Here is a 57671-nt window from a genome sequence, read left to right as displayed (position 1 = left end):
CGAGCTGAGCGCGCCGTTCCTTGAAGAAGCAGAAATCGATTTTGTCACTGATCAGTTAGGCTCTCAGCTAACACTAAAAGCCCCTAACGCCAAAATGCGCAAAGTTTCTGATGATTCTCCACTGATCGAACGGGTGGAATATGTCTTACAGTCACAAATTAACCCACAATTAGCGGGTCACGGTGGCCGTGTCAGCCTGATGGAAATCACTGATGATGGTTTCGCTATCCTTCAGTTCGGCGGCGGTTGCAATGGTTGTTCAATGGTCGATGTCACCCTGAAAGAAGGGATTGAAAAAGAGTTGCTGAACATGTTCCCTGAATTAAAAGGTGTAAGAGACTTGACTGAACATCAACGCGGTGAACACTCTTATTACTGACAACTGACTTTCCCGTTCGGATAACCGTCGGGAAAATGTCACTACAATAATAACCTAATGGGATAATCTCTAAATTCTAAGAGCAAGTCAGAATATATATGGAACATTTTCAAACAATCAGCCCTGAGCAGGCTTATCAACATTGGCAAGATAAATCCGCCATTATGGTGGATATCCGCGATCCACAAAGTTTCCGGGGCGGCCATGCATCCGGGGCCTTTCATTTAACCAATGACACATTAAATGAATTTATGTTGCAGACCCATTTCGAGCAACCTGTCATGGTCATGTGTTACCACGGTCACAGCAGCCAGAGCGCCGCTCAGTACTTACTGAACATGGGTTTTGAAGCGGTTTACAGCATTAATGGTGGCTTTGAAGCCTGGCAAAGAGACTATCCTCAAGCTGTTGATTCCTTATTACATAATCTGGCATAACAACACCTCATGATCCACGTAATCGCTATTTCAAACCCGCGCCTGGCACAAGCTTTTATCGATTATATGGCAACCCATCAAGTACATCTGACCATGCGTCCGAGTCACGATGGGCAGCACGTAGAACTGTGGCTGGAAGATGACACTAAACTCGCCATCGTTCAACAAGAGCTGGAGCAATTTACCCGTGACCCACTGAACGAACGTTATCAGGCGGCCAGTTGGCAATCCGGCAATGTGAATCACTCATTGAAATATCATAACAATCTGAATTGGCAATATTTGAGTCGTCAGGCTGGCCCGTTAACAATGACCGTTCTGATCCTGAATATCGCCGTTTATCTCTGGATGCAATTCACCGGGGATTATCAGGTTATGTCCTGGCTAGCCTGGCCAGACAACAGTCAACATCTGGAGCTATGGCGTTGGGTTACTCACGGTTTACTGCATTTCTCACTACTGCATATCATCTTTAATCTCATGTGGTGGTGGTATCTTGGCGGACAAACAGAAAAGCGCCTTGGTACAGGAAAGCTGTTTGTTATCACTATCGTTTCCGCTGTTTTCAGTGGCTGGGGACAATCATTATTCAGTGGCTCTCATTTTGGCGGTCTTTCCGGTGTTGTTTACGCCTTAATTGGTTATGTCTGGTTAACCGGCGAACGTGCACCTGAGCGCGGCATTAGCGTTCCCCGCGGTTTGATGGCTTTTTCGATCCTCTGGCTGATTATTGGCTATTTCGACACATTTGGACTCGCCATTGCCAACGCGGCCCATTTTTCCGGTTTAATTATCGGCTTACTGATGGCGCTGTGGGATAACCGTCATACCTTCAAAAATAACACTCACAACCGGCATTCTTAAGAACAATAGGGGACTATCGTGAAGCAAACTCAACGGCATGATGCAATAGTTGAGCTGGTACGTCTTCAGGGCTATGTCAGTACTGAAGAGTTGGTTGAACACTTTAATGTCAGCCCCCAGACTATCCGCCGTGATTTGAACGACCTGGCAGACAAAAACAAAATACAGCGACATCACGGCGGTGCCGCATTGCCATCAAGTTCAGTCAATACCGCTTATAATGACCGCAAAAGCATGTGGTCAGAAGAAAAAGCCCGTATTGCCCAACATGTTGCCAGCCATATCCCGGACGGCGCAACACTGTTTATTGATATCGGCACGACACCAGAAGCCGTCGCTCACGCACTGCTAAATCATAAAAATCTGCGGATTGTCACTAACAACCTCAACGTAGCAACCCTATTGATGACAAAGGAAGACTTCCGTTTAATCCTGGCGGGTGGGGAGATTCGTACCCGTGATGGGGGGATTATCGGTGAAGCCACACTGGATTTTATCTCCCAGTTTCGGCTCGATTATGGCATTCTTGGCATCAGTGGTATCGATATGGATGGCTCACTGCTGGAGTTTGATTACCATGAAGTACGTATTAAACGCGCCATTATCGAAAACTCCCGTTGCGTTATGTTAGTCACTGACCATTCTAAATTTGGCCGCAATGCTATGGTCAATTTGGGTAATATGAACCTCATTGATTACCTATTTACTGACCAGCTTCCCCCTCCAAGCATCCATAAAGTGATTGAGCAACATAACGTGCAGCTCGAACTTTGCTAATAGTTTTTTCTATATTTGGGGATAGCACTATCCCCTATCTTCTCTTCTTGCCACTCCACAGTTATGCCATCTTTTAGCTTCCTTATTAATGCCATGTGAATTATATGGGTGTGACAATATTTGTTATCTATATCACGCGAATATGTTTTTTCTTAGTAATATAGTTGGCTATTTATGGATTTCCGATTACAATCATGAGCGAAAACGAACATTAAAGAACTGTTTCGAACATTTTTAAGGGGGATGCATGGAAACCAAAGACTTGATTGTGATCGGTGGTGGGATCAACGGCACCGGTATCGCGGCAGATGCCGCTGGCCGAGGACTTTCTGTTCTGCTGCTGGAAGCACAAGACTTAGCCAAAGCCACTTCATCCGCCAGTTCAAAACTGATCCACGGTGGCTTGCGCTATCTGGAACATTATGAATTCCGTTTGGTCAGCGAAGCGCTGGCAGAACGTGAAGTTTTATTAAATCTTGCACCACACATCGCTTTCCCGATGCGTTTTCGTCTACCGCACCAGCCACACCTGCGCCCGGCATGGATGATCCGCATTGGTTTGTTCCTTTATGACAATTTAGGCAAACGTGTCAGCCTGCCGAGCAGTAAAGGACTGAAATTCGGTGCTAATTCCGTACTGAAACCAGAATTAGTCCGCGGCTTTGAGTATTCCGACTGCTGGGTTGATGACGCCCGTTTAGTTGTCCTTAACGCTCAAGAAGTCAAAAAACACGGTGGAGAAGTGCATACCCGAACAAAAGTTACCCGTGCATGGCGTGAACAAGATGGCTGGATGGTTGAAGCCGAAGATCTGCGGACAGGTAAAACTCATACCTGGCGTGCAAAAGGTCTGGTTAACGCCACCGGTCCTTGGGTTAAAGAATTCTTTGACGATGGTCTGAAACTGAAATCACCTTATGGTATTCGTCTGATCAAAGGCAGCCATATTGTGGTACCAAGAGTGCATGATGAGCCGCAAGCTTATATTCTGCAAAACGAAGATAATCGTATCGTATTTGTTATTCCCTGGATGGATGAATTCTCCATTATTGGTACAACCGATGTGGAATATAAAGGCGATCCAAAAGAGGTGAAGATCGACGATCAAGAGATAAACTATCTGTTGGAAGTCTATAACAATCACTTTAAGAAGCAAATTAGCCGTGACGATATCGTCTGGACCTATTCCGGTGTACGTCCACTGTGTGATGACGAATCTGATTCGCCTCAGGCAATTACCCGTGACTACACACTCGATATTCATGATGAGCAGGGCAAAGCACCATTGCTGTCTATATTCGGCGGTAAATTGACCACTTACCGTAAGCTGGCGGAGCACGCAATGGAGAAGATGATTCAATACTATCCAAATGCCGGAGGAGCCTGGAGCAAAAATGGTCAATTACCGGGTGGTAATCTGGAAGGCTGCGACCGCGACGGTTACGCCCGCTTACTGCGTAAACGCTACAACTGGTTACCGGAAGGTGTTGCTGTGCGTTATGCTCGTACCTACGGCAGTAACAGCGAACTGATTCTGCAAGGTGCTAACAATCTGGCGGATCTCGGTGAATTCTTCGGCCAAGGTCTGTATGAAGCAGAACTTTGTTATCTGGTTAACAATGAATGGGTTGTTGAACTGGATGATGCGATATGGCGCCGTACCAAATTGGGCATGTGGCTGAATGAAGAGCAGAAACAGCGCATTGCAGTATGGCTAACAGAGAATGCGAAGCCATTGTGAACAAAAATTAAATTGACGTAAACTTCAGGCGCAAAATATATACTACGCCTGTTTTTATTCTCTATTTATGCTCAATCAAATGGCACTTATTAGTCGAATCTGCCAGTCATTAATAAAAATTTATTATTTAACAGAAACATTAAAATACCAATATTCAATCTACTTTATTAATCACTCAAAAAAATAACTGAGTGGTTAATAGAGTAATTACAGACAAACAATCATGGAGGTTTTAAGTCTCTTTCTTATGATGTATATATTTCTCATCCTATGAAAATAAAATAATAATAAAATATTGCATATATAAACCTATTTTTCCACATACAGGAAACTAAATATCCTCCCGTACCTTTCTGCCATAATTTCCATCCATATTATTTAGGTAGGACTGTACCTTAAAGAATCGCCACCTAATTTAGCAAAAGGTGTTACCCCTGTGATGACATTCTGGCAGTGTACCCCTGATTAGGATGATTCGGTGTTTGGGGAAATGCCATAATCAAGCATTGTTTATCAATCAATGGTTTTATATGACGCTGTCTAAGATTTTTCGCTGAACGATTTAATAACGTACTCAACACATCAATACAGATATAGTGAGAATAGCAAAGTTTCGTGATGAGCAGTTGCATTTGCTCCGGTTCTAATCGTCGATTCTCATAAGCGGGTTTAGCAATTTCTTGCAGTTTTTTTCTTAAATCTAACTTTATGTACTCTAAGTGATCAACAAATGGCAAGCTAAACGAAGAAGAAGTGAGCCGCCCTAACTCATCCCGAGTGATTTGAGCATCTGAAGCTGTATGAGGCAAGCTAGAGTCCTTATGAGGCAAGCTAGAGTCCATATGAGGCAAGCTAGAGTCCATATGAGGCAAGCTAGAGTCCATATGAGGCAAGCTAGAGTCCATATGAAGCAAGCCCAATCCATTATTAACACTATTTATTATTACAGATGAAAAAATTTCTTCTGGGTTCGGTAACGACATACCGGGTAATGTGTAGGACTTATTACGTTTTTCACCTGATGCAACCAAAAAGCCTTTATATTCAAGCCGGGGGAAAGCCAAAGTGACTTCCCGGGAGTGTAGAGTTGTTAGCTCACAAGCCCGTTGATGATTAATCCACCCTTCTACAGCAACTGTAGCTAAAATCACTCGATCAAGATTTTCTAATTGTTCAAATTCGCTTCCAAACCTGAGTCTCAACTGCATTAAGATATTTTCAGGGATCAAGCTAGCAGTAGGTAGCTCCAACAAGGTTTGCTCAGGTATCTGACGCTCATGTAAATTAGGCCGACGCCAGTCAGCAGAAGACCATCCGCTATATATTTTAGGTAACCCAGACCCCGCCCGTTCTCCTAAACCAATTAGCAAAAACATTTGATGCATGATTCTGTTCCGGCAGTCACTATCTCCACCTTTAATGGCAAATTCAATCGGTACTCTCATTAATCCAGGATTACGAAAGCCAAACATATCAGGTCGTTTTACAACCAATATGGAGACCCTTCCTGTAAAATCTGCATGCACTAATGTATTGACTAATGCTTCACGTAACGCAATATGAACCAACGTATCATCTTGACGCTGACCACACTGGATCCCGAAAGGAACTTTAAGATCAGTGATTAGTTTTCGATAAACTCTGCGATAGAAATCAAACAAATTCCCAGACCACGTCCCATCTGGATAAACACGATCAATCCAACGCAATTCAATTTTAGCTTCTGGCCGTTCCTGATAATCCACAAAGTAATGTGGGGCGGCCTCCATAATAGCATCCCAGTTACCAAACATCAGAACACCAGCAAGTGTTAAGCCTTCTTGTCCAGTTACTCGATCTTTACGCCATGCTCGTATTAAACGCAGAAATTCGGGGAGTTCATGCTCCAAATAGGGATGATTTGGTTTTGCACTAGCAAGTAGTTGACGGAAAGTCTTTAAGCTATCCATATTAAGATCGGTTATATCGAAACCAGTTAAAATACGAGCATCACGCTCATCTTCAACCTGTTCCACTAACCACCGTTTTACTGTCTCAGCATCGCAAAGTTGATCACTTTCATTTCTTCTCTGATAAGAACCTTTTAAAGGATCACCTTTTATAAATACAGGTTTTTGTTTACGTAGCGCAGCAGGGATACGAACAGCAACAACATTTTTTCCCTGTAATTTTACAGATTGAACACAGCTATCGGTTAGCAAATTAATACTGACCATAGATGGATTGTTAACAGTATTAAATAAATCGGATTTTATTTTTTCTACGTTTTCAACACCAACCGGAGTGAATTTACCTTTTTTTTCTTTCACACCAAGAATAACCCAACCTCCGCCGCTATTCGCCATAGCACTATAACTTGGCCAAAAATCACGGGGCAATTCGCCTTTGCCATCTCTGCCGTTGGCTAGTTTGAACTCAACTTCACTCGTTTCGACCAACGTTTGAAGATCAAGGATTTCCTGTAAAGTTACACTCATCAAATAATTTCCTGCCTACATATTTTCTCAAAACGCAGGGACGATTATGCCTTAAGCATTAACCCAATCCACCGCCTCGCGAGTCAAGCGACCAATTTCTTGCCAATTCTGGCTATCCACCAGCGCTTTACTAACCATCCATGAGCCACCACACGCCACAATACGCGGCACCGCAAGATAATCACGGACATTCTCCAGCCCAATACCTCCGGTAGGCATAATCTGGAGTTCAGTATAAGGTGCTAATATCGCTTTAATCATCGGCAAACCACCGGAAGGTTCTGCTGGGAAGAATTTCAGCAGTTTCAGCCCCAACTCCATTGCACCTTCTATAGCACTTGGGTTATTCACACCTGGAATAATCGGAATATTCAGTTCCTGACAGGCTTTAACCGTATTTGGATTAAAACCCGGAGAAACTATAAAAGTGGCACCCGCTTGTTTCGCAGCAACTACCTGCCCACGATTCAGAACAGTTCCTGCGCCAATCAGCATATCCGGCCGAGATTCTTTTAGCAGACGAATCGCTTCTGCCGCCGCTGCGGAACGGAAAGTAATTTCTGCTACCGGCAAACCATTGTCAGCCAGTGCGTTACCCAGCGGAATAATATCTTCCGCACGATCAACAGCAATCACAGGAACAATTTTTAATTGGCGTAACTGCTCAATCATTTGTTTCATCACTTTTTCTCCTGCCCTTAAAAGAAGCTGTCAATCATCGTTTTAGTAGCACTGATTGGAATAATCGCCCCTTTATGCTGAATAACGATACCCGCAAGACCATGCCCCATTTTTACCGCTTGTTGTACTGAGCAATCTGTCAAATAGCCGGCCAAAAACCCGGCGTTAAAAGCATCTCCCGCCGCTGTGGTATCGACCACTTTACCAACCGGCTCAGTTGGGATCTGCTCAATCGGCGTACTCTGCACCAAATTCTGATAATAACAACCGGCTGCACCCACTTTAACAATAGCTTCTTTAACCCCTGCCCATTTGAGACGGGTCATGATTTCTGTCACTGATTTATCACCCCACAAATTGCCTTCATCGTCATCTGTCACCAGTGCTAATGAGGTAAAAGAGAGTAATTTCTGATAACAGGCTTGGGTTTCTACCACACTTTCCCATAATGCCGGACGGTAATTACTGTCAAAAACCACCGTTTTTCCTTGCGCAGCCAGTTCAGCCAATTGATTCAGTAATATTTCACGATCATCGGCAGGCAAGATAGCCAGGCTAATGCCACTGAGATAAATAGCATCCATCTGCTGCAACGATTGAATAACAGAAAAGAAATCAGGATGGCGAACCATATAACGAGCGGCGGAATCATTACGCCAGTACAGAAAAGTGCGTTCTCCCTGCTCATCAAGTTGAATCAGATACAACCCTGGTTGATGAACCGGATCACGCAACACCAGATGCGTATGGATACCCTCATCTTGCCAACGTTTGATCATACCTTCGCTGAGTGAGTCCATTCCCAGCGCAGTAACAAAATTCACAGCAATCTTTTGCTGGCTTGCCCGTGCTAAGTAAACCGCACTATTCAGCGCATCACCACCAAAAGTCTGATGTAGAGTACCGAAAGGCGCGCCATTAAGCTCAATCATACATTCACCAAGAAATGCAATCCGCTTCATTGGTTTTCTCCCGGCAAGGCAAAATAACGGCGGGCATTATTAAAGCAAATATTCTCAACCATCTGCCCTAACATTGCTCTGTTATTAGGAATTTCTCCGTTTTCTGCCCATTGCCCCAACAAGTTACACAGAATTCGACGAAAATATTCATGTCGTGTGTATGAAAGAAAGCTACGGGAATCGGTCAACATACCAACAAACTGACTCAACAACCCAAGTTGGGAAAGTTGTTCAAGCTGGCGCAACATGCCATCTTTCTGATCATTGAACCACCAGCCCGAACCAAACTGCACTTTACCGGCAATACCGCCCCCCTGAAAGTTGCCTGCCATCGTGGCAATCACTTCGTTATCCCGAGGGTTTAGGCAGTAGAGAATTGTTTTCGGCAATTCATCTGTCACATCCATACTATCCAGCAAGCGGGATAACGGCCAGGCGATATTGCTATCACCAATGGAGTCAAAGCCACTATCCACACCAAGCAAACGAAACATACGAGTATTATTATTACGAATAGCGCCGATATGCATCTGCATTACCCAACCACGAGCTGCATATTGACGACCAAGCCATACCAGAACCGCCGTTGTGTACTGCGCAATTTCGAGTTCAGAGAGAATATCGCCTGTCAGCCGTTTTTGCAGGATCCTATCCAATACAGCTTCATCAGGAACCGCTGTATAGCACAGATTCTCTATGCCATGATCAGCAGCCCGACAACCATGCGCGGCAAAATGATCAAGACGACGCTCCAGCGCGTCCAGCACATCAGCAAAAGCAGAAATCGACACATCAGCCACCGCCTCAAGCTGTTTGATGTAATCCGTGAAACCTGCCAGCTCGATTTTAAATACACGGTCAGGACGCCAACTGGGTAATACTTCGATATCGAAATTGTCATCTGCGGCGATTTGACGGTGATATTCCAGAGAATCCACCGGATCATCCGTCGTTCCAACCATACGCACATTCATTTGCCGCATAATGCCACGAGTTGAAAATTCCGGTGTCGCCAGCTTTTCATTGCATTGATACCAGATTTCATCAGCAGTTTCCGGCCCGAATAATTTCCCGGCGATACCAAACGGACGGCGTAACTCCAGATGAGTCCAGTGATAAAGCGGATTTCCCAACGTCAGTGGCACTGTTTTCACCCACGCCTGATATTTTTCATAATCACTGGTTTGTTTGCCGGTAATCAGTGATTCATCAACCCCTGCGGAACGCATTGCCCGCCATTTATAGTGATCCCCTTCCAGCCAAATCTGACCGAGGTTATCAAACCGGCGATTTTCGGCAATTTCACGCGGGTTAAGATGGCAATGATAGTCATAAATCGGCATAGCTGCGGCGTGTTCATGATATAGCTGACGAGCTGTTTCATTGTTCAGCAGAAAATCTTCACACATAAAATTTTTCATGTCTTTTTCCGGTGCCCAGATCAGCGTATCGCCACAACGCAACGTGCGCCGTAGTCTAATAATTGTTGGTAAGCGTTACTCACTACCCGAACAAAATGCGGGTTGGCTAACAATGGGTTGCCAAAAACAGCCAACAATGCGGGAACTGCATCAACAGATAATCCATGTTGCCGATAAATAGATTTAAATTGGTCAACCAACGGATCACGTACATCAATCAATTCGCCTTGCTCATCTTTACCGCTGATATAACGCATCCAGCCAGCAATGCCCAAGGCCAGATGCCAATAATCGCTGCCATTCGCCAGATGATAAGTGACAGAATCAAGCATACGTTGGGGTAATTTCTGGCTGCCATCCATTGCTATCTGCCAGGTCTGGTGCTTAAGTCTGGAGTTACTGAAACGCTCAATAAGGAGGTGCGCATATTGGAAAAGATCCGTTCCTGCCGGCATCGTCAGAGTTGGAGCCTGCTCTTTCAGCATTAGATCCAAAGCGGCTTGCCTGTAATCGGGGTTCATCATTGCGTCAGCAATATGCGCATACCCTCCCAAATAGCCCAGATAAGCCAAAAATGAGTGGCTGCCGTTGAGCATTCGCAATTTCATGGTTTCAAAAGGCACCACATCTTCAACAAATTGTGCTCCCGCCACATCCCAGTTTGGGCGGCCACTCACAAAATTATCTTCAATCACCCATTGGCGGAAAGGCTCACAGGCAATTGCGCATGGGTCATAAACACCCAATTGTTCAGCTATTTCCTCCAGCGATTCTGGCGTAGCCGCTGGAACAATGCGGTCAACCATAGTGCATGGGAACGTCACATTCCCCTCAACCCACTGCGCCAGTTTTTCATCTCGTAAACGGGCAAAACCGATCACCGCTTCACGGGTCACTTTGCCATTTTCTCTGACGTTATCGCAGGACATCACCGTCAACGGCGATAAGCCACGTTTATAGCGTAAGCGAAGCGCTTCAACAATATATCCAATAGCCGATTTTGGCGCTGTTGGATTAACTAAATCCTGTTGAATCAGCGCATTATTCACATCCAATTTGCCACTGGCGGCATCGGTACAATAGCCTTTCTCGGTAATTGTCAGCGAGATAATCGCCACTTGCGGCTGTGCCATGGTTTCCAGAATACCTTGCTGACCAACAAATTCAGGGTGTAAAGCATCAATCATCGAGCCGATAATTTTCAGCTCAGTTTGTTCTGCCCCTTTTTCCGCAATGGTACACAAGCAATCTTGATCGTTAAGTTGCTGAATAAGTGTCTGACCGGAGAACAAACTGACTTCACAAATGCCCCAGTCACTGCCGGTTTTTTCCAGCATGTGATGAGTAAAAACCGCCTGATGCGCCCGGTGAAAAGCGCCACATCCCAGATGAACAATGCGAGTAACCAGTTTCTGGCGATCATAGGCAGGAAAAGAAGCAACAGGATTGATTTCGCCGTTGGTGATATTACGGATCATGGAATAATTCCTTTAACGACGCAGATTATCTGAATAATCAGTAACTCAGTAACATCTGAGGCAACCACAAGCTCAGTTGTGGCATAAAGGTCACCAGCATCAGAGCGATAATCAAAGCACAGTACATAGGCACCAAAGGCTTCAGTACCTTATTAATGCTGACCTCACCGATAGAGCAGCCAACAAACAGCGCACTCCCTACCGGCGGCGTGCAGATACCAATCGCCAGGTTGAAAGTCATAATGATACCGAAGTGTACCGGGTCAACCCCCATATTCTGTGCCACCGGCAGGAAAATTGGAGTAAAAATCAGAATCGCCGGAGTCATATCCATGAAGGTCCCGATCAACAACAGAATGAGATTAATGACCAGCAGAATAACCAGCGGGTTTTCAGAAACTTCCATCAGCGCATCAGCAATCAAATAGGGCAAATCAGCATTCGCCATTGCCCATGACATGCCCATTGATGCACCAATCAGCAACAGGACAATCGAGGTGGTCACAGCAGAATCGAGAATGATTTTTGGCAGTTTAGTGATACTGACTTCACGATAAATCAGTACGGCTAAAACAAAGCTGTACAACACCGCAATCGCCGAAGCCTCTGTCGCGGTAAAAATACCGGCAATAATACCGCCCATAATGACCACAACCAGCATCAGGGAAGGCAAGGCGCGAACCAGGGTAGTAAAAAACTCGCTCCATGTCGGCTTTGGCGATACCGGATAATTACGGCGCCGGGCAATAATCGCCGCCACAATCATCAGGGATACCCCCATCAGAATGCCGGGAATATAACCTGCCAGAAACAGGGCGGCAATGGACGTACCACCAGAAACCAGTGAATAAACAATCAAGGTATTACTGGGCGGGATCAACAAACCAGCAGGGCAGGAAGCAATGTTGACAGCGGCAGAATATTCCGGCTCATAGCCCTCTTTTTTCTGCATTGGCGCTATCGTTCCGCCGACTGCCGCAGCCGATGCCACCGCTGAACCTGAAATCGCCCCGAAAAACATGTTCGCCATAATATTGACGTGAACCAGAGAGCCAGGTAAACGGCCACCAATGACTTTTGCCAGATTAATCAGCCGGGCAGCGATCCCCCCCTGATTCATAATATTTCCCGCCAGAATAAAAAACGGGATCGCCAGTAAAGAGAAGTTATCGACACCTGCAGCCATACGCTGAGCGACAACGGTAATTGCTGCCTCCATTGGCAGAGTCATCATAATTGCCAGTAATGACGACAAACTAATCGCAAAAGATACCGGCACACCCAGTGCTAACAGCACAGCGAAACTACCAAACAAAGCTAAAACCACTTGCCAATCCATAAGCTTATCCTCTTCTGTTTGGTGATGTTAATGACTTTCAGAAACCGTGGTGTCTTTACCTGAAAAATTCTGAATTAGAGAAACAATGTCTGCCAGCACATAGAAAATCATCAACACTCCACTGATTGGCAAACATAAGTAGACATATCCCATCTGTAGCCCTAACGCCGGTGTAATTTGCCCGGTTTCAAGCGTTGAGATAGCCAGTACTGATCCGCCATACACCAGTACGACCGCAGCAAACAACGCTATCGCCGCCTGTATCACCAAACCCACAATATTTTTACCTGCCCCTTTAAGTTTCATCATTAACAGGTCGATAGCTAAGTGACGGTGTTGGCCTGTGGTATATGCCGCGCCAACCATGGCGACCCACATAAACAGATAACGGGCAAGTTCATCCGTTACCGTACTCGGCGTACCAAGCACATACCGGGAAACCACCTGCCATATGACACAAAACACCAAAAAAGTGGAAAGGCAGATGGTAAAAAATGCCAAACCTTTATTGATGCAATCCACAAGGTTTTTCATGGGGCTTTGTCCTTATAGGCCTTTACGGATGCCATTTCTGGTTGACCAGATGTCAGAAAACTGCCTGACCAAATAAGTAAAGGGCACTTTACGTCACCCGGATTATAAGATTAAGGTCAAAAAAACATCCAGTGAGCGGGATCACAAACTGATTGGTTGACCAAAAAACCGGATTATTTTGAGATCTTGGTCAACCAAATGATTTTTACTTTTTGACGAAAACCAAAGTGATGCTTATGGTTTGACCGTCAGTTCAGCTGTGCCCGTAACCTATTTACAGCAATTGGAGAACGAACAATGAACAATTCTAAGCGTATTTTATCTACTGTCATCGGCGCAATATTCACCTTGGGAGCATCACAAGTCATGGCAGTGACAACATTAAAACTCAGTCATAACCATAACCGCGATCACGCAGTACACAAGGCAATGACTCAGTTTGCTGATGAAGTTCGCCAAAAAACAAATGGTGATGTTCGTATTCGGATCTACCCAGATGCACAATTGGGCAACCAGCGGGAATCGATGGAGCTGATGCAAAATGGGGCGCTGGATTTAGTCAAATCTAATGCTGCGGAACTGGAAGCGTTTACACCTGCCTATTCCGCTTTTAATTTACCTTATCTGTTCCGTGATAAAGCACACTACGAAAAAATCAAAAACGGTGAGATTGGTAAAGAGATCCTCGCTTCCAGCAAAAACAGCGGGTTTGTCGGTATAACCTATTATGAAGCCGGTGCACGCAGCTTTTACGCCAAAAAGCCGATTCGTACTCCTGCGGATTTAAAAGGCATGAAAATCCGAGTACAACCTAGCCCAACCGCCATTTCAATGGTGAAAAACCTGGGTGGTAATCCGACACCATTGGCTTACGGCGAACTGTATACCGCCCTGCAACAGGGGGTCGTGGATGCCGCAGAGAACAATATTCCCTCTTTCAACCTGAGCCGTCACAGTGAAGTTGCAAGGTATTTCTCACTGGATAAGCACACTATGGTGCCGGATGTCTTGGTGATTTCTAATAAATCGCTAAATAAACTGTCATCAGCACAACAAAAAATCCTCATGGATGCGGCAGCCAACTCTTCGGAATACATGACGAAGCTATGGGAAAAATCAGAAGCGAAGGAGCGCCAGAACGCAGAAAAAATTGGGGTCAAGTTTGTTGATGTTGATAAAAAATCGTTTGAAGAAGCCGTCAAACCTATGTACGACAACATCAAGAAAACTGATCCAATGCTTTACCGTATGGTAGAACGCATTCGCGCAGTAAGATAATCATCCCTGGTGAAGGTCAAACGGCCTTCACCCTTAAGTGGCGTTTTTGGTTGACCAATTCCTGTTTTTGACTATGATCTATGCAATACAATAATAATTATCGTAATGGTAGCGATGTAATGAAGCATTTACTTGAGCCAAAACGCCCTTACCAAGAAGTTGGCGTTTCATTAAGGCAGATGATTGCCAACCAGCAATATCGTATCGGGGATCGTTTACCACCAGAGCGAGAGCTTGCTGATTTATTAGGGGTTTCCAGAACCATTGTCCGTGAAGCCTTGATCATGCTCGAACTGGAAAACCTGATTGAAGTTCGCAAAGGTTCCGGGGTTTATATTATTAACCTCCCTCACGTGTCGTCGTCTTCATGCTCAGTCAACGCGGCAGGACCTTTTGAACTATTACAGGCTCGTCAATTACTGGAAAGTAATATTGCTGAATTTGCCGCAATGCAAGTCACACCCAACGATATTGCTAATATGCGCCGGGCACTGAAAAGAGAGTCGGAAGATTTGGCTGCCGGTGAAGATGAATCCGGCGACAGAGAATTCCATTTGGCAATTGCGGAAGCGACACATAACAGCATGTTAGTTGAACTACTTAAACAATCCTGGGCATGGCGGGAAAATAATCCCATGTGGCTAAAACTCCATAGCCGAATCACCGACAAAGATTACCGTAAAGAATGGCTGCATGATCATCAGATCATTTTGGCCGCTATGATCAAGAAAGATCCGGCGGCAGCCAAACAGGCAATGTGGCAACACCTGGAGAATGTGAAATTACGTTTGCTGGAATTGTCTGATATTGATGATCCCTATTTCGATGGTTATCTGTTTAATTCATATCCCTTTGAAATAGCAAAGCAGCGTAATTAATTCAGCAGGATAATTTATAAATACGTTTTTATATCCAGTTATTCTGGTGGCTGTTTTTCATTCTGAATTTATGCAAAGGTAAATAATAATGGAACAAACCTGGCGTTGGTTCGGCCCAAATGACCCTGTTTCCTTAGATGATATCTGTCAGACTGGTGCAACGGGTATCGTCACCGCATTACACCATATTCCTAACGGGCAAGTTTGGAGCAAAGATGAAATCCTGGCCCGTAAAACCCTAATCGAAAATAAAGGGCTTATCTGGTCGGTTGTTGAAAGTGTGCCTGTTCATGAAGAAATTAAAACTCAGACAGGCCACTATCAGCAATGGATTGATAACTACAAAACTTCGCTGAAAAATCTGGCTGAATGCGGCATAGACACCATTTGTTATAACTTCATGCCAGTGTTGGACTGGACACGTACTGACCTTGAGTATCTACTCCCTAATGGCTCTAAAGCCCTGCGTTTTGATCAAATTGCCTTTGCCGCATTTGAGATCCACATCCTCAAACGCCCTGGCGCAGAAGCCGATTACACCATTGAAGAACAAGCTCAGGCAAAAGTCTATTACGACAATATGTCTGATGCTGATATTGATAAACTCACTGCTAATATCATTGCCGGTCTACCGGGCACCGAAGAGGGCTACACACTGGAAGAGTTTCAGGCGCAATTGGATCGCTACAAAGATATTAGCCGCGATAAACTGCGTGAGCATCTGGCTTATTTCCTGCACCAGATTGTTCCTGTATGTGAAGAACAGGGTTTACGTCTGGCAATTCACCCGGATGATCCACCTCGCCCTATTCTGGGCTTACCACGTATCATTTCCACTATTGAAGATATTGCATGGCTGACAACCCTTGAACCAAGCCCGGCTAACGGCATCACGATGTGCACCGGCTCCTACGGCGTTCGTGGTGATAATGATCTGATTGAGATGATTCAACGCTACGGCAACCGGATCTATTTTACTCACCTGCGTTCTACCCAACGGGAAGAAAACAGTAAAACTTTTCATGAAGCCGCTCATCTGGCAGGTGATGTAGATATGTATAGTGTGGTGATGGAAATTCTGCGTGAAGAATATCGCCGCAAAGCAGCCGGAAATGACCGCTTGATCCCAATGCGTCCTGATCACGGTCACCAAATAATTGATGATCTGAAAAAACAGACGAACCCCGGTTATTCCTGTATTGGCCGATTAAAAGGTCTGGCAGAATTTCGCGGGCTGGAATTAGGTTTAAAACGCGCATTTTTTGAGAAAAAATAATAAGTTTGAGTAATTAACTATATCTATTAGTAACCCTAAAAAGGGTTACTTTTTATATTTATTCATATCGAGGTTATTATCAGATGATTGGAATAAAATCTTACTCTACTATTTTAATTAATTTGCTAACGGTAACAAACGAGAAACTCTCAGCAAACTCTCTGTTTTCCGATAAGTAAGAATAAGTTATACCAATTTATTTTTTGCAAAAATCGCATAACCTCTAGGTTTTAATGCCGTATGATCTTTACGGGATATATGCTGGTTACGAGTAGTTCTTAACCCACCTTTCTTCCATTCTGGCCATTGTTCAACTATTTTACTCGCTTCGCTTAAATAAGCGAAGAACTCTTCTCTATTAGTCATTTTTTTAACTCCTTCATTAAATCATCCACATTAGCTGCTGATTCGGTCTCTTTTTCTATATAAGATAATGATAGCATCCTCATTCTAAGCCTTCCATCTTTTCTATACCATTTAACAACCTTACCATTCTTATCTTTTCTTTTTATTTTATATCCCTAGATTTATTGAGAACAAATTAAAGAAACAACGAGGCCCAACACCCACGAATGGCTCAAAAATCACTTTATTATCAGAAACTTCTTATTCAGATGTCGCAATAGAATCAGGATGAAAATCAAAAACTTTACTTTTAGGATAAGGTTCAATATATATAACTCTCCTTATACCACTGGCAACAATATGCTTTGCGCAGTTATGACAAGGAAATGTAGTACAATATAATATCCCATTATAAATACTAACATTACTTCTTGCACATGCTAAGATTGCCTCAATTTCAGCATGCACAACCCTGCCATATTCGGTAATATCGTTTATCTTGCTTCTGAATAGATATTCCTTAAACTCTTCTTTTTTTTCACTTCAATATCTTTAAGTACATCTTCAATAATTAATCTTTTCTCTTTTGCATTTGAATCTTCACCTATCTTATAATCTATACTATTTTTAGCATCTTCAATCACATCTCCTACATAATCAGGCCAGATAAATAACGTTAACTCAGCACCATCCGTTGCCGTTAATGGCACGTCACAACCCAGTTGTTGTAATTATCGATATCGCTCATCTGCCCAAAACATATCTTCAACCCAATCCAAAATATCGTAGCCATGTAAAAAAGGCAGAACATAAATACTACAGTTCTGCCAGAGAAACGCTTTACTTAACTCCTATTTTTTATTTACCAAAATATCCACTACTTAACCCGGACAAACCCTATCTTCCAACAACGTGAATTATTGACATAAAGATGAGGTTCATTCGTATCAAATTCAAAATCAATAATCAGCTCTGTAGCCTGAGAAAAATAACTATTCCCGTAAACCCACCGTAAGACTTCTTTTTTTCCAGGCAATACAACTGCATCAATATAAAGCTTATCACCAGAGGCTTCAATAGTAAGCATAGCTTCTGTTTCGTGACTATAATAGCGCCCTGACAATCGCTGAATATCAATATCACCTTTACCGATCATCTTTCTCAAATAAAAAACATTGCCATTTTCATCAATCTGTTCCAATGCGATAACATCATTATTTTCAATGATAGGTCTGAACCGAAATTCTCCCTTCTCCTCTTGGAATGTATCATCAGTGTTAAAGATAATCGGGTTGCCTTTTTCAAATAAATTACCTAATAAATAGCAATCCTCCTTGGTAATAATATAGGGATAGGGATCTACCCCTTTGAACATACCCGTGATATCGATATTGCTAGTTTGGCAATGCGGTTTTTCTGGCTTAGAAATATCAGTATTAAATAATGCATCAAGACATTGATTAACAAATTCAACAACATTAATACCTGTTGCAGTAGTCATTGCGATACCCAATTTGGCATCAGGTAAAATACAAACCTCGGCTTTGAAACCAGCGTAGGAACCATCATGTCGTATTATCTTTTGCCCCTCACGTTGGTTGATAAAAAAACCGTAAGCATAATTATTACGATTGCCATTCGTTAAATCTGGCGTACGGGATAAATAAGGCAACAAATCCTGTACAATAGATGGCGAATAAAATGCTTTTATCCAACGACACAAATCATTTACCGTAGAACGCAGCCCAGCACTACCTACCGTTGAATCGTTATGGTCATCTCTTTTCCATCGATTCGTACCTTCGTTATAAGAATAGCCTATCGCCCGGTCAGTGATAATCTCGGTGACATCATCATAGAAAGAAGTATGATTCATCTTTAATGGGACAAAAATATTTTCTTTCGCATATTCTCTCAATGACTTACCTGAAACCACATTAACTATTTCCGCTAGCAAATTATAGCCGGTATTACTATACAGATGATATTCTCCCGGAATAAAGTTAAGCGATTTTTGTCGTTGAATCAATTTTCTCAATAGATCAAAACTGCGGTGATCAAAGTCTGCGTTTTTACCCGCCAAACTATAAGGTACATATTTATCCCGTAACCCGCTGGTATGATGAATAAGATGCGCAATGGTAATATCAGAGAAATCTGTGGGAAAATAATCCACATATTTTCCGACTTTATCATTGACAGAAAGCTTTCCTTCTTTTTCCAGCAAAGCAATACAAAAAGCGGTGAATTGTTTTGAAACACTCGCCAAATAGAATTTAGTTCTGGGATGTACCGCAACCGCGTGTTCAATGCTGGCTTTCCCAATATAACGTTCATAAATGGTTTTATTACCGTGAGTAACAGCAACAGCGAGGGCACCACCATTCTTTTTATTTTCAATATCAATTAAATTATTTATTTTCCTGATAAGCAATTTAATATTACTTTCAGATATATCCAATTCCATGATTAATTCCCTTATTTCAGCTTATACAAACAGGTATATACATGCATTTTGGTAGAAAATATCTTTATGATCTCAATAGAATCCACACCATCCTGCCAGATAAACGCTATTTTCAGCCATATCAATTAAACTGCGACGAATTCTACCTTCCAACAACGACTATCGTTGAGAAAAAGACGAGGTTTATTCGTATTAGGATCCAACTCAAAATCAATAATAAGCTCAGTGCCAGGAGAAAAATAACTATTGCCGTAAACCCGCCGTAAGACCTCTTTACTTTTAGGAGAAATAATCGCATCAATATAAAGTTCATTACCAGAAGCCACGACCGTAAGAATCGCTTCTGTTTCGTGGTTATAATAACGTCCTAACAGTAGCTGAACATCGACACCACCATCATCAATCATCTTATCTAAATAAAAAACATTGCCATCTGCATTAATCTGTTCCAACGCAGTCACACTGTCATTTTCAATAATAGGTCTAAACCGGATTTCCCCTCCCTCCTCTTGGAATGTACCGTCAGCGTTAAAGATAATCGGATTACCTTTTTCGAATAAATTACCTAGTAAATAGCAATCTTCTTTAGTAATAATATAAGGGTAAGGTTCTATTCCTCTGAATATACCCGTAATATCAATATTACTGATTCGGCAAGGCTGCTTTTCTGGTTTAGTGCCGTCAGAATTAAATAATACATCAATACACTGTTGCATAAATTGAAAGGCATTAGTATTCGTTGCAGAGGTCACAACAATACCTAATTTAGTACCGGGCAAAATACCAATTTCTGATTTGAAACCACCATAACTACCACCGTGCCGTATTATATTTTGCCCTTCGCGCTGGTCAATAACAAAACCGTAAGCATAATTATTACCATTGCCATTGGTTAAATCTGGCATACGGGATAACAGAGGTAATAGATCCTGAACAATGGATGGCGAATAAAACGCTCTCATCCAACAACATAAATCATTCACTGTAGAATGAAGCCCTGAACCCCCAACCACTGCATCATTAAGATCATCTCTTTTCCACCGGTTTAAATTTTCATCATAGGCGTAGCCCATTGCCCGATCAACGATAATCCCGGTGACATCATCATAGAAAAAGGTATCTTTCATCTTTAATGGGATGAAAACATTTTCTTCGGCATATTCTCTCAGCGATTTACCTGAAACCACTCTGACTATTTCCGCCAGCAAATTATAGCCAGCATTACTATACAGAAAATATTCCCCAGGAGTAAAATTAAGCGCTTGTTGCCGTTGAGCTAATTTCCTCACCAACTCAATACGGCGGTGATCAAAATCTGCGTTTTTACCCGCCAAGCTATAAAGCAAAAACTCATCCCGTAACCCGCTGGTATGATGAATAAGATGCGCAATGGTAATATCAGAGAAACCAGCAGGGAAATAATCTAAATATTGCCCTACTTTATCATTGACAGAAAGCTTTCCTTCTTTTTCCAGCAAAGCAATACAAAAAGCGGTGAATTGTTTTGAAACACTCGCCAAATAGAATTTAGTTCTGGGATGTACCGCGACCGCGTGTTCAATGCTGGCTTTCCCGATATAACGTTCATAAATGGTTTTATTGCCGTGGGTAATAGCAACAGCAAGGGCTCCACCCTTTTTCTTATTTTCAATATCAACCAATTCATTTATTTTCTTGAGAAGAAACTTAATATGATTTGTAGATATATTAGATTCCATCATTAATTTCCTTATTCTAAGGTTATACAAACAGAGCATATAAATCTAGTCTGGTAGATAATATCTTTAGGATCCCAATAAAATCCACACCATCCTGCCATAAAAACACCACTCTCAATTCCTATTTAATTTGCAACAATGCCAATTAAACTGGGATAAATTCTATCCTCCAGCAACGTGAATTACTGATAAAAAGGTGAGGTTTATTCGTGTTAGAATCTAATGCAAAATCAATAACGAATTTAGTACTGGGAGAGAAATAACAATTCCCGTAAACCCGCCGTAAGGCTTCTTTTTTCCCTGGGTAGATAATTCCATCAATATAAATTCCATCTCCAGAAGCTGTGATAGTAAGAATCGCCTCTGTTTCGTGGCTATAATAGCTCCCTGATAACTGCTGAATATCGATACTACCTTCATCAATCTTCTTATCTAAATAAAAAGTATTTCTATCTTCATCAGTTTGTTCCAGTGCTACAACACGATCGTTTTTAATAATAGGTCTGAATTTGTCTTTACCACCCTCCTGTTGAAATGTACCATCATGGTTAAAGACAATCGGGTTACCTTCTTTCAATAAATCACCCAATAAATATGAATCTTCTTTGGTAATAATATAAGGATAGGGTTTCACCCCTCTAAAAATACCGGTAATATCGACATTACTGGTCCGACAAGGCTGTTTTTCTGGTTTAGCACCGTCAGGATTAAACAATACATCAAGACATTGATTAACCATTTTAACAACATCAATACTCATTGCGGTAGTAATAGCAATACCCAATTTGGCATCAGGCAACATGTAAATATTAACTCTAAAGCCAACGTAGTTACCACTATGTTGTATTACCTTTTGTCCTTCACGTTGGTCAATAACAAGGCCGTAAGCATAATTGCTAATATTGCCATTGGCTAAATGTGGTGTACGGGATAACTGAGGCAGTAGATCCTGAACAATAGATGGCGAATAAAACGCTCTCATCCAGCGACATAAATCATTCACCGTAGAATAAACTGCTCCTGCACCAGCCACCGAATCGTTGAGATCATCTCTTATCCACTGGTTCGACTCCTTTTTATAGGCATAACCCATCGCCCGATCAACGATAATATCGGAGGAATCATCACTGATACTGGTATCTTTCATCTTTAATGGGGCAAAAACATTTTCTTCGGCATATTCTCTCAGTGACTTACCTGAAACCACTTTGACTATTTCCCCCAGCAGATTATAGCCTGTGTTGCAATACAGATGGTATTCTCCCGGAGTAAAGTTAAGCACTTGTTGCCGCTGAATTAGCTTTTTCGCTAAATCAATATTCCGGTGGTCAAAGTTTGCATTTTTACCCGCCAAACTATAAAGCAAAAGCTCATCCCGTAACCCACTGATATGGTGAATAAGCTGTGCAATGGTAATATCAGAGAAATCTGTAGGTAAATAATCCAAATATTGTCTAACCTTATCATTGACGCAGAGCTTTTCCTCTTTTTCCAACAAAGCAATGCAAAAAGCCGTAAATTGCTTTGAAGCACTTGCTAAATAGAATTTAGTTCCGGAATGTGCAGCTACTGCATGTTCAAGACTAGCTTGCCCAATATAGCGCTGATAAATTGTTTCATTTCCGTGGGTGACAGCAACCGCGAGGGCCCCACCCTTTTTTTTATTTTCAATATCAACCAATTTATTTATTTCATCGATAAATAATTTAATATTATCTGTAGATATAGCCGGTTCCATCATTAATTTCCTTATTTTAAAGTTATAAAAACAGAGCATATATATGCAGTCTGTTAGATTACGTATTCGGTCAGTACTGTAAGACGGAAATAGGCAATATCCAAGTAATAACGATTATCATTTAATATATAAGGGGCAATATAAAGTGACTGCGGGCACTCATCCAGATTAGTGAACTCATGCCAGCAATTATTTTGGAACTGATAATCGAGTCAAAGAGATGGCTGTTGCCGGGCTAATTACGACCCGGCAACACAACTTTATTTAGTGGAAAAAACTATTTTCTTTGTACGAAAGACTAATACAAGTCCTGACAAGATAGCGACCATACCCAGCAGACTGAGAGCCGGTAATGCATTTCCCAAAAATAAATAATCCATTACGGCGGTAACACCAGGAACGAGATAAAATAGACTTGTTACATTCACCAAATTACCACTTTGAATAAGCCGGTAAAGTAATAGTTGAGCGACAACTGAAATCACTAACCCAAGCCATAATAATGAAATAATAAAGCCAGGCACCAGTTGAAATTCAAAAGGCTGGAAAGGAACAAACAGCAAGCAAAGCAGTAAACTGACACTATATTGCAGAGGTAAAACCGCAGAAGGAGCTTGATGAATTCGTTTCTGTAAAATCGCGCCAGAGCTCATACAAGCCAATGCTGCTAAGGCAAAAGTAATACCCGCAAAGGAAAACCGGGACAACACCAGGCTTTGATACACCACTAATATCAAGCCCAATAACGCTAATAATAAACCCGCTAAACGTACAATCGAAAAACGGCGTTCAATCACCAGCAGTGTGATAATCGGTTGAATTCCCATCACGGTAGCCAGAACGCCAGGCGTGATCCCGTTATCCAAAGCAAAAAAATAACAGATAGAATAGCCGCCAATTAATAAAACACCGGTACCGGCTATCTGTTTGCGTGTGCCGTGTACAGGCAAACAATGGCTATTACGCCTGAATAATAATCCCAGAAATATCAAAAAAATAAGCGCAATAGCAAAACGCATCGTGAGAATGGCAAATGCGGTACTGTGATCAAGTCCCCATCGAGAAAAAATCGCACCACTGCTCCACAATAAGACAAAAAGCAAGGTCGAGCTATAAGAGATCCATTGAGTTTTAGAAATCATAGGAATTCATACCTGTTTTACATTTAACGTACCCAAGCCAACGCAGCCAGCCAAATCTGGCAACACGTTGAATGTTAACCATCCCTCAGAGACGACATATTACACAGTTATGGATAATAAAGGAGGTGGAGCAGCAACAGGAGAAACAAAAGTAAAACGCATGCACACATTTGCTTCGGCTAATACCAGCCAGGTAAGCGTAATCAGTGTGCATGCGAGTAATGGCATAATCTGTATCTTTAACATTTACATTAGTCATTTTTAAATGTAGATGCATATTCCGCTATGGTCAAATATTTGTGAGAAATTTTCAACGTCATGAACACACCTATGTCCACCAAATAAGATCACCATTTTGCTGTAATCCCATAAAACAGGTCACGAGTAAACGCCGTTCCGGTGAAGAGGTAGCATTACCATTCAATACCGCATGGACTAAATTCCCATTCAACAATACCAAATCTCCCGCCTCGATATTAATCACCATACTTGCATGATCTTCCAATAATTCAGATGGATATGGAAAACCACTGTAAGTTAAACCAAGGGCACTACGTGATTGATCATCGGGTTGAATATTCCATACTTTTAATTGCCCCCCATTTTGGGGAACGTCAGCGTAAAAATTTACCGCCATGACACGATTAATTTGTTGGATCTCAAAATCACTCTGGCGTGGATCACTCAACTGCGCAAGATCATCATGAGGTAATAAAAGGAATTCACCGAAGTTATTCCAATACACAATTTTTGCATTTCCCGCAGCAACACCATGATACATAGCAGGACGCATTACCTGTGAGTCATTGCCACTAAAATGAGTTACTTGCTCAATGAAATGATCCATTGGATTGATTGTATCCTGAAACATCTCATCAATTGCCGGACGGAAATTTTCTGCTTCTTCTATATATTGACGGGTATCTTTTTCAATATGAGATGCCCCAATAAAATACCCTTCAACACCATCAATACCTTTGCCGTAACGGGGAGTGCGAGCTGGAGAACGCCAAAAATTTTCAACTATTTTCTTTCTTTGTTCTGGTGGAAGAAAATGACGAACCCGACAAGCCGCAAGGTGACCATCCAAAAGGTCAGAAACCGCATCCATTGATATATCGTTCGACGTTTCGTATACAATAAATTCTGATTCTGCCAGCTTTGTTCCTCTAATACTGGATTCTTCTTGTATCATAACAGACTCCCCAATAGTAAATTGATCGGGCTATCTAGCAAACCTGTAGTGATGAACTGGGATTATTTTCGCCTTATAGATCTGTGCAGCAGAGATCTACGCCTATGTAAAAAACCTAATATCGCAGGTACGGGACTAATAATCCTCTTCTGCGCAGCGAGCTGGGTTGAATATTTCTTGCGTAAATCAGGTAACAGCTTCCAGTGGGTGCCACCTGAGATATGATGCTCTTGATGATAGCCATCATTAAACATGAATAAATTATAGATACGTCCATAATAGCTCACTGAGTTTGCAAATCTGTTCTCCGGCTGTGCACCATAATGTTCGTAGTAGTTTTGAATATTAACCAGGACAAAGGCAAAATAGAGAGAGGGTAAATAACAAAATAAAGCCCATTCCCAAGACAGAGTGAATAAGATAATAATCCACACCGCCTGAAACAATCTATCTAACCTCAATTGCCATAACTCTTTAATTTTACTGGTTCTGGTATTAGAAAGAAGTTTTTCATACCCTTTATCAGCTTTACTAAGTGGTTTGTGCCAGATAAATAGAGACCAACACATGCGGACAAAACTATTATAAAAGGTAGATGCTGCGCCAAGGACAGAATAGTTCCAAAGAGTACTATGCTCGCCAATTTCTTTGCCATTTATAAAGGTAGAAGAGGTATCCAAAGGCCCGCCTTCACCTACTCCCCGATCGTTATTATATTTGTGGTGATTACGAACATGGGACAGATGATAAGACTGTACAGACTGCCCAATATTCATTGAATTCAGTATCGACACAAACCCATTCATTACACGAGAAACGAACCAGGGAGTATGGGTGAAAAAATGCGATATCACTATTATGTTGTAAGTTGTCATCAGTGTAAGAAGCACAATGTTGACTAACCACCCCATAATAGTGAAATGATCCCAATACATGACCAGTGTAACCGTGGCTACCGTATGCGAAATGCTTAATACAAACATGACTGCATCCCAAGCGGAATATTTCCAGATAGCCATCATTACTCTCCTAGTCAAGATAAGACTGTAAACTTCCGCGCCGCCTTACATCCACTGTTGCACAATGGAAGGAGCCACCGAAGGAGTTAAAGTTCCTGAAATTACATGGGATCGGCGTAAAGCCCCAACGTTTCATCGCCGCGATCATGGGTTCATCCTGCTTTTCAACAATTACCCGCTTCTCATCCAGCATCAGAATATTCATGTTGATCCATTTACTGGTCATATACAGAGGATGATTGTCAGGAATAACCGGTTCAGGCGCATGCAGCACATCCCATCCTTTAAACAGCTCAGGAACTTTTAACACCTTTTTCGGGTTAATTAATAGTTTCCCAGGCGCCATGGGAACAAATGTGGCATCAATGTGCATAGGACTATCATCATTAAATTCAAAAACATGAATACGATAATCATCACCTAAATGACGACGAAGCCACTCGATACCAAATTCATTCGTGACATGGCTTTTTTGCGCAATGATATCGCGCCCACACCGGATAAAATCCGCAGCATCAAATGTCGGTTCAAACTCGGTCACCGCAAGAGGAACACGATCCTTGCCATTAGGTTGATCCCATTCAAAATTATATTGCTCATCGATCAACTGTGGCTTTGGCCCAGAGCTCCATTTCGCGCCCTGTTTAAAATAATCTTTAAGTAGAGTCTTATAGGCCGCCGTTTCAAAATAGCGGGAGCGCCACGCCAGCGGGCATTCAATAATATCATCACCAATAACTAACAGCACATCACGGGGCATTGCACAATATAGCCCGGTGCTGCTCCAGCCCGGTGCACCAAATACCAGAGATTGATCCTGAGGTTCTGGCCGACGTACTGTTACCCCTTCGCTTTCAAGAATATGAACAAACTCTTCTAATTCCCTGGAAGCTGCTTCAATTTGCTCTTGTGGAAATGACCGGCCAGCATGCCGTTGAAAAGTCGTAACTTGATTTTCTGGTAATACAGGCTCCAAAGACATATGCCAGGAAGGGAATCTGGCACCATCAACAACACCGACGATCACCTCTTCAAGAGGATCCCATTCGTTAAAGGAATTAACTGGGGAAGAAATTTTACTATCACGATCTATTAAATTTGAATCAAGCATGTCGTCTCCTGATATTTTAATACTATGTCGCCTTAAAACTGTAACAACTGTAACAACTGTATTAATTGCGACCCTATCGCCATCAATGGTGACTTCTCAGAAAGAATTTAGTTTAAATATGAGTAATGATTAATATGATGGCTCTACGCATCCCTACAGTTTGAAAAATTAAATGGCTATGATTTTTTCAGGTTTAATAAACCCAGAAACAAATTATAATTTTTTTATTAAAAACGGTAATACACAGTTAAAAATTTTATTTTTTCATTATGAAATATTAAATCACTGCAATAATATACGACAACAACATTATAATTCCACCGTGCTTTTATAAACCTAAACTGACGCTATAAATTTACCTGCCCACAATAATATATAGACATTCAAATTTGTAAAGGTATTAGATTTAAGCACTGTGAAATAGAGCACATGTTATTGTTTGCTACATTATTATTTACTTATAAAACATTACCGTAGATAAATAAAGTGGAATTTATTTATGGGATATTGTTGTTTTATTTTCTAATGATCAATTCCAATAGAGGAAGGCAGAACGATAATATTACCGTTCTGCCTGTGGTTAAGTTAATATAATAGAAAACATATTTATGGTTTAAATAAAATCAGCTCTATTTTCTACCAGAAAAATAGTGAGTCTAATTTTTATTTATAATAATACTGTATTTGGAGAGACTATTTATTGACGAAGACCTGTATTGTCAGTTACTACTTTCTTGATGAAATTCTTATTCTCAGCAGACGTAATGCTAAGTGTTATATTCGCCTGATTATAATAAGCGTTTATAAGAAGAATTAAAGCCCGAGTATAATCATCACCGGTCACGTCACTAGCCAGAACACAATCAGCACCTAGAAATTTGAAAACAATGCTTTGGTTTTTTTTATCATGCTTACTAACAATTTGAGTAATTACATCGGTATACTCGCCATCAGATATAGCCTGTATAGTATGTGTATGTTTATCCATATCAAACCTCATAATATGATTAATTTATAAATAGACTTATATTACCCAAGATACAAAACAACAAACTGCTTATCTGAGAAATATAAGATAGTGGGCACTTCTACTACAAAATCAATATGCATTAATTGGTCATCTACGCGTCAGATATAATAGTTAGTATTTTTAATACCACATGAATATTTTATCTAACACATATAACTATAGATGCCATTCATACGTTGTCAAATAAAAGTGATAGCTTAATTTAAAAATACGTCTACATTGTCACAAAAAATAGAAATGCAGATCTTTCATATTAAAACTTTGATATATCATTAACTTTTTCCACATCTAACAGTTACATATATAAATGATAATAATATGGATATTTATTATCCTCCTTAAAAAGATAAAATTATTGATACAATCACAGAGTTAAAAAATAAATCATAGAAATTATAATCAGTGTATTGTTCGTGGAATTATGTTGCACTTACTATACGAATCCACCAAATATTATTATATTATTCCCTAATGATAAATCCCAATAGAAAAAGGCAGAACGATAATATGACCATTCTGCCTTTGACTAAGTGCATTTAGTAGAAAACATATTTATGATTTGATTAAAACCAGCTCTATCTGATTATATCCTTCAAACCAAATTAAATTATTCTACAGAATCTATAATTCCACGCACTCATTCAGAGATTTAATCAATACTTATTAAATCTCTACACCTACTATATATTTCAGCTTCATCAGCTTACTTTTTGCGATTTTTACTTTTACATCTAATTTTTCATGAAGAACACGTAAAAGAGACAGATAGAGCAGTACAACCTTCTCTTTATCTTTGTCACCATCAACCAGTAATAGATGAAAATCTTCAACCACACCTAAAATATTCAGACTAACGATCACTGAACTGGGTGACAGAATATCAATCCAGACCTTCTCTACTTTACCCACTTTCAGTTCATCATCTACAAGCAGCTCTTCATGTAACAGAATATCTTTCTTAATCATGATATAAACTCCAAAATTTAATGTAACTAATTGATAAATAACTTATATGGCTTTAGGATACAGACAATAAGCTATTCATTTTTGCAACATAAGATTGTGACCATTTTCACTAGAAAATAAGTGCCCATCAGGAATTTATCCAGCATTTAGATAATATACACAGCATTTTTGATGCCATATTAACGCTTTATCTAATACATATAACTATAGATGCCATTAATGTATTGTCAATAAAATACAAAAATAAATTTAATTATTTAAAATCAATATTTTACTACCAAGAAAAAATAAAAAAACATTTCACCGTGAAATGAATATAATGTTTCAGTAATTTTTTCTACCGAATATAATGGCAAATACCAATAATAATGAGAAATAACACGGATATTTCCCCCTACTATATAAAAGGTAAAGTCGAGAAATTCATCGCAAAAACAACAAATAGCTCATAACATTTCAACATTATATTTTATAGGAATTACAAGCGGCCAATTAATCATATGATGTTTTATTAGCAATATTATATATCACATCTTATTCTGTGATTATAACAAGAAGATAAAATAAAGATCATGCAATTGTTATATTATTAAATTGATTGCAGCCTATCAATGACTATTTTGTTATTTATATCTACTTTAATTTTCTCATTAAATATAATTATCTGCCATAAAATAGATTTATTTGACTCAAAATAAATATAGTATTAACAACGACTACCATCCCGAGATAATACGGCCAAAGCGTGGTATTAATGTTGATTATACCACGATTTATTACTGAACCCAATTTGGCTTCCCTAACATGGAAAAATGGCCTGATTAACACCATTTAAATCACAAGCGCTTATCCAGAAACCCTGGATAACCAATTTCTGATGTCTTCAACAATAGGAGTAACTTGCAAAACACCCTCGCTATTTTTAAATCTATGGCTTAGTCCCGGGTATTGATAAAAGGTAATATTTTCCTTATTTAATTGCTCTTCCATTTCCAACACTGCATTTACACTGACGGAATTATCATTCAATGTTTGAATAATCAAAATCGGTCTTTTTGTCTGACTTAATACGTCATATTGATTAATACCGAGCGAGACTTTCCACCAATTAGCACCATGATTACTCATTTCTAGCTCACCAGCATGATTATCGGTACGTATTTCTTTCTGGAACGCTCTGAATCCCTTAATAGCCTCATTGATATGCTCTGGTGGGACCTCACTCTTCATACTATGAATAACATCATCAGCGAAATACCGGCCACCACCATTCAGTGCAATCGTTCTATCAATGTAATTAACTTGTGATGTAATTAAATTGGCGACTATAGCCCCTTCACTTCCCCCTAAGATAATGATCTTATTATACTTACCTTGATTCTTCAGATAACCAATGACTTGAATATAATCCTTAACCCGCTGTTCTGGCGTATCTGATCTTATATAAGCCTTAGGACAATCCGAACGTTCCACCGCATCAGACCAGGGGAGAGAGGCATTAATGCCATATTTCTCTACCGTCAAAACATCAGTATCTGGATAAATATCACTGAATGTCTCATTCACAAATTTATTATTAGCGATACTGTTACAATCAGAACCTTGTATTAGCACCAATAAGTTTTTTCCACCTCTTTGCTTGAGGTAGTAAGTTATTTCACTACCATCATGACGGAAAAACTGTTTATGCGTATCTGAGTAAACAGAGCTTATACAACACAAAAAAACCAGCACAGACGCCAAAATTCTCTGTCGTAAATTAAAACCATATACTTTCATTAATATCTCCTTTAGCTGACATATTAAAGACCACAAACTGGCAATATTGTTCCCGTCAGAAAAATTTTTAAAATTTGAAAGCAAGGTTCAGAGTTTTCTGACCTTAATTCCTAACTATAATTACTACAACGCCAACTTCCTGGGGATAAGTAATGAAAAGCGATAAATGCACTCAGGCAAAGAAAACATTAGAACTCTCTGATAGTGAACAGAATATTTAACAATTAACACACAATCTGCTGGCGATAAAAGGCATTGGTATGTGGACCATTAATTACGCCCTGTTGCGGGGATTTAATTACCTGAACGGTTCATTACATGGTGATGTTACAGTAAGACGTAATATCCAGAGGCTCATCAACCAAAATGAGAAAATTTCTGCGGAACAAGCGGAAAAATGGCTGGCAAATTTCGCTCCCTGGAAAGCCCTGTTAGCCGCACATTTATGGCGGCAAGAGTCAAGTGCAGGGTATTGATAATGATAGATATAACCATTCAACTCAGAAGAGAGAGGCACTTTTATGAATATTGCAACTGCAAACAAGATACGATTTAACCCTGCTTCTCCAACATTTTCTCAGAATTTGTATCAAATCTATCAGCATATGCAACAACATCAGCCTATCTTGCGGCTTGGACATACTTGGGTGCTCACTCGTTATCAGGATGTCAGCTATGCGATGAAAGAACCTCGCTTAGGTAACGCTGATATTCTACAGCATGTGCTGACTGAGCTTCAGCGCCAACAAATCATGCTAAACCAACCACTACAAGACTTATTACAGAGGTCTTTACTGTTCAAGGAGGGAAATGCCCACCATGTGCATAGGAAGGCATTACAGTCACTGTTCAGCGGCACATGCTACCAATCACTAAAGCAACTGATTCAAGAGGAAATAATACGGGTTGTTCAAGCGCTAAAGAGGAACAACCAATTTGACGGTATCGCGCAGTTAGCCAATCTGATTTGGCCCCGCACTTTTGCTCGTTGGCTTAACCTGACAAGTGAACAGCAGGAGATCGTCGCTCAAGAAAAGCAAAATATCCGTCTATTGTTGGACCCCAGTGCGATTACATTTGCAAGCCTGCAATCGATGATGAAGGCAATGAAAACATTAGATGATCTCTTCAACCAGTTATTGAACATGCATTTTGCAGGCCGAGAATCGCCGTTTTTTACAGCCCTCTCATTAGGGTATCACCAAGACCACGATGCATTGAGGCACTTCTTCAGCATAGATTGCATCACGCTCGTAATAGGCGGAAGTGAAACGGGCGAGGCGCTTATCGGTAACCTGATTCAGGAGGTCGCAATGGATGCAGCCCTTCAACAACGTCTCCGTGAGGATCCAGCATTGATACGACTCGCCGTTCAGGAAACCATGCGCTATGAGTCACCTCTACAAATGGCGCGCCGTAGCGTTCTTAAGCCTCTATCGTTCCACGGTAGAACACTGAAAGAGGGGGATAGCGTCTTACTTTGTCTCGGGGCAGCAAATCGTGATGAGCAACAATTCAATGACCCAGGACGTTTTATTATGGGAAGAAAAGGCGGTCAGCGACATTTGGGATTTGGTGTTGGTATACACCAGTGTATTGGGCAATTACTGGCTCAATTTCAAGCGGAAAGTACATGTGAAGCTATGCTACGTATTTTGCCGCCATTTGTCATGGCCGCACCAGGGCAGTGGCAACAAAATAACCGGATGTTGCGAGCACTGGATGTGCTGCCGCTGACAACGTCTTTCGGCTATTTGAAAGGATAGATCTCATTATCTGAGATAGAGTTCTCCATAGGCAGGAGCTATCTACAGAGTGCAGTGATTATCTTGAGTTTTGCATCAGTCGTCGTTCATCACGGGATAGTAAATGCTATGATTGGCATAACTCAGTCCGATTGGGTTGATGTTTTCTTTTTAGCCGTTGATTAGATCGCTCAAACCGGATTGAGTTCCCTCAAATGATCTATTATTTGACGCAGCCATTTAGAACGACTTTACAAATAGTTCTCCTATCCCCAAGGCAGGTGACATAACGAAACATTCTCCTCTCTTCAACCCTATGCATAGACACTTCTTGATATCCAGCCTCTTTTTATCTAATTTAGCTAGATTATCTATCACGCCTGTATTATCAGGTGCAATATAAGCGAACAAGGAATCTACAACAGCATCAAACTCACCCTTGCAAGAAGCCCTCGTGATCAGTACACCGTAGAAAGACTTTTGCAAAGGAGTAGACCTACGTACGCCAAAGCTTTGGCAAATAATTCAGTAAGATATGCAATTTAACGGACACAACAATGGCAATCAAAAAGTCTGAACTCTATTCCTCCCTTTGGGCCTCCTGTGATGAACTGCGTGGCGGTATGGATGCCAGCCAGTACAAAGACTACGTACTCACCCTGCTGTTCATGAAATATGTCTCTGACAAATACAAAGGCAACCCCTACGGCATGATTGTAGTGCCGAAGGGAGCAAGCTTTGACGATATGGTGGCACTGAAGGGCGACAAAGAGGTTGGCGATAAGATTAACAAAATTATCAATGCACTCGCCGAAGAAAACGATCTGAAAGGTGTTATTGATGTTGCGGACTTCAACGATGAAGACCGGCTTGGCAAAGATAAGGAAAAAATCGATCGCCTGTCTAAGCTGATCGGGATTTTTGAAGGTCTCGACCTTTCAGCCAACCGTGCAGACGGCGACGATCTACTGGGCGATGCTTATGAATATTTGATGCGCCACTTCGCTACAGAATCAGGGAAAAGCAAAGGACAATTTTACACTCCGGCAGAAGTCTCGCGTATTCTGGCCAAAGTTCTTGGCATCAATGCCAACACACCTCAGGATGCAACGGTCTACGATCCCACCTGTGGTTCTGGTTCTCTGTTGTTAAAAGCCAGCGATGAAGCACCCCGCGGATTGTCGATCTTCGGTCAGGAGATGGATAACGCCACCAGTGCTTTGGCGCGCATGAACATGATTCTACATGACAATGCCACCGCAAAAATCTGGAAGGGCAACACCATCAGCGATCCACAGTGGAAAGACGCCAACGGTAAACTCAAGACCTTTGACTTTGCGGTAGCTAACCCGCCTTTCTCCAACAAAAATTGGACCAGTGGGATTAACCCGAAAGAAGATGAATTTGACCGTTTTACCTGGGGAATTCCACCGGAGAAGAACGGCGACTACACCTTTTTACTGCATATCATTAAAAGTTTGAAAAGCACTGGTAAGGGCGCGGTTATTTTGCCTCATGGCGTGCTGTTCCGTGGTAACGCAGAAGCCCGTATCCGCGAAAACCTGCTTAAGCAGGGCTATATCAAAGGCATCATTGGCTTGCCTGCCAACCTGTTCTACGGTACCGGCATCCCAGCCTGCATCATCGTGATTGATAAAGAGCATGCGCACAGTCGCAAAAGCATCTTTATGATTGATGCCAGTAAAGGCTTTATGAAGGATGGCAACAAAAACCGTCTGCGTAGTCAGGACATTCACAAAATTGTGGATGTCTTCAATCACCAGCGAAAATTGCCACGTTTTAGCCGCATGGTGCCTCTGAACGAGATTGCTGATAACGATTATAACCTGAATATTCCGCGTTATATCGATTCCAGCGAACCGGAAGATTTGCACGATCTCAGTGCCCATCTGCAAGGTGGAATACCAAACCGTGATATTGATGCGCTACAACATTACTGGCAGGTATTCCCAAGCATCCGCGCCACTTTGTTTAGCGATGCCCGCGAAGGCTATAGTCAGGCGCTGATCGCTGCCAATAAGATCAAATCGACCATTCTGGAACATCAGGAGTTTAAAGATTTCGCTGCCCGCAGCCTGCTGCCTTTCAAATCCTGGATCGCTCAAATTGCATTGCAGGAGATCCGCAGGGGCGATAATCCCAAGCAGTTGATTGATGAAACCTCTGAAGTGCTGCTGGAAAAGTACGCCAATACCGATCTGCTGGACAAATACAATGTCTATCAGATTCTGATGGACTACTGGGCAGATACCATGCAAGACGATATCTATGTGCTGATACAGGATGGCTGGTGTGCAGGTAAAGTGCTGCGTGAACTGATGACGAAGAAAGGTGAAAAGCTGAAGGAAACCCCAGATTTGGTTATCAATAAAACTAAATATAAAGCAGAACTTATTCCACCAGCGTTGATTGTCACTCATTACTTCCAGCAACAGCAGAACCACATCAACCAACTTCAAGCGGATATGGATACCGCCACACAAGAACTAGAAAGCTTTATCGAAGAGCACTCCGGTGATGACGGCTTACTGAATGATGCTCTGAACGATAAAGATAAAGTGACAAAAGCCAGCGTTACCGCTCGCTTGAAAATGACCAACGATCAAGAAGAAAAAGCTGTGCTTAAACAGGCTAAATCTCTGTTTGAGCAGGAAGCCGATGCAAAAAAAGTGCTCAAAGAAGCACAGGACAAGCTGGATATCACCGTGGCTAAACATTACCCCACTTTGACAAACGACGAAATCAAGATGTTAGTCGTACAAGATAAATGGCTGGCGACACTGCAAGCCAATATCAAAGCCGAAATTGAGCATATTATCCAACAGTTAGCTAACCGGGTTAAAGAGTTGGAAGAGCGCTATGCCGAACCACTTCCAGAATTAACACAATCTGTTGAGACACTAAGTAGCAAAGTCGCCAAGCATCTCAAAACAATGGGGCTGACGTGGTGATAGCGTTACAGGTTGTGGAAATGAATGTGCAAAACGCACCGAAGCAAGATGTTCCTGTTGGTTATAAACAAACAGAAGTAGGGATGATTCCTGAAGGTTGGGAAGTTAGAAGTATCGAACAGTTTACTGATTGTACTGCTGGTGGCACTCCCAGTACAAAAATCTCATCTTACTGGGGAGGCTCGCATCCATGGATGAGTTCAGGCGAGTTACACTTTAAACAAGTTTTTGACGTTGCAGAACGAATAACTGACGAAGGCCTTTCAAATTCAAGTACAAAATATGTACCCAAAGATTCCGTTCTAATAGGGCTAGCTGGGCAAGGGAAAACACGAGGAACTGTTGCAATTAACAGAATATCATTGTGTACAAACCAATCAATAGCCGCAATTTTCCCTAGTAGCGAGTATTGCACTGAATACTTGTTCTACAACTTAGATAATAGATATGAAGAACTAAGAAGCCTTTCAACAGGTGATGGCGGACGTGGTGGCTTAAATCTAACGATAATTAGAAAATTAATTGTACCCTTTCCTCCATTAGAAGAACAAACCGCTATCGCCAATGCTCTATCCGATGTCGATTCCCTGCTCAATGAACTAGAAAAACTGATCGCCAAAAAACAAGCCATCAAAACCGCCACTATGCAGCAACTGTTGACTGGTAAAACCCGTTTGCCACAATTTGCTTTGCGCGAGGATGGTACGGCTAAGGGCTATAAAACAAGTGAACTCGGAGAACTACCCGAAGATTGGGAGGTTGTAAATTTCTCATCTATTGCAATGCTGAAAAATAACAGAATTAATCCAAAAATAAATGGCGCTGAGGATTATTGCATTGAACTTGAACACATAGAACAAGGTACAGGAGAAATAGCAGGTTCAACAGAAACTACTATTTCATCATCTATAAAAAACATCTTTACCAAAGACGATATTCTTTTCGGGAAACTTAGAGCTTATTTAAAAAAATATTGGAAGGCTACACAAGATGGGGTTTGCTCAACCGAAATCTGGGTGCTAAAGGCTGCCCCTCAAAAATCGACGTCTGAGTTCATTTTTCAAACGGTACAAACTGAGCGATTTATAGAGGTTGCTTCAGAAGCATATGGCACACATATGCCAAGATCTGACTGGAAAACAGTCAAAGAATTTCAGTTAGCAATACCTTTATTACAAGAACAAACCTCCATAGCTACTATTCTTTCCGATATGGACGAGGAAATTCAATCCTTGCGGCAACGTCTGGATAAAACCCGCCAGATTAAACAGGGAATGATGCAGGAACTGCTGACGGGTAAAACACGTCTGGTTAAGCCAACGCAGCAAAGGAATTAGCCTACGTCAAAGATGAACTGGCAGAGGCCGATCAAAAGTAAAAGGCGTGATCATTACACTGGAGGATGATATACGCCTGCGCCGCACATTAAGCGTGGCGAATAATATTGATTTTTATCGTTACCAGGTTAGTTTCAAGTTAATGAAGGATTAAGCACACAACGTAAAGGAGAGCGGTATGTCATTGGTAGGCCAGCGTGAAAAGGCAACACAGGATCGGCTTATAGGTTTTTTCCAGCGCGATCTTGGTTACCGCTATTTGGGGAATTGGCAGGACAGAGATAACAATAAAAATATCGATATTGACCTGCTGACCAAATGGCTAAAAAAACGCGGTGTCAGTAATGCTTTAATCACCAAAACCATCCGTCAGTTGGATATCGCTGCTGCCCTGGGAGAAGGTAAGAAGCTTTATTACGCCAATAAGGATGTCTATCGCTTACTGCGTTACGGTGTAAAAGACAAAGAAGGTGCCGGAGAGCAAAATCAAACTGTCTGGCTTATCGACTGGCAGAATCCGCAAGCCAACGATTTTGCCATTGCAGAAGAAGTTTCGGTCAACGGCGAGAATAAAAAACGTCCGGATACCGTGATTTACGTCAACGGTATCGCGCTGGGTGTGCTGGAGCTAAAGCGTTCCTCGGTAAATCTGAGTGAGGGCATTCACCAAAACCTGGATAATCAGAAAAAAGATTTTATCCGCAATTTCTTTACCACTATACAGCTTGCTATGGCTGGTAATGACACTCAAGGATTACGTTACGGCACCATTGAAACACCAGAGAAATACTATCTTGAATGGAAAGAGGATATAGAAAATCCCTATCCATCCAAGCTGGATTTTCATTTAAGTTGTATCTGCAATAAATCACGTTTCCTGCAAATTATTCACGACTTTATTGTGTTTGATTCCGGGGTGAAGAAAATCTGCCGGCACAATCAATATCTTGGTATTCAGTCAGCAAAACAGCACATTGCCCGGCGCGAAGGAGGCATTATCTGGCATACTCAGGGGTCAGGCAAAAGCCTGACGATGGTCTGGCTGGCTAAATGGATCCGGGAAAACATGCAAAACTCCAGAGTATTGATCATCACCGATCGTACTGAGCTGGATGAACAAATCGAAAAAGTATTTACCGGTGTTGAAGAAGAGATCTATCGCACCAAAAGTGGCGCTGACTTGATTGCTACACTGAATCAGCCTAATCCCTGGCTGGTCTGCTCACTGGTGCATAAATTTGGCCGCCGCAGTGAGTCTGAAGACAGTGCAGCAACAGAAGCATTTATTGCCGAGTTAAAACAATCTCTCACTAAAGAATTTCGCCCGAAGGGTGACTTATTTGTTTTTGTAGATGAATGTCATCGTACCCAATCGGGCAAATTACACGAGGCGATGAAATCCATTCTTCCAGAGTCCATGTTTATCGGTTTTACCGGTACGCCACTGATGAAAAAAGATAAGAAAAAGTCAGTGGAAGTATTTGGACCTTATATTCATACCTATAAATTCGATGAGGCAGTTGCCGACGGAGTGGTTTTAGATCTGCGCTATGAAGCACGGGATATTGACCAGCACATCACCTCGCAGAAAAAAGTCGATGACTGGTTCGAAGCCAAAACCAGTGGTTTGTCGAATCTGGCTAAAACCCAACTGAAGCAAAAATGGGGTTCAATGCAGAAACTCCTATCCAGCAAATCACGCTTAGAGCAAATCGTTAACGATATTCTGCTGGACATGGATACTCGTCCCAGACTAATGGATGGCCGGGGCAATGCCCTGTTTGTGTGTTCCAGTGTTTATCAAGCCTGCAAAGCTTATGAAATGTTCAGCAGAAGCGATCTATCTGGCAAAGTGGCCATTGTCACCAGTTTTCAGCCGACACCATCCAGTATAAAAGGCGAAGAAACTGGCGCAGGCCTGACGGAAAAACTCTTTAAATACGATATCTATCGCAAAATGTTGGCTGACTATTTCGAGCAAAACGAGAACGAAGCCGCCAGCCGGGTTGAAGAGTTTGAAAAGGAAGTTAAAAAACGTTTTATTGATGAACCCGGCCAAATGCGCTTGCTGATCGTAGTGGAGAAACTGCTCACCGGTTTTGATGCACCTCCAGCCACTTATTTGTATATCGACAAAAAAATGGCCGATCACAACCTGTTCCAGGCTATATGTCGCGTTAACCGTCTGGATGGTGATGATAAAGAATACGGCTATATCATTGACTACAAAGACCTGTTCCGTTCACTGGATAAAGCTATCACCGATTATACCGCCGGGGCTTTTGACGGCTATGACAAAGAAGATGTAGCCGGATTACTCAAGGACCGACTGGAGCAAGCAAGGCTTGATCTGGAAAATGCACTGGAAATGGTCCGAAGCCTATGCGAACCGGTGAAAGAGCCACGCCATACGCAAGACTATATCCATTATTTCTGCGGTGAATCAGGCCTTAATCAGAGTGAATTAACCGAGAAGGAAGCGTTACGACTGACGCTGTACCAACATGTCGCCAGATTGCTACGGGCCTTTGCCAATATCGCCAATGAAATGCCCGATGCAGGCTACTCTGTCGCAAATATTGAGAAAGTACGGGCAGAGGTGTTGCATTATGAAAAAGTGCGCAGTGAGGTGAAACTGGCCAGTGGTGATCTGCTAGATATGAAGCGCTTTGAGCCTGCTATGCGCCATCTGCTTGATATGTATATTCGCGCAGATGATAGTAAGGTGCTGATGGACTTTGAAGAGTTGAGTCTGATTGAACTGATTGTTGAGAAAGGCGCTGATGCGCTGGATGAGCTACCTGAGGATATTCGTAACAATCAAGAGTCGATGGCCGAAACCATCGAGAACAACGTGCGCAGAACCATCGTTGATGAAAACGCGGTTAACCCCAAATACTACGACAGAATGTCAGTATTGCTAAACGAGCTGATCACGCTGCGTCGGCAACAGGCCATTGATTACAAAGTGTACCTCCAATACATCATGGAGCTTGCAAAACAGGTGGTTCGCCCGGGGCAAAGTAACAGGGCTTCTTATCCTCCCTCAATGGATACACAAGCAAAGCGAGCCTTTTACGATAACTTTGGTCAGGATGAAGTTCTGGCAACCAAAATAGACAGCACGATTCGTTACACCAAAAAAGCAGATTGGGTGGGAGATCGTTTTAAAGAACGTGAGATCGCCAATGCCGTTCGCGAAGAAACAGCTAGCTATAATGTTGATATACCTAGCATTATGGAGCTAGCTAAAGCACAAAAGGATTACCATTAATGCCAACCATGCAGATTGGACCGTTCAATTTACAGTTAAATCGCAAAGCAATTAAAAATCTGCATATCAGTGTATTACCCCCGGATGGGCGGGTACGCGTATCCGCGCCTGAGCATATGACAGAAACCGCCATACGTATGGCGGTGATTTCGCGTATCCCCTGGATTAAAAAACAACAACGTCATTTTCTTAACCAGCCCAGACAATCCGAGCGGGAAATGGTTGGCGGTGAATCTCACTATCTATGGGGTCGTCGATACAGATTACGTATACAGGAACGTATTGGCCGCCATGAAATTAACATGGCAGGAAATAACAAAATGTTAATGTATGTGAACCCAGGAACCACTTTAGAGAAAAAAGCATTAGTGTTGTCTGAATTCTACCGTCAAGAAATCAAAATTCGGATAGAAAAGCTGTTAACACAATGGGTGCCACGAGTGGGGGTTCCACTTCCCAATTGGGGAGTAAAAAAAATGAAAACAAAATGGGGAACCTGTAACACAGAAACCAAGCGCATTTGGCTTAACCTTGAGTTGGCCAAGAAACCGCCCGAATGCCTTGAATACATCTTAGTACATGAGCTGGTACACCTTCTGGAGCGACATCATAACGATCATTTCCGTGCTCATATGAATCGGCTAATACCTAATTGGCGTGAACATCGGAATTTGCTCAATAATATGCCACTGGCTTTTGATAGTTGGGAATATTAAGACATCACAGCTTAATATTACCGACGATCTGTTTCTATCCAATCTAAGGAGCAGCTATCGGACAAATTCTACATCAGTGCGCCATAACAGCAGAGGCAATACTATGAATATATTTGTAAACAATAAACTATTAAACCTGAAAGGTTCACTATGAACCCTATCCCCCAATGCTGGTGCGGGAACAAGAATCAAATTCAGGGTATTAATGTTGACTGTCAATTTTCATTTTTTTAGCTGATATAATGTATCGCTATTATTGAACGATTAATTCTGAAAACAATTTTTCTTGTGATATAGAAACAAGATACTATGATCGGTATAACTCAGTCTCTTTGGTGACTTTTCACAATTGAGCCGTCTACTATCTTGAAACGTTATTCAGTAAACCCGGCAAATATCACCGGGTGTTACGAGGCGTTTTTTTAACATTAAGGCATCATGATGGCTTTCGGAATGATAAAGGGCTCCTCTGAACCTGCTCCTCATTGGCAGAAGAAAATAAATAGTAAATTTTGTCCTCGACTAATGGGTTTGCCCTCATTTTTATTACAATTTTTGGATCCTCTTTCCCTCCTCATTAGCACATATTTAACAAACAAGTTTTAGCTTAGGGTAAACAATACTTCGAAACTCAACCGGAATTTTTTCTTTAATATCTGCTAATATTTTTTTATCTGCCCCGATAACCTCTATAAGCTCATTAATAATAGATTCTAGTTTCTCCATTCTATCCCATTGAACTTTATAAGCTCCCGAGTTTATCTTTTGCTCTACCCTCTGTAATTGTTTATTTTCTTTATATACATATTCCATTTTAATAATATTCATTTCGTTATCTATATTTTCTTTATAGGTGATAATCATATGAATATCATTAAATTTCTTAATGGTTTCAATACTATCGTATTCACTCTCAAAAATAGCAGTTATGAGCTCATCAGGTTGAACACCTCTCACTAAACAAAATGCTACCATTCTTTCTATAATCTCGTTTATTTTTAATGAGCCGCTCATCGTATCATCCTCTTAACTTCTTCAAGTATCCCCGATATTGCATCTATTGATTTTAGCAATTTTTTATTGTCTCGATCTCTAACAAGCCCAGGAGTTATAATAACTCTTTTATTTTATACTCCATATGGTGCAATAGAAATTAGACCTCTTTTCCCTGTACCTGTAGGTAGCACTACTAACGCTCCTTTATTATATGGTTGACTAAAGTAGTCTCTAATTTTGATATATTCTTCAATTTGAGGCATTCTCAACTTCCTATTTCCCTCAATATTAACCACTGTGTCTAAAAAAATAAGACATACATATTCCTTTTATTCTACCAATTACATCACAATATAGTTACCATTAAACACACATTCATTGAAAATAGTCTATGTAGTATGGGAAAAATCGTGATTAATAGCACGAACTTTATAACTTTGTAGCTCAATAAATTAATTTTATCTTTCTCACTAATTGTCTCATTTACGTTATCTATTTCAATGAAAACATAATTATATCTTACAGTATATAATCCTATGAATAATTTCATTATTTAATAAGATGAAAGTGTAATTATAAGGACATTACATATTCACACTCTTCCCCTTTAAAACAAAAAAGGACCACAGTACAGAGGTCCTTTAGCTATATTCTTTCAGTTATTAGAATCAGTAATATCCTAGGAGACTCTGCAAGGCAAGATTATCACTGTAACCGGATAGGACATTATCCATTAATATGATCAACACTCCCTGTTGTATGACATAGCTGTTACCCCTTTGCCAGAAGATTAAAACTGGTCATCAGGTTACTGTAATCTGGGATATGATTGGAGAAAAGATTCCCAAAAATGAATGTGGTTCCTTTTGATAAGAAGTATAACTCGGCAAGAATATTTGAAGATATGTGATCAATATTCAGTAAGTAGTTGATATCTGGGAGTTGTAGATATGTATCATTGCAACTAGTATGTGAAGCATAATTTTGACAGCAAGGATATCGGAATGGACTGGATTACTCACATCATTACGTTTTTAGTTGGCTTAGGATCAGGATGGTCACTTCGCATAGTGTTTACGTCACGTAAGAATGTTGATAGCTCAACTTCAAATGTTAACAACAATGAAGTGACCCAAATAGGCAATAAAGTGTCAAGGGGAAGCATCGTTGGTCGGGATCAGAATCGATCGCATTAAGAGGAAATTGATGTGTCTATCGAGCAATCAGGCAACCAAGTGCAAAATGGTAGCATTGTTGGTCGTGACCAAACTATTCACCAACATGCACCCAGAGGTACCAACAAGGAAATTCAGGCACTTTACGAACGGTTAAAAAGAGAAGGAGTCGGTGACGCAAGTTCAAACATTTGCGATGAACTCAATCATTACATGTCATTACAGCCCGATATAGATGTTAGGGGGTTGGATGAGAAATTAACCGAGAGTAACAGAGCTGATTTGCTGTTCATTGCTAAACAAATGAAAGAGAAGGCAGCTAAAGCGATTATGCGGAGGCAGACTTCTAAAACGGCTCAGCGAATTTTTGTAATAATTTTGGACCAGATTCACTTTGACTTTATAATGAAGGTCACTCCTTTGATACAAGACTCTAAAGATAGAGTTACCGTTGATGAGAAAATAAGTGAAATTATTGATGATCTCTATTCCTCGCTTGGAGAAAATTTATTAGAGATTACAGCGAAAGACTTACTTAGCTTGCTCTTTTTTCTTGGTGGTAATTGCCACATAAGGTGGGATAAATGTTAATTTATCATCCAGCATATGATGCGTATCACTGCTTGTTTCGCATGATAGCACTGATCGATCATATTGATGTTGTTGAAGTTGATAAGGCGAGGATATTGGATTTTTATCTAATATTTCCATCATTAATATCTAAAATTAGAATGCCGCATAATTATAGAGCTATGAAGACAGTGGCAAAAAAATATTCTAATTATTATCATGATCCCATTAGTTATATCTCAACCTTTCATGATATGCATCAAATTCAATTGGCAGCTATAAGATGTTTAGCTGCAACAGGGCTAATTGAGATTGGTGCGCTTGAAAAAGGAATTATAAAAAGAACTGACAAAGAAATTCCTGATGAGTTATTGTTATCCATGAGAGAGTTTTTAAACGAAAAAGAAGACATTCACAACTTTATACTTGATAAGTTGTCAAAATTCCATCTCACAGGGAAAGATGGTTTAAAACACAGAACAAGTTTAATGGAGTATCGGTATGACTTTTCTTAGTCCAACCTTTTCAGTGAGAAAATTGAAGGTTTTTCAGCATGGGCATGAAGCTTTTAGCTGTGATTTTCATAAGGGTGTGAATATTATCAGAGGGAGAAATAGTTCTGGTAAGACGACCATTATGGATTTATTGGCTTTTTCTATTGGTGCTGAGAATATTAGATGGAAACCTCAGGCATTAGTTTGTACTTCAACATTAACAGAAATTTCATTAAATAATAAACCAGCATGTCTCAAAAGGGAAATAACCAAAGAATCTCAACGACCTTTGAGTATTTTTTGGGGAACTATGGAACAAGTTCTACAGTCCTCCCCCTTGCAATGGGAAACATATCCATTTAAACGTTCAGAAAAATCTTTAAGTTTTTCCCAGGTTATTTTAAATGCTATGGATATGCCTTTGGCGCAGGGTGAAGGAGCATCAATATTAACAATGCATCAAATATTGCGCGTTCTTTACGCAGACCAACCCTCTGTGCATAGCCCAATATTCAGAATTGATAGTTTTGATAAAGCATTGACCAGAGAAACAGTTGGTGATTATTTATGCGGTATATTTGATGATACCCTATATAGCTCATTAATTAGATACAAACAAGTTGATGCTGAATTAGCTACAAAATCAGCTGAGTTAAGAAGTATATTTACGGTCTTAGGTAGATCTGGTCAGTCAGAAAATATTCATTTCATTGATGATAAAATAAAAGAACTTGAAGATAAAAGAAGTGAGTTGTATATAAAGTTAAATAACTTGAAAGGCCGGTCAGTTTCTGAGGGAAATAATAAAAAAGCTGATCGAGATAAAACTGCTGATATTCGTAGTAAATTAAACAAGGCTAAGGCTGAAGAACTAGAAAATAGCGACCAGATTCAAGCTTTAGAGATGGAAATTGCTGATTCTGAGATGTTCATCAATGAACTAGAGGAACGATACCGAGGACTTGGTAAGTCTAGAGTTGCTCGTGAATATTTCAGTAACGTACAATTTCGATTCTGCCCGAGTTGTTTAAGCGAATTAACAAGTTCAGAAGAACACGGATGTGGCTTATGTAAAAGCCATATCCCTGAAGGGCAAGATGCTCCACAACTATTAAGGATGAGAAATGAAATATCAGTACAATTAAAAGAGTCCAAGTTTTTGATGGAGCACAATATAGAGCAACTTCAAAAACTTAAACTGTTGTCTCCCTCACTCAAGAAAAATATACAAAGACTGGTTAGTGAGTATGAATCAATTTCTGAGGTATGGGAAAATGCCTTTGAGATTGAGTTTGAAGAGCTTACTCGAGAGCAGGGTGGTCTTGAGGAGGAGATCAATCAGGCTTATGAAACCAAAAAATTAAATGAAGTAATTTCAGAGTTACAGGCTAATAGAGATTCCTTGCAATCGGAAAAAGAGAGACTTAACTCATTAATAGAAACATTGCAAAACAAAGAGAGAAACAGAAAATCTAATGTAGCTGAAACAATAAGTAATATTATGATTAGATTGTTAAAGTTAGATCTTCCTTTGCAGACTGAGTTTATTTCTCCTGGTCAAGTAAATTTCAGCTTTGTAGATAATGAAGTTTATGTTAACGGTTCAAAAAATTTCTCTGAAAGCTCTGCTGTTGTTCTTAGACATATTTTTCATCTGTCACTGTTGACTGCAAGTCTTGATAAATCATATATGCGCATGCCTCGTTTTTTAATGCTTGATGGTATAGATGATGGCGGTATGGAGAAAGAGAGAAGCCATAATTTACAAAAAATTATTATTGAAGAAGCGGAAAACTACACACATGATTTTCAATTGATTTATGCAACATCGGAAATCAATCCAGAGTACGATAATACGAACTTGATAGTAGGTCGTTATTTCAATCCTGAGGATAGGTCTCTGAATGTTAACTACACAGGAATTGATAAAGATCTTTTAGGCTGAAACAACAAATGTCATGTATTTAGGTGCATGACATTGCATCTATTGTTGATACTTTGCTTTACTAACAGCTGACTTTATGTAAATTAACTTCAGTTGAATAGAAAATAGCTGAAAGCCTTGTGTGACACGGATTTTAGGCACAAAAAAGACGTCAGTTGATGTCCATTGATGTTCTGCTGGTGCTGAAGATCGAGCTCGAGTCACTCTTTATCACCTTACCCCTTCTTGCGCATTTCCATTACTGCATCATCTCCCGCCTCCCTTCCAGATACTGAACATGATTGTAAGTCCCACGAATAGCATTCCTATCCACATGAGCAAGTTGTGTCTCAATCTAGGTAGAGTTACATGCAGAATTGTACTCAGTACGGCCAGTGGCAATGGCGTAGCGAAAGACTTCATCACAGCGCACCTTACGCATCTTCTCTAATGCACCAAGCTTTTACCATTCGGCGCAAAGCCTCAAGCAATTCCATTGGTTTAATTTCGGCAATAGGGCGTTTGCCACAATGAAGGGAAAGATACCCTTCTCGAAAGTATCGATAATCTCGTCGCGATAACGTGGAGACCAGCGGTCGGCTTTTTGTTGATGCCACTCACGGACAATAGCTTAGAAAGTGTTTTCAAAGCTGAGCTTATGGGTGATTTTCCCTGCTTTCTTGACCTCGCCAGAGTCGCTTCCCGCTACCAGCACTTTCTTTGCTGCTTCACGCTTTTCCTACGCTTCAGCGAGTGAAACCTCTGGGTAAACGCCAAAAGCTAGGCGCTTTTCTTTACCGGCGTAACGGTACTTCATTCGCCAGTAGCGCGAACCGCTGGTCATCACTTCAAGATAAAGCCTGCCACTATCGGAGAGCTTATAAGGCTTGTCTTTAGACTTGGCGGAAGATCACAGGAGTCGAACCTGCCAGAGACCGCTGGCGGCCTCATCTGGATTTGAAGTCCAGCCGCCCCACCGGGGACGATGATCTTCCCTATCAATACGAAAGAATTATGAAAATATGCCGATTATAGCGCGTACTGTAAGGCTTCTGAATCGATCTGTGGAAACAATTCATCAATTTCCTAAAAAGCATTAAATTTTGTTGTTAAAAAACTCAATATTCGCGTTGAGTTTGCCGAATTTTACCTACATCTTATTAGCCGATACCCATTACGATACACTGCTCATTCAACAATGTATCCCAAGCACAAACAGGACCCTATATGACTAATCCGTTACTCGTTCCATCAGGTTTACCAAAATTTTCTTCTATTAAACCAGAACATGTTGTTCCTGCTGTAAAAGAAGTCATTGCAAATTACCGCCAAACCGTCGAAAAAATCCTGGCCGAGAATACCATTTTTACCTGGGACAATCTGTGTCAGCCACTGGCTGAAGCAAATGATAAACAGTCACGTGCATGGTCACCAGTCAATCATTTGAATTCGGTTAAAAACAGTCCGGAGCTGCGTGCAGTCTACGAAGAAAGTTTACCATTGCTGTCTGAATTCAGTACCTGGTTAGGTCAACACAAGGGCCTATATCAAGCGTATAAGTCATTACGTGAGAGTGCTGAGTTTGAGAAACTCTCTCAACCTCAACGCAAAGCTGTCGAAAATTCACTGCGCGATTTTAAACTGTCAGGTATCGGTCTGCCTGAGGCGAAACAGAAACGTTATGGCGAGATTAGTGCACGTTTGTCAGATTTAAGTTCTCAATTCAGCAATAATGTGCTTGATGCCACTATGGGCTGGACCAAGTTAATTACTGATGTAGAAGATCTGTCTGGTCTGCCTGAAAGTGCGATTGCCGCAGCTAAAGCTCAGGCAGAAGCGAGAGGAAAAAAAGGCTGGCTGCTGACTTTGGAAGCGCCAAGTTATCAGCCAGTTATCACTTATGCAGAAGACCGTGAATTGCGTCGGGAAATTTATCACGCTTATCAAACTCGTGCTTCTGATCAAGGCCCAAATGCCGGTAAATGGGATAACAGTGAAGTGATGGCTGAACTCCTTGCACTACGTCATGAGCAAGCCCAATTGCTTGGTTTCAAAAATTATGCTGAACAATCTCTTGCAACCAAAATGGCAAAAACCCCTAAGGAAGTTTTGGATTTTCTGAATGATTTGACAAAACGCGCTCATCCACAAGGTGAAGAAGAAGTAGATGAGTTAAAATGTTTTGCGAAATGGCATCATTGCGCCTACGAGCTGGAAGCTTGGGATATGGCTTATTATGCCGAAAAACAAAAACAGCATAAGTTTTCTATTAATGACGAACAGTTACGTCCTTATTTCCCTGAGCAACGGGCTGTTGAAGGGCTATTTGAAGTTATTCGCCGTATCTATGGCATTACAGCCAAAGAGCGCCATGATATAGAAACCTGGCACCCGGATGTCCGTTTCTTCGATCTATATGATGATAAAAATGAGCTGCACGGCAGTTTCTATATGGATCTTTATGCGCGCGAACATAAACGAGGCGGTGCCTGGATGGATGAATGTATCAGCAAGATGCGCCATTCCAACGGCGAACTGCAAAAGCCTGTCGCTTATCTGAACTGTAACTTCAACAAACCTGTTGGTGATAAACCCGCTCTGTTCACCCACAATGAAGTGAACACGCTGTTCCACGAGTTCGGTCACTGTCTGCACCTGATGCTGACTCAGATTGAAACTGCTGCTGTCTCCGGTACTAATGGCGTGCCATGGGATGCGGTTGAGATGCCAAGCCAGTTCATGGAAAATTGGTGCTGGAAACCAGAAGCACTGGCATTTATTTCTGGTCACTATGAAACTAAAGAGCCTCTGCCGCAATCTATGCTGGATAATCTTTTAGCCGCGAAAAACTATCAAGCTGCAATGGCTATGCTGCGTCAGCTTGAGTTTGGTCAGTTCGATTTCCGCCTGCATGTTGAGTATGATCCGGCGAAAGGTGCTCAGATTATGCAAACCCTGAAGAAAGTGAAAAAATTGGTTTCCGTAGTACCTTCACCTAAATGGGCCCGTTTCCCACATTCATTCAGTCATATCTTCTCCGGTGGTTATGCCGCAGGTTACTACAGCTATCTGTGGGCTGAAGTGCTGGCAGCTGATGCCTTCTCACGCTTCGAAGAAGAAGGGATTTTCAACCGCGAAACCGGCCAATCTTTCCTTGATAACCTTCTGTCCCGTGGTGGTTCTGAAGATCCAATGGAATTGTTCAAACGTTTCCGTGGCCGTGAACCCAAACTGGATGCCATGCTGCGTAGTTCTGGTATCAAGGGATAATCAGGGTGGGTATCTGTTTAATCTGTGAACAAGGCGCTGATAGCAGCGCCTTATCTCAACTGGCAGAGCGCTGGCAACTGGTACATGACGAAAGCGCTGTCATGGCATTGGTTCTTACACCTCAACACCTCGAACTCCGCAAAAGGGATGAGCCCAAACTGGGCGGCATCTATGTGGATTTTGTATCAGGCACAATGGCACATCGCCGCCGCTTTGGTGGCGGACGAGGTGAAGCGGTTGCTAAGGCTGTAGGGATCAAAAAAGATTATCTGCCAACCGTTGTGGATGCTACCGCAGGTCTGGGACGCGATGCCTTTGTACTGGCATCACTGGGTTGTCATGTCAGAATGCTGGAACGCCATCCTGTGGTCGCGGCATTACTAGATGATGGGCTTCAACGTGGTTACCAGGATGAAGAAATCGGCAGCTGGCTGAAAGAACGCATGACATTGCTCCATGCCTCCAGCATCACAGCGCTGACCGATATTACACCACAGCCCGATGTGGTTTATCTTGATCCTATGTATCCACATAAGCAGAAAAGTGCATTAGTGAAGAAAGAGATGCGGGTGTTTCAGTCTCTGGTTGGTGCTGATGAAGATGCTGATAATTTGCTATCCCCTGCACAAGCTCTGGCAAAACGCCGTGTCGTGGTAAAGCGACCTGATTATGCAGAACCCTTAGCTGGAGTAGCTGCATCAGCAGCTATTACCACAAAAAACCACCGTTTTGATATCTATCCTTGTTAAAACATCAGCCGCAATATGCGGCTGATCACGTTAATTTACAAGATACCCTGAGAGAGCATAGCGTCAGCAACTTTTACAAATCCGGCAATATTCGCACCCTGAACATAATTGGTCTGTTTGCTCTCGCCACCATATTCAACACAGGCGTGATGAATATCCAGCATGATGTGATGCAAACGTGCATCCACTTTCTCAGCCTTCCAGCCTAAACGTGCTGCGTTTTGCGCCATTTCCAAACCAGACGTTGCCACGCCACCCGCGTTGGCTGCTTTACCCGGTGCGAATAGCACACCTGCTTCAATAAAAGCTTCAGTCGCTGAAATGGTTGCGGGCATATTCGCGCCCTCAGCTACGGCTTTAACGCCATTCTTAATCAGGACCTTAGCTGCATCTAAATCCAACTCGTTCTGGGTAGCGCATGGCAAAGCGATATCAACTGGCACAGACCAGGGTTGTAACCCTTTCAGGAAAGTCAGCCCCCGCTCTTTGGCATATTCTTCCACCCGGCCATAGTGCTGGTTTTTAATCTCTTCAAGGTGAGCCAGTTTCTCCAGCGTGAAACCTTCTTCATCAACCACTGTGCCACCGGAATCAGAAGCGGTAACCACTTTCGCCCCCAGCGCCATACATTTCTCAATAGTATACTGTGCGACGTTACCAGCACCAGAAACCGACACCCGCATACCATCAAAACTCATACCATGACGTTTCAGCATGGCATTGGTGAAGTAAACCAGACCATAACCGGTTGCTTCCGGGCGAATCAAACTGCCACCGAAAGAGAGACCTTTACCAGTAAATACACAAGCGGTGTTATTAGAGAGTTTTTTCATCATCCCTGACATAAAAGCCACTTCACGGCCACCCACACCAATATCCCCCGCAGGAACATCGGTATCGGGTCCCAGATGGCGGTACAATTCTGTCATTAATGCCTGACAAAAACGCATCACTTCGCCCTGACTTTTTCCTTTGGGATCAAAATCTGAGCCCCCTTTACCACCCCCCATCGGTAAGGTTGTCAGCGCATTTTTCAAGGTCTGTTCAAAGCCAAGGAATTTCAGAATAGAGAGATTCACCGATGGATGAAAACGCATACCACCTTTATACGGACCAATGGCTGAGTTGAACTGCACCCGCCATGCACGGTTTACCTGAACCTTACCTTGATCATCTACCCAGCAAACTCGAAACTGAATAACCCTTTCCGGCTCGACCATACGCTCCAGCAAGCTTTGTTCACGGTATTTCGGGTTTTGTTCAAGGAACGGCCAAAGAGAGGTGAATACTTCCCGGACAGCCTGAAGATATTCTGGTTGATATTCATCCCTGAGTTGAATCGATCCAAGAAATGAAGACAAAGATAGTAAACAGCTCATAGTTATTCCTTATTTCTACTTTGGTTGTAATGTCTCCTCAGCAATTTCCTAATTATTATTTTTGTCGAAAATGTGAGGTAAGTTGCGTTTGCCCTTTGAATATATCACTGTTCTATATTCATCTTTCAAGAAGTTTTTTCGCAGAAAGGTAAAAAAAATTTCTTGATTGCATCGGACATAAACCAAACAACACCTCATTTCATCAAAAAAAACGCCTGCATAAGCAGGCGATTTTATCGAATAAATTTTCAGTTTATGGCTATTCATCGTCACGCAGAGGAACGATCAGCATATCAACATGAACAGTGTTAATCAGCTGACGCGCAGAGGACATCAGTTTGCTCCAAAAATCCTGATGATGACCACAAACAACCAGATCTATGTCATATTTCTTAATCGCATCAACCAATACCTGAGCCAGATCACCGCTACCACTCAAGGTTTCCTGAATGTCATAATCTGTATTTGCAGAGAGCTCTTTCAACGCATTACGAGTCTCGTCAGTAATGCGTTGCTGCATATCACCGAGATTAACATCAATCAAACCGGTATAGAGATCGGAATAGTTAACATCAACATGAATCAAGGAAACATTAGCATTGTACGGCTTTGCCATGGAAATGGCTTTTTGTACCAATACCTGACTTTCCGGGGATAAATCAACCGCAACAAGAATATGTTTATAAGCCATAAGCGAACTCCTTCCATAATGCCGATTAATGAGTTGGCAGGGCAAATTGCCACTATCCTGTGTCTATTACTATAACTACTTATGAATGCCCTTAAAATGCTGTTTCGATCACAGCTCATCGCATTTGGCTATCCAGCAAAGAACATCCACCAAACAACATATACCACAATGGCTATTCCTGCCACTTGATGAATAACAAAATCAAGTTCTGGAGTTATGGCTTTTCTTAAAACCCAATATATTTGCATGAACAACCGACAAGGATTAACCGCCATTCTAAGCTCTGAACAAATTTAAACTATGTAGAAGGGTTTTTTGTACTATCTGACTATCTTTCCTACAATAAATATAAGGCGTCACCGCCTGCAATTTTGATTTTTTTCCTTTTGTGACAGCTTTGGCTAACCATTCTAAGGAGGGGATTATGTTCAGTTCAATTGCACTGTTTTGGGCGCTGTGTCTTGTCTGCATTATGAATATGATGCGCTACTTCTCTTCACTGCGGGCATTGTTGTCTATTCTTCGCCAGTCCGATCCCTTGCTTTATCAATCAGTAGACGGTAACGGTTTTTTTACTGCTCATGGACAGCTCAATAAGCAGATAAGGCTCGTGCACTATATCAATTCGCAACGTTACCTTGCTCATCATGATCCAGAAGTGGTGCTTCGCTGTGAACGGCTGAGAAGGCAATTTATTCTGACGAGCGCGTTGAGTGGATTAGTTGTTGTTTGTCTGATTTCTATGTTGATTTGGTATTAAAACGAAAGGCGGTATAGTTAACCCATACCGCCTTCAAATTATTCGTCAAAACAATTAAATCAGTTTCAAAGCGAACCAGTAGAAAATACCGGATAACCCGATTGAAACTGGTAACGTCAGTATCCAGGCCAACATGATGTTCTTGATTGTTTTACCCTGAACACCACCACCATCAACCAACATCGTCCCCGCTACCGCAGAGGAAAGAACCTGTGTAGTCGAAACCGGCATCCCGGTATAACTCGCCACACCAATTGAAACAGCCGCTGTCATCTGAGCTGAAACACCCTGTGCGTAAGTCATACCTTTCTTACCAATCTTCTCACCGATAGTCACTGCAACACGTTTCCAACCAACCATGGTTCCCAAAGACAGTGCCAGTGCCACGGCTATGATGATCCAGACAGGTGCATACTCAACAGTGTGCAGTAAATCTTTGCGCAGCTTATTCAGGAAACGGGCATCCTCAGCACTGGTTTCCGGCAGTTTAGCCACAGATTCCGCAGTATCAGCAATACACATCAACATGCGACGCATATTGTTACGCTGTTCAGGACTCAATTCGCTGTAGCTCTGAATGCCCTTCAATATGCTTTCTGTCTGATTAAGAACAGCTACAGCGCGAGTGCTGTCACAATGGAATCGCCCTTCCAATTCATCTTCAGCAACAGCGATCAATGGCGTCAGCTCAATGGCATGAGATAACGCCGAACCATGCTGCTGATAATATTGTTGCAGGTGAGTAACAGCATCGTAAGTACGGGCAATGTCATAGCCATTAGCATTCATGTTTACGACAAATCCCGCCGGAGCTACGCCGATCAACACCAGCATAATTAAACCGATGCCTTTCTGACCATCATTTGCCCCATGAGAGAAACTTACTCCTACCGCAGACAAAATCAGCGCAGTACGCGTCCAGAAAGGTGGCTTACGCTTACCATCTTTCTTTTCACGTTCAGCAGGTGTCAGATGAATACGTTTGCGTTTCTTGGTGCTACTCCAGTAACGACGCAGCAGAAACACGATTGCCCCAGCGATGATCAATCCAATTAAAGGAGAGAGGATTAACGACAGGAAAATCTGTATCATCTTCGGCACATTCAGCGCATCAACCACAGAAGAACTGGTCACGATGGCATTGGTCAAGCCAATACCAATAATGGAACCAATCAGGGTATGAGAACTGGATGCAGGTAAGCCGAAAAACCAGGTGCCAAGATTCCAGACAATGGCAGCCAGCAGCATGGAAAACACCATGGCAAGACCATGAGCAGAGCTGACATTGAGCAGAAGATCGGTAGGGAGTAAATGTACAATCGCGTAGGCAACACTTAATCCACCAAGAAGAACACCGAAAAAGTTAAATACCCCAGCCATGACAACTGCGAATTGTGCTCGCATAGCACGGGTATAAATAACTGTTGCTACCGCATTCGCGGTATCATGAAAGCCATTAATAGCTTCATAAAACAGCACAAACAGCAGTGCCAGTACTAACATTAGGCTGGTGTGAAAATCCAGGCCAGTAAAAAGATGTAGCATAAACGTTAAGCCAGTTAGTTGGACATGAACGCGGCGCATTATCAGTGACAAATGCTAGCGGGGAAAGTGAAATATGAACTTTTTTTGATTTCATGACAACCAGATAACAATAAGAAATGGAAATATTCCTTATATATCATAAAATTGCATACCTTTTAAAAAATTGACAATTTTAAGACAAAAAATAAATTTACCTGACAAATTCAGGTCATACAGGGGATTTTTTCCTCAAAATTATCAAAAACGCAACACTTTAAGGGAAGTTCCCGCTAAATTATTCGGTTATAAAGAGAGAAACAGTGGAAAGATTTGATGTAGTTATTGTTGGTGCCGGTGCAGCCGGTCTGTTTTGCGCAGCTCAAGCCGGGCAACACGATTTACGGGTGCTGGTCCTGGACAATGGTAAAAAAGCTGGGCGTAAGATTTTGATGTCCGGCGGTGGGCGTTGTAACTTTACTAATATGTACACAGAGCCATCAACCTATCTTTCCGCTAATCCCCATTTCTGCAAATCTGCCTTGGCCCGTTATACACAGTGGGATTTTATTGAGCTGGTTCAACGTCATGGCATTGCTTATCACGAAAAAACCCTGGGACAGCTTTTTTGCGACGATTCAGCCCAGCAGATAGTTGATATGTTGTTGAAAGAGTGTGAGGCTGGTCAGGTCACTATTCGTCTGCGTAGCGAAGTTAGCCACGTAGAAAAAAAGGAGTTAGGTTTCGTTATCACCGTTAACGGAAAGGAAGTAAGTACACGCTCACTTGTCATCGCTTCCGGTGGGTTATCTATGCCGGGTCTTGGCGCAACCCCTTTTGGTTATCGGATTGCAGAACAGTTCGGTCTAAAAGTCTTGCCAACCCGCGCCACTCTCGTACCTTTTACTCTGCATAAACCACTACTGGAGCAACTTCATGTGCTTTCCGGTGTATCCGTTCCCGCCACTGTCACCGCCGAAAATGGCACGCTGTTCAAAGAAAATATCCTGTTTACCCACAGGGGACTTTCTGGCCCGGCAATCTTACAAATTTCCAGTTATTGGCAGCCGGGAAAGTTTGTGAGTATTAACTTACTTCCAGATATTGATCTGGAAACGTTTCTGGAGAAAGAACAGAGTTCTCACCCGAACCAAAGTGTAAAAAATACTTTGGCAAAATTATTACCGAAGAGGCTGACAGAATGTCTGCAAACACTCGGTCAACTCCCGGATGTTTCTCTTAAGCAGTTGAATTCCGTCCAGCAAAAGCAATTAGCGACAAACCTCCAGTCATGGCAAGTACAACCCAACGGTACTGAAGGATATCGTACTGCTGAGGTTACTATGGGCGGCGTGGATACTCATCAGCTTTCATCCAAAACAATGGAAGCTAATCAGGTAAAAGGACTCTACTTTATCGGTGAAGTAGTAGACGTCACCGGCTGGCTTGGTGGCTACAATTTCCAGTGGGCATGGAGTTCCGCTTGGGCGTGTGCGCAAGCGTTGTGACTTTTGTGAGGAGTTTAGGATTATTCGTTAATAAAGTGTTAGCGGCTAACTGAGAAGAAAATTCTGGGCATGTCAATACATCTTCGCCTCAAAATCGAACTGTACTGAAACTTTCTTACAGTCATATGTAATTGTATACGCAGCTGTCTGGCATCAGATTTCAGTATGTTTTCTATAACAAAAAATGCATTTAAGAATGATTACTACCTCAGTTTAAATTCTCTGTATCTGGGAGCCAGTTTTGTGTCAACCTCAATGTGAGTTTGAGCTGAATTAAGACGCCCTTTAGAAAGGGTGTTTACCTTTCTGTGGAGGAAGGGGTAGTCAGGCCGTCCATTGAAGCAGGAACCCACCGAAAGTGTTCAAGTTAGGTAAACCCACGCAGGCACCAAAGTTGTTTTGCCGACCTAGAGAGGACCAAGCAGACACACCACTAACGTATCAGTCAATGCTGCCTTGAGATGTGGTTCTATGTATCTTGGATATAGTGCATTGTTCTTTATGTACAATGTGAAAAACGCAGCTTAAATCGCTCCATCTATTTGTAGGCTTCTGACGTTCTTACACAACAATCAAAACTTTTTGAGTGTTTATCACCCCTCGTCTGAGCATCAGGCGCAACCTCTGAACAATCAGTATTGAGAAAAGGCACCTAAAGCCAGGGCCGAGTTTGATGGTATAACCTATAATGAAAGAGATCGCATTGTGAACGTCACGGAAGAGCTAATGAAACTTACCCTAAGGACTCACGACAGATCAGACTAACTGGTTAACCTCTACAGTTAACATAAAATGAAATGGCTTATACATACGTATTCCTCTTCTCAGTTAATTTATACTTTTTAAATAAAAAATACAGAAATATCACTGCAAGCAGGATACTTGTTAATTTGAAAATAAATTCGATAGAAATAAGTTTTGCAGTGTACCCCCCAATAATTGGCATCAAAATTGCCATTATATAGATGAAATTTTCTGTATACCTCCTGTAGCTTTCCCTACATGTTCAAAACCAATAATATTTCTTACACCGTATCTGATTGCGAAAAATGTCACACCAGAAGCCGTACCAACCAAGAAAATTAATAAATAGTATGTAGCATAATGATTTGTTTTTGCGTCTAAAAAACCAAATCCCCAAAAGGCCACAAAGTTAACCATAACGGAGAATAACAGGAGATTCTTAGCTGACAACTTTTTCAGTAACAAGCCAGAAATTCGCGTCCCTACTATGCCACCGACGCCGAGAAGTGAAATTATGTAGCCTATGCTACTTTCACTTTGTCCAATCTTCTCGAAGAAGATACCAAGCATATCATTGCTAAGAAAAAAGGCTAAGTTTGACAAAGTATAGGCCGAAACAAGTAAATATAAATCCGGTTTGCTTTTTAATTGCTGTATGAGTGAGAAACGCTCTATGGCAGTAGAATTTATACCCACTTAACTTGAAGATGCAGGATTCAGAACCTGGAAGTTGTCATTAATACGGCACGACAAGTTCCCGGCCAGTTCCGGTAATATTTCCGTAAAAAAGCGATGTATTGCCTGTTTGAACAAG

The 57671-nt window shown here is 41.6% G+C and carries 47 protein-coding genes, 1 tRNA gene and 2 pseudogenes (1 of these 50 running past the window's edge); 21 read left to right on the top strand and 29 right to left on the bottom strand.

Annotation, left to right across the window (positions count from 1 at the left end; genetic code table 11):
• The 5 genes from nfuA to glpD form a co-directional block, all read left to right on the top strand.
• Positions 1 to 379 carry the 3' portion of a Fe-S biogenesis protein NfuA gene (nfuA, locus tag C5470_RS10735; protein WP_023044402.1) on the top strand. The gene continues 197 nt to the left of window position 1, outside the view, so only the last 379 of its 576 coding nucleotides appear in the window; its start codon lies beyond the left edge, outside the window; the stop codon is at positions 377 to 379.
• Positions 380 to 477: 98 nt separating this feature from the next.
• Complete coding sequence (gene glpE / locus C5470_RS10730) at positions 478 to 816, top strand: thiosulfate sulfurtransferase GlpE (protein WP_036846345.1); 339 nt, start codon at positions 478 to 480, stop codon at positions 814 to 816.
• Positions 817 to 825: 9 nt separating this feature from the next.
• Positions 826 to 1680: a rhomboid family intramembrane serine protease GlpG gene (gene glpG / locus C5470_RS10725; RefSeq protein WP_036846349.1), complete on the top strand. Its 855-nt coding sequence runs from the start codon at positions 826 to 828 to the stop codon at positions 1678 to 1680.
• Between the two features lie 18 nt (positions 1681 to 1698).
• A complete protein-coding gene (locus C5470_RS10720; RefSeq protein WP_036846352.1) occupies positions 1699 to 2457 on the top strand; it encodes a DeoR/GlpR family transcriptional regulator in 759 nt (252 codons plus the stop codon).
• 247 nt (positions 2458 to 2704) lie between these two features.
• The gene (glpD, locus tag C5470_RS10715) at positions 2705 to 4198 is read left to right on the top strand and encodes a glycerol-3-phosphate dehydrogenase (RefSeq protein WP_166288684.1); all 1494 of its coding nucleotides are present in this window, start codon (positions 2705 to 2707) and stop codon (positions 4196 to 4198) included.
• 428 nt (positions 4199 to 4626) lie between these two features.
• Here the strand turns inward: glpD and C5470_RS10710 are convergent, their stop codons facing one another.
• Genes C5470_RS10710 through C5470_RS10680 form a run of 7 tightly spaced genes read right to left on the bottom strand, consistent with a single transcriptional unit; the run spans position 4627 to position 13090 of the window.
• Positions 4627 to 6675, bottom strand: coding sequence for an RNA-binding domain-containing protein (locus tag C5470_RS10710; RefSeq protein ID WP_166288681.1), 2049 nt, complete (start codon positions 6673 to 6675; stop codon positions 4627 to 4629).
• A gap of 51 nt (positions 6676 to 6726) precedes the next feature.
• A complete protein-coding gene (locus tag C5470_RS10705; protein ID WP_166288678.1) occupies positions 6727 to 7356 on the bottom strand; it encodes a bifunctional 4-hydroxy-2-oxoglutarate aldolase/2-dehydro-3-deoxy-phosphogluconate aldolase in 630 nt (209 codons plus the stop codon).
• A gap of 17 nt (positions 7357 to 7373) precedes the next feature.
• Positions 7374 to 8318: a sugar kinase gene (locus C5470_RS10700; protein WP_166288675.1), complete on the bottom strand. Its 945-nt coding sequence runs from the start codon at positions 8316 to 8318 to the stop codon at positions 7374 to 7376.
• On the bottom strand, positions 8315 to 9739 hold the full coding sequence (gene uxaC, locus C5470_RS10695; RefSeq protein ID WP_166288672.1) for a glucuronate isomerase: 1425 nt from the start codon (positions 9737 to 9739) through the stop codon (positions 8315 to 8317). Before uxaC ends, C5470_RS10700 begins: the two co-directional genes overlap by 4 nt.
• 20 nt (positions 9740 to 9759) lie before the next feature.
• Positions 9760 to 11217: a fructuronate reductase gene (locus C5470_RS10690; RefSeq protein ID WP_166288669.1), complete on the bottom strand. Its 1458-nt coding sequence runs from the start codon at positions 11215 to 11217 to the stop codon at positions 9760 to 9762.
• 37 nt (positions 11218 to 11254) lie between these two features.
• The gene (locus C5470_RS10685; protein ID WP_166288666.1) at positions 11255 to 12556 is read right to left on the bottom strand and encodes a TRAP transporter large permease; all 1302 of its coding nucleotides are present in this window, start codon (positions 12554 to 12556) and stop codon (positions 11255 to 11257) included.
• 27 nt (positions 12557 to 12583) lie between these two features.
• Entirely contained in the window at positions 12584 to 13090 is a 507-nt protein-coding gene (locus C5470_RS10680) for a TRAP transporter small permease (protein ID WP_036846371.1), read from the bottom strand.
• A gap of 297 nt (positions 13091 to 13387) precedes the next feature.
• Here C5470_RS10680 and C5470_RS10675 point away from each other — a divergent pair, with 297 nt between their 5' ends.
• From C5470_RS10675 to uxuA, 3 genes are all read left to right on the top strand, one after another.
• Positions 13388 to 14368, top strand: a complete 981-nt coding sequence (locus C5470_RS10675; RefSeq protein ID WP_166288663.1) for a TRAP transporter substrate-binding protein — start codon at positions 13388 to 13390, stop codon at positions 14366 to 14368.
• A 119-nt stretch (positions 14369 to 14487) separates the two neighbouring features.
• Positions 14488 to 15246 carry an FCD domain-containing protein gene (locus tag C5470_RS10670; RefSeq protein WP_036846377.1) on the top strand — a complete coding sequence of 253 codons (759 nt, stop codon included), beginning with the start codon at positions 14488 to 14490 and terminating at the stop codon, positions 15244 to 15246.
• A gap of 88 nt (positions 15247 to 15334) precedes the next feature.
• Positions 15335 to 16522, top strand: a complete 1188-nt coding sequence (gene uxuA / locus C5470_RS10665; protein ID WP_166288660.1) for a mannonate dehydratase — start codon at positions 15335 to 15337, stop codon at positions 16520 to 16522.
• Between the two features lie 186 nt (positions 16523 to 16708).
• On the opposite strand, the gene C5470_RS10660 is transcribed toward uxuA, so the two are convergent.
• The 13 genes from C5470_RS10660 to C5470_RS10605 form a co-directional block, all read right to left on the bottom strand.
• Positions 16709 to 16888, bottom strand: coding sequence for a hypothetical protein (locus tag C5470_RS10660; protein WP_166288657.1), 180 nt, complete (start codon positions 16886 to 16888; stop codon positions 16709 to 16711).
• 240 nt (positions 16889 to 17128) lie between these two features.
• On the bottom strand, positions 17129 to 17335 hold the full coding sequence (locus C5470_RS22795) for a deaminase (RefSeq protein WP_339916420.1): 207 nt from the start codon (positions 17333 to 17335) through the stop codon (positions 17129 to 17131).
• 26 nt (positions 17336 to 17361) lie between these two features.
• Positions 17362 to 17577 carry a hypothetical protein gene (locus tag C5470_RS22790; RefSeq protein ID WP_242687917.1) on the bottom strand — a complete coding sequence of 72 codons (216 nt, stop codon included), beginning with the start codon at positions 17575 to 17577 and terminating at the stop codon, positions 17362 to 17364.
• Between the two features lie 167 nt (positions 17578 to 17744).
• Positions 17745 to 19334, bottom strand: a complete 1590-nt coding sequence (locus tag C5470_RS10650; RefSeq protein ID WP_207626955.1) for a serine hydrolase — start codon at positions 19332 to 19334, stop codon at positions 17745 to 17747.
• Between the two features lie 125 nt (positions 19335 to 19459).
• A complete protein-coding gene (locus C5470_RS10645) occupies positions 19460 to 21055 on the bottom strand; it encodes a serine hydrolase domain-containing protein (RefSeq protein ID WP_166288654.1) in 1596 nt (531 codons plus the stop codon).
• A 142-nt stretch (positions 21056 to 21197) separates the two neighbouring features.
• Complete coding sequence (locus tag C5470_RS10640) at positions 21198 to 22793, bottom strand: serine hydrolase domain-containing protein (protein WP_166288900.1); 1596 nt, start codon at positions 22791 to 22793, stop codon at positions 21198 to 21200.
• A gap of 257 nt (positions 22794 to 23050) precedes the next feature.
• Positions 23051 to 23932 (bottom strand): DMT family transporter, encoded by an 882-nt coding sequence (locus tag C5470_RS10635; RefSeq protein WP_166288651.1) that lies wholly within the window; start codon positions 23930 to 23932, stop codon positions 23051 to 23053.
• 328 nt (positions 23933 to 24260) lie between these two features.
• The gene (locus tag C5470_RS10630; RefSeq protein ID WP_207626954.1) at positions 24261 to 25127 is read right to left on the bottom strand and encodes a 2OG-Fe(II)-dependent halogenase WelO5 family protein; all 867 of its coding nucleotides are present in this window, start codon (positions 25125 to 25127) and stop codon (positions 24261 to 24263) included.
• A gap of 62 nt (positions 25128 to 25189) precedes the next feature.
• Positions 25190 to 26149 (bottom strand): fatty acid desaturase family protein, encoded by a 960-nt coding sequence (locus C5470_RS10625; protein ID WP_242687914.1) that lies wholly within the window; start codon positions 26147 to 26149, stop codon positions 25190 to 25192.
• A 7-nt stretch (positions 26150 to 26156) separates the two neighbouring features.
• Positions 26157 to 27257, bottom strand: coding sequence for an amidinotransferase (locus C5470_RS10620; protein WP_166288648.1), 1101 nt, complete (start codon positions 27255 to 27257; stop codon positions 26157 to 26159).
• Positions 27258 to 27954: 697 nt separating this feature from the next.
• Positions 27955 to 28245 (bottom strand): hypothetical protein, encoded by a 291-nt coding sequence (locus C5470_RS10615; protein WP_166288645.1) that lies wholly within the window; start codon positions 28243 to 28245, stop codon positions 27955 to 27957.
• 705 nt (positions 28246 to 28950) lie between these two features.
• Positions 28951 to 29253: a Cro/Cl family transcriptional regulator gene (locus C5470_RS10610; protein ID WP_207626953.1), complete on the bottom strand. Its 303-nt coding sequence runs from the start codon at positions 29251 to 29253 to the stop codon at positions 28951 to 28953.
• Between the two features lie 846 nt (positions 29254 to 30099).
• The gene (locus C5470_RS10605) at positions 30100 to 31032 is read right to left on the bottom strand and encodes an alpha/beta hydrolase family protein (protein WP_166288642.1); all 933 of its coding nucleotides are present in this window, start codon (positions 31030 to 31032) and stop codon (positions 30100 to 30102) included.
• Positions 31033 to 31292: 260 nt separating this feature from the next.
• Here C5470_RS10605 and C5470_RS10600 point away from each other — a divergent pair, with 260 nt between their 5' ends.
• The 6 genes from C5470_RS10600 to C5470_RS10575 all read left to right on the top strand — a co-directional run bounded on the left by C5470_RS10600 (position 31293) and on the right by C5470_RS10575 (position 41076).
• On the top strand, positions 31293 to 31508 hold the full coding sequence (locus tag C5470_RS10600; protein ID WP_242687912.1) for a DNA glycosylase family protein: 216 nt from the start codon (positions 31293 to 31295) through the stop codon (positions 31506 to 31508).
• Positions 31509 to 31553: 45 nt separating this feature from the next.
• Positions 31554 to 32798: a cytochrome P450 gene (locus C5470_RS10595; RefSeq protein ID WP_166288639.1), complete on the top strand. Its 1245-nt coding sequence runs from the start codon at positions 31554 to 31556 to the stop codon at positions 32796 to 32798.
• Between the two features lie 536 nt (positions 32799 to 33334).
• On the top strand, positions 33335 to 35749 hold the full coding sequence (locus C5470_RS10590; protein WP_166288636.1) for a type I restriction-modification system subunit M: 2415 nt from the start codon (positions 33335 to 33337) through the stop codon (positions 35747 to 35749).
• Between the two features lie 20 nt (positions 35750 to 35769).
• A complete protein-coding gene (locus C5470_RS10585; RefSeq protein WP_166288633.1) occupies positions 35770 to 37086 on the top strand; it encodes a restriction endonuclease subunit S in 1317 nt (438 codons plus the stop codon).
• A 178-nt stretch (positions 37087 to 37264) separates the two neighbouring features.
• Entirely contained in the window at positions 37265 to 40360 is a 3096-nt protein-coding gene (locus tag C5470_RS10580; protein WP_166288630.1) for a type I restriction endonuclease subunit R, read from the top strand.
• Positions 40360 to 41076, top strand: coding sequence for a M48 family metallopeptidase (locus C5470_RS10575; protein WP_166288627.1), 717 nt, complete (start codon positions 40360 to 40362; stop codon positions 41074 to 41076). The genes C5470_RS10580 and C5470_RS10575 overlap by 1 nt, the downstream gene beginning before the upstream one ends.
• Positions 41077 to 41664: 588 nt before the next feature.
• On the opposite strand, the gene C5470_RS10570 is transcribed toward C5470_RS10575, so the two are convergent.
• Together C5470_RS10570 and C5470_RS23245 are read right to left on the bottom strand one after the other, a co-directional pair.
• The gene (locus tag C5470_RS10570) at positions 41665 to 42090 is read right to left on the bottom strand and encodes a hypothetical protein (protein ID WP_166288624.1); all 426 of its coding nucleotides are present in this window, start codon (positions 42088 to 42090) and stop codon (positions 41665 to 41667) included.
• Positions 42091 to 42203: 113 nt separating this feature from the next.
• On the bottom strand, positions 42204 to 42335 hold the full coding sequence (locus C5470_RS23245) for a hypothetical protein (RefSeq protein WP_278249184.1): 132 nt from the start codon (positions 42333 to 42335) through the stop codon (positions 42204 to 42206).
• Between the two features lie 945 nt (positions 42336 to 43280).
• Here C5470_RS23245 and C5470_RS10560 point away from each other — a divergent pair.
• From C5470_RS10560 to C5470_RS10550, 3 genes are read left to right on the top strand one after another with little or no spacing between them, the layout of a single operon-like run.
• Positions 43281 to 43838 carry an ABC-three component system protein gene (locus tag C5470_RS10560; protein ID WP_166288621.1) on the top strand — a complete coding sequence of 186 codons (558 nt, stop codon included), beginning with the start codon at positions 43281 to 43283 and terminating at the stop codon, positions 43836 to 43838.
• Positions 43832 to 44332, top strand: a complete 501-nt coding sequence (locus C5470_RS10555) for an ABC-three component system middle component 5 (RefSeq protein WP_166288618.1) — start codon at positions 43832 to 43834, stop codon at positions 44330 to 44332. The genes C5470_RS10560 and C5470_RS10555 overlap by 7 nt, the downstream gene beginning before the upstream one ends.
• Positions 44319 to 46256: an ATP-binding protein gene (locus C5470_RS10550; protein ID WP_166288615.1), complete on the top strand. Its 1938-nt coding sequence runs from the start codon at positions 44319 to 44321 to the stop codon at positions 46254 to 46256. Before C5470_RS10555 ends, C5470_RS10550 begins: the two co-directional genes overlap by 14 nt.
• Positions 46257 to 46605: 349 nt before the next feature.
• Here the strand turns inward: C5470_RS10550 and C5470_RS10545 are convergent.
• Positions 46606 to 47142: pseudogene (locus tag C5470_RS10545) on the bottom strand (tyrosine-type recombinase/integrase); the annotation flags it as partial.
• Positions 47136 to 47230: transfer RNA gene (locus C5470_RS10540), tRNA-Sec, on the bottom strand. The pseudogene C5470_RS10545 and the gene C5470_RS10540, both read right to left, overlap by 7 nt.
• A 232-nt stretch (positions 47231 to 47462) precedes the next feature.
• On the opposite strand from C5470_RS10540, the gene prlC reads away from it, so the two are divergent.
• Together prlC and rsmJ are read left to right on the top strand one after the other, a co-directional pair.
• Positions 47463 to 49505 carry an oligopeptidase A gene (gene prlC / locus C5470_RS10535; RefSeq protein WP_166288612.1) on the top strand — a complete coding sequence of 681 codons (2043 nt, stop codon included), beginning with the start codon at positions 47463 to 47465 and terminating at the stop codon, positions 49503 to 49505.
• A gap of 5 nt (positions 49506 to 49510) precedes the next feature.
• A complete protein-coding gene (gene rsmJ / locus C5470_RS10530) occupies positions 49511 to 50254 on the top strand; it encodes a 16S rRNA (guanine(1516)-N(2))-methyltransferase RsmJ (protein WP_036846410.1) in 744 nt (247 codons plus the stop codon).
• Between the two features lie 35 nt (positions 50255 to 50289).
• Here the strand turns inward: rsmJ and gdhA are convergent, their stop codons facing one another.
• Both gdhA and uspA read right to left on the bottom strand, forming a co-directional pair.
• Positions 50290 to 51633, bottom strand: a complete 1344-nt coding sequence (gdhA, locus tag C5470_RS10525) for an NADP-specific glutamate dehydrogenase (RefSeq protein ID WP_166288609.1) — start codon at positions 51631 to 51633, stop codon at positions 50290 to 50292.
• A gap of 259 nt (positions 51634 to 51892) precedes the next feature.
• Positions 51893 to 52324 carry a universal stress protein UspA gene (uspA, locus tag C5470_RS10520; protein WP_166288606.1) on the bottom strand — a complete coding sequence of 144 codons (432 nt, stop codon included), beginning with the start codon at positions 52322 to 52324 and terminating at the stop codon, positions 51893 to 51895.
• Positions 52325 to 52748: 424 nt separating this feature from the next.
• On the opposite strand from uspA, the gene uspB reads away from it, so the two are divergent.
• Positions 52749 to 53084, top strand: coding sequence for a universal stress protein UspB (uspB, locus tag C5470_RS10515; protein ID WP_036846413.1), 336 nt, complete (start codon positions 52749 to 52751; stop codon positions 53082 to 53084).
• Between the two features lie 54 nt (positions 53085 to 53138).
• Here uspB and pitA read toward each other — a convergent pair whose 3' ends face one another.
• Complete coding sequence (gene pitA / locus C5470_RS10510) at positions 53139 to 54629, bottom strand: inorganic phosphate transporter PitA (RefSeq protein WP_166288603.1); 1491 nt, start codon at positions 54627 to 54629, stop codon at positions 53139 to 53141.
• Positions 54630 to 54928: 299 nt separating this feature from the next.
• Between pitA and C5470_RS10505 the strand changes: the two genes are divergently transcribed.
• Positions 54929 to 56113 (top strand): aminoacetone oxidase family FAD-binding enzyme, encoded by a 1185-nt coding sequence (locus C5470_RS10505; RefSeq protein ID WP_166288600.1) that lies wholly within the window; start codon positions 54929 to 54931, stop codon positions 56111 to 56113.
• 957 nt (positions 56114 to 57070) lie between these two features.
• Here the strand turns inward: C5470_RS10505 and C5470_RS10500 are convergent.
• Positions 57071 to 57553: an MFS transporter gene (locus tag C5470_RS10500; protein ID WP_166288597.1), complete on the bottom strand. Its 483-nt coding sequence runs from the start codon at positions 57551 to 57553 to the stop codon at positions 57071 to 57073.
• Positions 57554 to 57671, bottom strand: a pseudogene (locus C5470_RS10495) (IS630 family transposase); the annotation flags it as partial.

The sequence above is a fragment of the Photorhabdus stackebrandtii genome (assembly GCF_011189495.1).
In the GTDB taxonomy this organism is placed as follows: domain Bacteria; phylum Pseudomonadota; class Gammaproteobacteria; order Enterobacterales; family Enterobacteriaceae; genus Photorhabdus; species Photorhabdus khanii.
Note: the sequence above shows the minus strand (reverse complement) of the source record. Positions and strands in the feature narration are given on the sequence as shown.

Excerpts from the sequence above, each read along its gene's own strand:
- C5470_RS10680 (WP_036846371.1), bottom strand. The coding sequence starts at position 13,090 with ATGAAAAACCTTGTGGATTGCATCAATAAAGGTTTGGCATTTTTTACC.
- C5470_RS10610 (WP_207626953.1), bottom strand. The coding sequence starts at position 29,253 with ATGATTAAGAAAGATATTCTGTTACATGAAGAGCTGCTTGTAGATGAT.
- C5470_RS10640 (WP_166288900.1), bottom strand. The coding sequence starts at position 22,793 with ATGATGGAACCGGCTATATCTACAGATAATATTAAATTATTTATCGAT.
- C5470_RS10585 (WP_166288633.1), top strand. The coding sequence starts at position 35,770 with ATGAATGTGCAAAACGCACCGAAGCAAGATGTTCCTGTTGGTTATAAA.
- C5470_RS10595 (WP_166288639.1), top strand. The coding sequence starts at position 31,554 with ATGAATATTGCAACTGCAAACAAGATACGATTTAACCCTGCTTCTCCA.
- C5470_RS10710 (WP_166288681.1), bottom strand. The coding sequence starts at position 6,675 with ATGAGTGTAACTTTACAGGAAATCCTTGATCTTCAAACGTTGGTCGAA.
- uxuA (WP_166288660.1), top strand. The coding sequence starts at position 15,335 with ATGGAACAAACCTGGCGTTGGTTCGGCCCAAATGACCCTGTTTCCTTA.
- C5470_RS10615 (WP_166288645.1), bottom strand. The coding sequence starts at position 28,245 with ATGGATAAACATACACATACTATACAGGCTATATCTGATGGCGAGTAT.
- C5470_RS10685 (WP_166288666.1), bottom strand. The coding sequence starts at position 12,556 with ATGGATTGGCAAGTGGTTTTAGCTTTGTTTGGTAGTTTCGCTGTGCTG.
- C5470_RS10590 (WP_166288636.1), top strand. The coding sequence starts at position 33,335 with ATGGCAATCAAAAAGTCTGAACTCTATTCCTCCCTTTGGGCCTCCTGT.
- C5470_RS10635 (WP_166288651.1), bottom strand. The coding sequence starts at position 23,932 with ATGATTTCTAAAACTCAATGGATCTCTTATAGCTCGACCTTGCTTTTT.
- glpG (WP_036846349.1), top strand. The coding sequence starts at position 826 with ATGATCCACGTAATCGCTATTTCAAACCCGCGCCTGGCACAAGCTTTT.
- uspB (WP_036846413.1), top strand. The coding sequence starts at position 52,749 with ATGTTCAGTTCAATTGCACTGTTTTGGGCGCTGTGTCTTGTCTGCATT.
- C5470_RS10650 (WP_207626955.1), bottom strand. The coding sequence starts at position 19,334 with ATGGAATTGGATATATCTGAAAGTAATATTAAATTGCTTATCAGGAAA.
- C5470_RS10630 (WP_207626954.1), bottom strand. The coding sequence starts at position 25,127 with ATGATACAAGAAGAATCCAGTATTAGAGGAACAAAGCTGGCAGAATCA.
- C5470_RS10675 (WP_166288663.1), top strand. The coding sequence starts at position 13,388 with ATGAACAATTCTAAGCGTATTTTATCTACTGTCATCGGCGCAATATTC.
- C5470_RS10555 (WP_166288618.1), top strand. The coding sequence starts at position 43,832 with ATGTTAATTTATCATCCAGCATATGATGCGTATCACTGCTTGTTTCGC.
- C5470_RS10660 (WP_166288657.1), bottom strand. The coding sequence starts at position 16,888 with ATGACTAATAGAGAAGAGTTCTTCGCTTATTTAAGCGAAGCGAGTAAA.
- C5470_RS10550 (WP_166288615.1), top strand. The coding sequence starts at position 44,319 with ATGACTTTTCTTAGTCCAACCTTTTCAGTGAGAAAATTGAAGGTTTTT.
- gdhA (WP_166288609.1), bottom strand. The coding sequence starts at position 51,633 with ATGAGCTGTTTACTATCTTTGTCTTCATTTCTTGGATCGATTCAACTC.
- C5470_RS23245 (WP_278249184.1), bottom strand. The coding sequence starts at position 42,335 with ATGCCTCAAATTGAAGAATATATCAAAATTAGAGACTACTTTAGTCAA.
- C5470_RS10670 (WP_036846377.1), top strand. The coding sequence starts at position 14,488 with ATGAAGCATTTACTTGAGCCAAAACGCCCTTACCAAGAAGTTGGCGTT.
- C5470_RS10600 (WP_242687912.1), top strand. The coding sequence starts at position 31,293 with ATGTGGACCATTAATTACGCCCTGTTGCGGGGATTTAATTACCTGAAC.
- glpE (WP_036846345.1), top strand. The coding sequence starts at position 478 with ATGGAACATTTTCAAACAATCAGCCCTGAGCAGGCTTATCAACATTGG.
- C5470_RS10645 (WP_166288654.1), bottom strand. The coding sequence starts at position 21,055 with ATGATGGAATCTAATATATCTACAAATCATATTAAGTTTCTTCTCAAG.
- C5470_RS10690 (WP_166288669.1), bottom strand. The coding sequence starts at position 11,217 with ATGATCCGTAATATCACCAACGGCGAAATCAATCCTGTTGCTTCTTTT.
- C5470_RS10580 (WP_166288630.1), top strand. The coding sequence starts at position 37,265 with ATGTCATTGGTAGGCCAGCGTGAAAAGGCAACACAGGATCGGCTTATA.
- prlC (WP_166288612.1), top strand. The coding sequence starts at position 47,463 with ATGACTAATCCGTTACTCGTTCCATCAGGTTTACCAAAATTTTCTTCT.
- uxaC (WP_166288672.1), bottom strand. The coding sequence starts at position 9,739 with ATGAAAAATTTTATGTGTGAAGATTTTCTGCTGAACAATGAAACAGCT.
- C5470_RS10620 (WP_166288648.1), bottom strand. The coding sequence starts at position 27,257 with ATGCTTGATTCAAATTTAATAGATCGTGATAGTAAAATTTCTTCCCCA.
- C5470_RS10605 (WP_166288642.1), bottom strand. The coding sequence starts at position 31,032 with ATGAAAGTATATGGTTTTAATTTACGACAGAGAATTTTGGCGTCTGTG.
- C5470_RS10570 (WP_166288624.1), bottom strand. The coding sequence starts at position 42,090 with ATGAGCGGCTCATTAAAAATAAACGAGATTATAGAAAGAATGGTAGCA.
- pitA (WP_166288603.1), bottom strand. The coding sequence starts at position 54,629 with ATGCTACATCTTTTTACTGGCCTGGATTTTCACACCAGCCTAATGTTA.
- C5470_RS10625 (WP_242687914.1), bottom strand. The coding sequence starts at position 26,149 with ATGATGGCTATCTGGAAATATTCCGCTTGGGATGCAGTCATGTTTGTA.
- glpD (WP_166288684.1), top strand. The coding sequence starts at position 2,705 with ATGGAAACCAAAGACTTGATTGTGATCGGTGGTGGGATCAACGGCACC.
- uspA (WP_166288606.1), bottom strand. The coding sequence starts at position 52,324 with ATGGCTTATAAACATATTCTTGTTGCGGTTGATTTATCCCCGGAAAGT.
- C5470_RS10575 (WP_166288627.1), top strand. The coding sequence starts at position 40,360 with ATGCCAACCATGCAGATTGGACCGTTCAATTTACAGTTAAATCGCAAA.
- C5470_RS10705 (WP_166288678.1), bottom strand. The coding sequence starts at position 7,356 with ATGAAACAAATGATTGAGCAGTTACGCCAATTAAAAATTGTTCCTGTG.
- C5470_RS10700 (WP_166288675.1), bottom strand. The coding sequence starts at position 8,318 with ATGAAGCGGATTGCATTTCTTGGTGAATGTATGATTGAGCTTAATGGC.